Below are 57,671 nucleotides of genomic sequence, written 5' to 3'. Positions count from 1 at the left end.
GCGCTTGTCATCTCCATCTCGGACAATTGAATTTTCGTTCCGCCCTTGCTTACAAGATCGAATTTATAGAATTTATAAGCTGTAGCATTGGAAAAAGTATATGATTTCTTCTGTTTGCGGCTTGCAAACTCTTCATTGGATCTGTTATCTAGCGGGGTCCACTGCTGCCCGTCATTCGAGCCTTTCAGCGTCCAGCTCTTCGGATCCCGATCAGGCACATCATTCCCTGAAGTGAACGAATATCCGGTAATTACCTTAGCCTCTTCATATGCCCACTGCACCCAAAAAGGTGGTGCTCCATCACCTGAATACCATTTCGTATTTACCGAACCATCGGTTAAATTGGAAATAGGCTCGCCGTATTGTGGATTATCCGAGCTCGCTGTTACCGTATACGCTGACTGACGGTTAAAATCTAAGAACACGTCACCAAATGCTTGATACGCTCCGAAAGAACTATCACCAGCACCCATAACACCAGTAATCTTCCCTACAAGAGCCTTAGCTTCATTAATTTTCCCTTCTTTTAGAAGCTGTCTTATGGTCTCAACATGTTGCTGAGCACCGTCTTTAATACCATATTGGTAATTTGAATCTGCTCCAGGCCCACCGCTCCACAGTGTCTTTTCATTAAATTGAATTCGCTCCTGCTCAACACCACCAAATACCATGCCACCCATATAACCATTTCCGATAGGGAGCGCCTGCGTCTCCCAGTTCGTGGCCGGTGCTTGATACCATAATGACAAATCCTGATCTGCCGCAGGCGCAGTTTCAGCTGCCGACTGAACATCTGCATACACTTTTGGACCTAAAACACCATTAGACGGAAGTATGCTGATAAGTAGCTGCGAGCAAGCGATCCATACAGATAGTAGAATTGCAGTCTTTCTGACTAATCTACTTTTACCGATTGGCATGCGTTGATCCCCTCTCATAATAACAACCACTGATTGTAAAAATGAGGCAACCTACTACTCCACAATCTTTTTCGCAAGTGCAGCAAGATCAGTAATATCTATTTTGCCGTCCTTGTTCAGATCTGCGTGCTTAATCTTACTCCAATCTGGACTGGAGGAATCCTTACCGTAATGCGCGGCCATGATTCCTAAATCGCCGATACTCACTTTGCCGTCGCCGTTAAGATCTCCAGGTAATCCTGTATTTACTGTGATCTGAATGGTTAAGGATGCCGGTTGGAGCACGGATTCTTCCCCTTGACTGTCACTTATTATCGCTTGAGTAAGCCGGATAACTCCCTCTGTGTCTTGTATTACATCTGCTGCTTTGAAACCAAGTTCAACAATTTCAGCATCGCTAGTAATCGGATACTGACTACCCAAACTTGCCAAGAGAACCCGTAGCTTACCGGGAGTACTTGTAGATGGTTCATTGATAATAACTACGCCTTCCTGCAGAGAGCGGATTGAATCTGGAAGGTATTCCATGACAGCCGGATCAAATTCAAAGGTAATGTCCTGTGCATACACATCACTGGAGACACTGGTGATCCCATACTTCACGGTAAAAGACTCCCCCGGCGCAACAACCTTCTTACTCCCTACTAAAATAGCAGAAGGCGTAGGATCAGATGCATCTGCGTTCACTACAGGGTTCGTAAAAGATACACAGCTTAAAACCACGGCGATAATGGTCATCATTACCGCCTTTTTGTACCATCGACTACTGTTCAAATTCTTCTCACCTTCATCTTTTAAATTTTGTTCAGGATGTTAGCGTGTGTTATTGAGTTACGATTTGTTTCGCTATTTGAGCAAGATCTGTAATATCGATCTTACCGTCACCATTCATATCCGCACGCTTCGCTTGCTGCCAATCAGGACTTGATGAATCTTTGCCGTAGTGTGCAGCAACGATACCCAGGTCACCAATGCTGACTTTTCCGTCGCCGTTAAGATCGCCTGTGACTCCTGTTTGTTCTGGTTTCACTTTTACAGAGATTGTAGCTGGTGCAGTTGCGGTCTCTGCTCCGTCTTCATCACCTAGCAGTACCTCTGACACGCTGATATTAACTCTAACCGTCTCAGATACTTCTTTTGCCTGGAATGTCAGCTCGGCAATTTGTTGATTTCCGCTTAATCCGTATTCCGCACCTTCACTCGCCATAATCAAACGAAGCTTTCCAGGTGTTTTAATTGTCTCTTCAACAATCGCAACACCTTGGATCAGTGATTTAGCGGACACATAATCCATGCGGTCAGCATCGTACTGAATGGTGATGTCCTGTGCAAATACCTTCCCGGAGATATTGTTCACATCATACCGGACAACAAAAGGCTTGCCGGAAGTAACGGATGCATCAGCACTCAATACGGCTTGCACTTGAGCCGTTTCCTGCTGCACTTGATACACTGTAATCTCGGCTGCGGATGCGAATTCACCCACGCCTTTTACAGCTTCCAGCTTAATGTGAGTCGCTTCCACCGGAGCGAAATTCACTTCCTTGAGCTGTTTGCTTCGCAGCCAGTTCCCGCTTGTCATGAGCGTGTAATTCACACCATCGGTGCTTGTGTACACGTTGTAAGCAGTAATTGTGCCATTGCCTTCATCCGGCCGAGGTAAGTATCCTAGCTTGCTGATGGTATACTTTCCGCCCAGATTCACCATTATTGATTGCGGAAGTGGATCAACGTTGAACCACTTCGTATGCCAATGTGTATCCGGATCGCCGTCCAATGCCAAATTCGGATCGTTTTCGCCTGCTTCATAGCTCGTAGCTTCTGCACTCATTTGACTTTGCGGAATTTCGGTTAGGTTGCTCTGTCCAGTAACCGTCACCACACTTGTTGCTGTAAATCCGCCTTCTTCCGTCGTCGCGGTAATCGATGTCGTACCCTGCCCTTTTGGTGTGACCATTCCCTTACTGTCCACGCTGGCAACACCAGGATCGCTGCTTACCCACTTAACTGTCTTATTACCGGCATTCTCAGGCTCAATGCTCGCTTTCAATTGAACCGGTGCGTCCAACGCCTTAAGTGAGAGTGTCTCACGGTCAAGCTTTATGCCAGTAACCTTCTGTCCGTCTTCCAGCGGGATGCCGAACAGCTTGAATTCACGAATAGCAGCCTTTGATTGAGCATCAGGCAGTCCGGTGATCGTAATTCTAGCGAATCTACCCTGGCTTCCAAATGTATCCTGAATGGTGCCAGTTTCCTGATTATTCGTTCGATTCGTTACTGTAATCCAATTGGAGTTCGCGGTTTCCCGAACTTCAATTTTGTACTGATAAGCCTTGTTACTGTGTTCAAAAGAAACTTCGGAGGATTTAATGGAATGCATCATACCGAGATCAACCGTCCAGCTATGGCTATTGTTCTTATCCGCTACTGACCAGAATGTGTCCACATTCCCATCATTAGCGAGGCCAGCCGGATGCGCTTGATCCTCACTGTCCGCTGTAGCAGGTTTACCTTCTGAAATCAATCGAACTTCAGGAGCTACCTTCGGCGCCTCATAGACATCGACCTCCGAAGCCGAAGCGAACCCTCCAAGTGCAACAGCTGCTTCAAGCTTCACATAGCGGGCGGAAACACTATCGAAAAGGATGTATTTTTTCAAGTTGTTTCTGAGCCAGGTACCACTGGATACCTTCGTATATGCTTCTCCATCTGTGCTGACGTAAAGGTTGTATGAGGTAATGGTTCCGTTCCCAGCATCCAGACGTGGTGCATACCGGAATTGGCTAACATTGCGAACCTTACCTAAATCGAGAATGATGGATTGCGGGAGCTTATCGGATCCATCCCATTTCGTATGCCATGCGGAATTCCGGTCCCCATCAATCGCTTTAGCTGCTTCCGCACCAGGCTGAAAGCTTTTCGCTGAGGCTGTCATCTCATTTTTAGGTATCACTGTCGGTGAAGGCTGTGATAGATCACGATACAGATTGATCTCTGCAGCAGATACGACACCCCCAACAGCTTCTGTCGCTTCAAGTTTCACAAAAACAGCTTCAACTGTATCAAAATTCACCGTCTTCTCTAGTTTGTCATCATTCCATTGTCCACTGCTTACGAGCGTATAGTTGGTTCCATCCATACTCGTATACAGCTTGTAACCTGTAATTGTGCCGTCTTTGCCACCGTACTGTCTTGGCAAGTATTTCATTTTATTCACATACTGTTTAATCCCCAGGTCTAAAGTGATGCTCTGCTTACTTCCAGCATTTGCTGAAGAAAGCCATATCGATTCATAGCTGCCATCCAGCACATTAGCTGCCGGCGTATCCGAAGCCGCATTCGTTGCAGTTGCAATCATATCTTCCTGCGGAATACGACTTGGGTCTGTGTCCACCTGAGGCAGCTCAATTTTGACAGCATCTACAAGTGGAGTCGTATCTGCTGTAAAGCCTGCGACTTTCACAATAAATTCCTTATCAGTGGATATGGATGGTGTTTTAATGTACAGGATGCCGCCTTTATCTTGCTTAGCATAGTACCAGCCACTTGTTGCGCCATCCCATGCTGCTTTGGACTGCAATTCAGGATAGGATGTTCCATCTACAGAAACAGCCTCCGGGTGATCTGGCATGTGGATTGTAAACTGATTCTTACGTGACTCCAATTTGCCTTTATAGTCACCTACGCTTGCTCCAACCTTGATAATCAAGTCTCCACTCCCTTGCTCAGGAGCGGTGGAGGTTATTAATGTTTTGGCAAATTTGCCTGTACGATGCTCCTTCGATATACCATCATCTTCATACATCTTAAAGCTTGACGATTTATAAGGATAAATATCATAAGTAATTGGATCAGGAGGAACCTGACCGTCGTATAACGATTCAGGATACATCGGGATGATAGCCCCGCCCTTTACTAGAAGCGGCAAGCGATCCAGTGGAGCATTGTATTCGTCTAACATTTTTGAACCGTAATGTTCTTCTCCTGTCCAGTAATCGATCCATTTTCCTTTCGGAAGATATATTCCGTTTCGCATAGTCGTGTCGGTATATACTGGCGCAACCAGAAACGATTCCCCAGACATGAATTGATACTGTGTTAAAGTTCCTTTGGAGTTCGGATCATTCGGATAAGAATAGATCATTCCCCGCATGATCGGAGCCCCGGACTCGTAAGACTCATTGAGATAGGTATACAAGTATGGTGTCAATTGTTGTCTTAGCTTCAATGCATCCCTGTTATAGCTCGTATAAGGTTCTCCCCATACCCAAGGCTGCTTATCTTTGGCTGCCCAACCAGACATGTTCATCAGGATTGGAGTGAAGATCTTCCACTGTAAGTCTCGAACGTAGGTTTTAGCGCTTCCTCCGAAGATCCCATCAATATCTCCGGTTGAGTACGGCATCCCAGATAGCCCTGCTCCGATCATCGACGGGATATGGAATCGAATGTATTCCCAATTGCCCGACTGATCTCCGGACCATACGGTAGAATATCGCTGGGTACCTGCCCAGCCACCAACGGACCAGACATAACCTCTGTCGTCAGAGTTATCTTCAATTCCTGTAAACGCCTGTTTGCTGGCACCCAGGGCGAAATCGTATCCAGGTCCCACCCAGGCAACGTCGAGTTTAGCGAGCCTTGTACCCTCTACGCCAACTTCTTGCGCAATTTTATCAACACCATTTTGAGTCCATAGTCCGGTAGTGAAACCTTCCTTATGTAGTTCGTCAACGGTGTTGCCTAGATCCGTATAACCGCAACCATATCCGTCATTCGGTAAAATCCAGGCTCCAGGCATATCATTTTCCCGATATTTTTTAGCAATAAGGTTAACGACATCGGAGGTCTTTTCTGGATCTCTGTTGTAACAATCCGCATCACCAAGTCCCATACCCCAACGAGGAATCAAGGATGGTTTACCTGTAAGATCTGTATAAGCGTTCAAAATATCTTTCATTGTCTCACCGTAGAAATAATAAGCATCAAACCGATTTTCGTTATGCGTCAGCTTGACGGTCGAATCAAAATCATAAGTACCGCTTTGAAAAGTGTTTCGAAGCACTCCGTATCCTGCAGTACTCAAGTAGAATGGCGCAGGATTCGAAACTGTGCCGCTTCCCCAATCCCCATAGTTGTTAGCGATAGTAATTTTGCGATCACGATGATTGAAGAATCCATTCTGCATACCGCCGCCGTAGAAATATTCATCCTCACCCCGGATAAGCTGTTGTGAGGCTGACTGTCCGTTATAGTTCAAGCTAGCAGATTCTTCCCACACCACCGTTTGGTTGTCACTTTTGTACATGGCGAACTTCAACGGATTTTTGTAGGCTCTCAGCACGAATTTTCCTGTTTCCATCTTGTAATACGTACCTTCATCAGACCACTTTACATTAACAGGTCCGAAATCATCCTTGATGACGATTGGCTCGATCGGCTTTTCCGCGCTTTTTCCTGTCAATTCCTTGAATTGCCCGTTCACACCAAGCCAAATCCGGAACATATCCTCCCGCTGAAAAATCACTTTTATCTTGTCAGAGCCTGACGTAATCTCAAACGTGTTATTATCTTTCTTTACGAAGTCAGAAATGTTACCAACAGAAGCACCATGGGCGGTTTCCGGGCGAATCATGAGCCCTGTAACCATAAGGATCATCAATGCCAGCATCCACATACCAAAGCGATTATAAATTGATCTCAATCCATTCCCTCCATTCAAATGAAGCGGCAAGACAGGATACAGCCTCCACTGTAGTTTGAATTCCTTGTCTTGCCGCTTGGATTCAAGTTGCTATTGTTATTCAATCACAATATCTTTAGCTATAAGTACCAGGTCCGTCAGATCGACCTTGCCGTCACTATTGATGTCTGCCCGTTTCGCCTTATCCCAATCTGGGTCTGCAGAACTCTTTCCGTAGTTAGCTGCGACAATAGCCAGATCGCCGATGCTGACTTTGCCATCACCATTCAAATCCTTAGAAGGTTCTGGCACTGTTGTTGTAAACTCCACCTGAGCCGAGGAAGTAGCTGCGCTTGTTTCCTGTCCTTCGCTATCCCCAAGCGTTGCACGCTTTACAGTAATACGTCCGGTTTGGGGTTCTGTCAGATCCTTAGCCTTAAAGGTAATCTTAGCTACATCAACATCCCCTTTAATCGCACTCCCTGAACCTTGGCTAGCCAGAATCAGACGTACAGTGCCTTCTGTATTCTTCGTCTCAAGGATACTCACGCCGTCCACCAACGCATTAGCGGATACATAATCCATTAGTGAAGCGTCGAATGCAATCGTGATATCTTGTGCATACACCGCCTTTGTAACATTGTGTAGGCCTAACGTTATATCGAAATTCTGACCATAAGGAATGGTTTGCAGAGCAGCTAAGCTTGTTGCTGCTTCACCTGGAACCTCCCTTGCCACCGTAATCTTGCTCACCGCTTTATATCCGCCGGATACGGTAGTTGCAGTAATATCAGCGGTACCTGCCTTTAACGCAGTTACGACAGCCTTCCCGCCTTGAACTTGAACAGTCGCAATAGCGGCATCGCTGCTACTCCAGGTCACCTGTTTATTTGTTGCATTCCCCGGTTGAAGGGAGGCACTTAGCGTTTGTGTTTCTCCGGCCTTCATCGAAATCTCAGCTTTATCCAGCTTGATACCGGTTACCGGAACTTCAGGAACGTTATTGCTGTACATAAAATTATCAAACACGGTAACTGAAGGACCGAATACTCTAGCCCCCATTTTCCCAGCGTCTGTTGGGATCTGTGCAATAGCATCATCGAAATAAGTCGTTCCATTGATAATCAGCGTTACATGTTTCCCTTCAAACTTCACTTTTACGGTCGATGTTGTGCCTTTTTTCAATTTGGCGGCCTGAGCATTGCTCAATAAACCGTACGAATCCTGAGCGTTCACCCAGTACCAAGCACCTTGATCAAATCCTATTGAAGCCCAAGCGTCATTATTGACATAGCGAAAAATAACACCCGTTCGGATAACATCACTCTGCGGTGTAATCTTAAACTCGATCTCACCATCTCCAATGCTCGGAGATTGCTGATCGATAAACAGATTATTTACACTGTTCGAGGTGAACTTAACGGCACGCTCACCCGCTTGATCAGGTGCTTCTACAAGCTCCATACGTCCGACACCTTTACCGATGACATGCTCCCAGCCTTCGAGCGAGTTATTCTCAAAGCTCGCTGAATATCTCACAGGCGCTGGAACTTCTACAGGATCCTCTGGGTTAGGAGCGTAGACTTCAAATTCATACATGGAGTAACCATAGGTTCCCACTCGCTTCGTACCTAACATTCGGACATATCTCGCTTGTTCAGTTGGGAATTTGACAATCTCTACTCCGCCAACGCCAGCGTTAGTCGTGTAAACGTCCCGCCAGTTCTCCGCATTATCGGATACTTGAACTTTATAGCCTTTGGCATAAGCACTTTCCCATTTGAAAATAACCTTGCTAATGTCAGTACTTTGGCCTAAATCAACATAGATCCACTCGTTGTCGGTATATTTAGAGGACCAGCGAGAAACACCCGTATCAACCTCATCCACTACAAGACTAGCCGGAAATTGAGGTACTTCGACGGAAGAAGCTACTGCTGTTTTGTGAGCAGCTAAATTGATGGTCCAAGCGGGTGATCCTGCTTCCTCCGCAATTTCTTTTCCTGATAGTACCCGATTAAAAATCTTGAATTCATCCAGTAGTCCAGTGAATGCTTTGGATGAACTGCCGATTATAGCCGCAGGTAGCATTGTCGTTACAGCAACAGAACCTTTTAGATCCCCATCAATATACAAAGAAGTTCCATTTAGATCTCCTCTGAAGGCAACATGTACCCAGCGCCCAACTGGAATCGCTGCATTAAAGCTGTAATCATAGCCCTCTCGGGTAAATCCGGCATTTGGTGTCCCTTTCTGCTTCAGCTTAATTGCACCATATTCGGATTCCATCAGTATTTTTTCATCTGCTTCTTGTTGATCATTAAGCTTAACCCACGTGGAGACCGTCCAAGGGAAGCCCTTTATTTGCAGCGGTGTTTGAATATGATCTGAAGTCCCTGCAAACCGTACGCCTTTTCCTGTTTTTCCATCATCCACGCGAGTAACGCCAGCTCCTAATGTAGCATCATAGGAATTTCCGGACTGATCAGAGACCGTCTGCGCGCCTTCTTCAAATGGATAATGAACAACAAGATCAGTGGCCGTATTCACTTCATGTAATAAATTCGTTCCAGGACCTTCGCCTAGCTTCGCTGACAACTGCTGGAACTCGGTGAATGTGCTGTCCGTGGACTGGCCTCTCCACATCTTTTCTGCAAGGACAGGCATCGCTTTCTTCACACGATCGTGGACGTCCGCCTCACTTACTTTCTTGCCCATCATATCGTTCCAGGCCCCAAACATCGCACCGAGCAGGTTCGGCTCACCTTCCTGCAGCTTCGTATTTCCACCAAAGTTCGTTGGGTCCCAGTTATTAAACAACCACTGAGAATCCAGATAATCATGGTAATATCCAGCCTTCGGTACAATGTAGAGCGTGGAATCCACCGTATTGATAATTTTGAATCCATCTCTCACCGATGCTACCGGATCTTGCCAACCGTTATTCCAGGCGTTTACGGCTATATCCTTATCTACTACCGTGGTACCCGGGAATGCATTCAAGCTGCCCCACATTCTTGATTTCTTTCCCTTGCTCTTTAAGTGTTCGTTCATCGTGTTCAAAAACTCGCGATACTTCTCAAATGTAGTCCGATCATTAGGTGCGAATTCATCGCCTCCAAAATGAACCGTTTCTGAATCAAACCATTCCCCATCTAAATATTCGTCCCACACATCCTTGATGAAATTGACCGTTTCCTGACGTGTAATATCCAGATGATCGACAGGCAAATTATCCTTAACCAGATCTGGTCTAACCTTTGTAAATGAAAGAGCATGGCTGGGGGTATCAATTTCCGGCGTGATGTTAAGCCCCCGTATTTTGGCGATGTCCTGCAATTCACGCATATCCTGTTTCGTGTAGTGTCCATCCTTTGCCGTTAATTCCGGGTACTTGGTACTTTCTAAACGGAAAGCCGTATATTTGTTCCAATGCTCCCTGCTGTTATCCTTAAAAATCTCGTTATCGTTCAGATGGAGCTGGAAATCATTCATTTTGTAATAGGACATAAATTTGGCGTAATCCTTCAGGAAATCAATCGTGAAAAACTTGCGTCCTACATCAAGCATAAAACCGCGTTCTCCATACTTAGGGAAATCCTTCGCTCCCCCTTTTACAATGCTTGCCTTCTCAGGATCTTGCTCCAAAATTTGTAGTGCCGTTCTTGTTCCATAGAACACACCAGTCTCGGTGTTTGCATGTATTTCCACATAATCTCCTACTTCAAAGTAGTAGCCTTCCTTGCCAATCGATTCATCAGCTGTCTTATCGAGCCTAAGCAGGAAGTCCCCTTTAGAAGCAGGCTTATTTTGAACAATCGGTAAATCGTATCCGGTTAATTCCTTAAGATCCTCTTGAAAGACCTCTGCGGTATTTGGTAGTTGGCATAAACATTCGTCGGTGGGAATTACGATTCTGGAATTAGCTGTCATCTTGAAAGAACCACTACCACCAGTCCACTCTTGTAAACTTGGTATCACTTTTGGTTTAGCATTCTCTGCTTCAGCCGCTGCTGCAAATGGTAGTGGAGTAGAGTAAAGCACTAGACAAAAAACTGTAAAGCCGTACAACCATTTTTTCATCTGTCATCCTCCTACTAGTCAAATCATCAATTTTGAAAAAAACCAGGTACATCATGTTTAGTTACTCACACATGTACCTGGCCTATGACTTTGATTACTCTACAATTTTGCGAGCTACAATAACCAAATCTTCCAATCCAACTTTGCCGTCACCGTTCATATCTGCTTTCTTCGCTTTCTCCCAATCAGGGCTTGCTGAAGTCTTGCCATACTGCGCTGCTACCATCGCCAGATCCCCGATCGTTATTTTACCGTCACCGTTGATGTCGCCTTGCGTTCCTTTCTTACCAATCTCGATATTTACGGAAGAGTTCGCTGCCGAAATTTCTTTACCCTGATCATCTGAAATGATTGCACTCTTAACGGCGATTGCCCCATTCACCGTTTGGTTAACTTCCTTCGCTTTAAAGGTTAGTTCTAGGACATCTGCACTGTTACTAATTCCATGGGTCGCACCTTCACTTGCTACAATAAAGCGAAGTTTACCTGGAGTACTGTTGATTGAATCAATAACGCTTACCCCACTAATTAACGAACGCACCTCAACGAAATCCATAACATCCGCGGCATATTCTAGGGCGATGTCCTGCGCAAAAATCTTATCAGACAGATTCCGTAGTCCATATTGAACTTTGAACACTTCTCCTGGCTGAACTTGACTTGGCGCTGTCAAAGTAGAGGAAGCTTTTAACTCACCGTCTGTTTCTGTTACGATGACACGGCTGGTCGCAGAGAAGCCCCCATCCATTGTCGTTGCCGTAATTACGGTTTCGCCTACCTTCAATCCCTTAACTAGAGCATGACCTTCTTGCTGTTCAACGGTTGCTACAGCTTCATCACTGCTGCTCCAAAGTACTTTTTTATTCGAAGCATTCAGAGGCTCTATCACAGCGTTCAATTCGCCCGTGCTGCCTACTTTAATCTCTAGCTGTTCTTTATCCATAGCGATGCCTGTGACTTTTACTGCTTCTGCCTCATCCTCCGTCTTGAACACATTGAGTTCGGCAGCAGATGCGAAGGTACCCACGCCTTCTATAGCCTCAAGTCTCAAATGTGTTGCTTCTACAGCTGTAAAGCGAACAATTTTTGTGGTCTGATCGAGGGACCATGATCCATCTGCAATTTTTGTGAAATTCGTTCCGTCAACACTCGTGTACAGGTTATAGCTTGTAATCGTTCCATTGGTTCCAGATACTCTAGGTGAATAATTGAATTGATTAATGTTATATTTACCTCCGAGGTCCAAAGTAATGGATTCCGGTAAGTGTGCCGGGGTCCATTTCGTATGCCAGATTGTAGACATATCTCCATCGAGTGCAAGACTCGCTTCACCTCCAGGCTGGAAGCTACTCGCCGTTGCAGTCATTTGCGATTGTGGAATTTGCGTGTTAGGCATATACACATTAATCGTCGAGGTTGCACTTTTTTTACTTCCATCCTTTGCGGTAGCAGTAATGATGGCTGTTCCCGCTTGAAGTGCAGTAACTTTTCCGGCCTGATCCACCGATACAATTTCCGGCTGGTCAGAAGTCCAGAGCAGTGTCCGGTCGTGTGCATTTGCTGGTTTAACTAGAGCGCTAATGGAACTAGACTGTCCTTTGTTCAGATCCATCTTATTTGGCGTTAGTGTAATAGTCGAAACAAGTACACCTTCCTCCGGAACGATCGCACCCTCATCATCGACGCGAATGTTATCGACCACCAGCGTACCGGTTAACTCCTTCTGACTGTTCAGCTTGTTTTTGATAATGGCCAGATAGGCATCTTTCACCCCTTCGGTTGTAAAAGACAGATCCAGCGTACTGCGTCCTTCTTTCAAATTCTCACTCACCAGATCACGAACTACCCCATTCTCCTTCACTCGAATAGCCACTGTGTACATATCCGTCTCATCCGAGTTGTAGTCCATCGTCAGATGGTAGCGGTTATCCTCCTTCATTCGGAGCGTGTGAGGCAATGTACGCAGCCATTCACCGGTTGCTTCTTCATTCGTTTTAAGCGACCACTTTCCATCCAGAACATAATTCATGATCTGATTGTCGCCTTTTTCAACTAAATGCGTACGAACTGGACCTATTTTAGAATAAACAAAGGGGCCCCAGCCCTCATCAACGTTCTCGAAATCCTCGAACAATACAGAATTACCAGCGTCTGTCTTGGTTGGATTCTCCCATACTCTTACATCGTCAAAGGTTACCGTCGAACTTCCATCTTCTACATTCAAATAGAGATTTGCGGTTTCACTAACCGCATCAAAGGTAACCTTAATCCGCTGGAAGTTCGTGCTCACATATTTATGCTGCTGGGCTAAAAAGCCATGCTCTGTGTTATCCAGTGTATTGACAACCTTGTCAGCCCCTTGCTTCACACCGATTTCCACGGTGCGTTTCCCATCCACTTTCACCCATACTGATGCAGAATACGTCTTGCCCGGTGTAAGTCCGGTAATCTCCTGCTGAATTACTGCATCACCAGGACCCTTCACTTGAAGCTGGTCATCGGCGTTACTGTTCTTCACAAATTTAATGTGATCATCACTTGTGGCTGTGGAAGATTTCTTCCAGCTGCCGAATGTTTGGCTGTCAAAGCCAGGGTCTTTTACCGAACTCCCTTCGCCCCATGCCATTTCCGGCTCTTCAGCAGCTGTTGTCTTATACAGGGCATAACCAATCCCCGGCTGCGCGGTAAGTGTGACTTTACCTCCAGTTACTTCTACACTGCCAACATGCTCACGTCCTAAATCTGTCAGCTTATACAACTGTGCCGTCGTTACGTTACTCCATGATTCTGGAAGACTCCAAGTCGTTTGGCCACCTGCTGGATTCCAGTGATAGATTTTATCTTCTGTCTCAGGACTCCATGGAATAAAGACCGTACTGTCACTAATGTTGCTGCTATCTGTCATGATAGCGATTTCACGACCATCCTTACTTAAATGGATCTTACCGTCCTGCTTACGTTCAACTACAACCTTCTCTTCAAAATCGATACGGTTATCGGTCATCTTGATGATCGGGAAATGCTGCATATATTTTGTTGGTAGATTGTGATTGAAGAATGCCGCACTTGTTGATTGGTAGCTGTAGAATGGAGCACTGTTCTGCCAATAACCCACGCCTACCTGCTTATTCCCTTTCAGTAAAGGGGTTGTTAAGAAGCCGTCCAGTGATTGATTCCGTAGGAAACGGGTTACCTTGCTGTCGTCACCTTGGTTCGGGTACCCCGGATCTGTTCCCCAGTGAACCCAAGAGGCCTGCTCAAACAGAGGTCCTGCAAATTCTGTACCGAGCATCCAGCCGTTACCGTTGATATAATCTGCGAGTTTCTTCGCATTGTAATCGGCACCATCATATACATCCACATATACAAACGATAGGTTGTCGCCTGTGTCGCTTTTCAGCATATCCAGACGTCTTTTTAATTCACCGGATTCCACATCTTTGGTTTTGTTAACATAGAATGTTTGATCCAGCCAGCCCCAACCTTTACTCAATGGCTGATTCATATTTTCCATTTTGGTGCCGAAAGCATCCAGCGCGTATTCTGTTGCGTTAATGTGTACACCGCCGCGGATATTGTATTTCTTTCCTTCACTCAAAATATAATTAAAATCCTTCACTCCACCCTGACGGATACCGATATGACCGCCGTAATCTGGGTGAGAGTCATCATGACCTTCCGCTTGATATCCTTTGAATAGAATCAGCTGTCCAAAGCCATCCGTGAGATTAGAGATCTTCTTCGCATTATCAAAAGCACGCAAGAACGGAGAAGTTGTAGTAGATCCGATGTTCATGCTGATATAAGAGATATTGTCCCTTATCATTTCACTGCCGGTTGGAGCATCCGTATTCTGACGATATACAATAGCTCCATCTTGCCAGTCAACAACTTTGTCTCCATTCGCATCTGGAGTCAGTACAACCTTAGCCCATGGCAGTGGCTCCGGATCAAGCACAGTACTTCCACGATAAACCCATGAGCCTCCTGATAACGCTGCTTTCTTCGTATGGAGTGCTGTATCATCGCCTACCTTAATACGTACCTTATCAAAACCATTTACTACATTGGTGATTACACTCGCAGCTAAGACGTCGGAGTTAACGAATGCGTATGCACGACCCCCACTCACGTCTGCTACTCCTGTCTTAAGATCGTTAAATTCGTCCTGTACAACGTTCCAGCCCCCAGTTATCCGGACAGCCGTTTCCTGCGCTGTAGGCTGGGTTCCAATTACAGAGACAAGGTCATGATCAGGGAATTCGATCGTTCTCACTTTTTCAGTACCATTCTCTTCAATGCTGGCCACTTTGAACTGAAGAATGTTATCCTGAACCTCCATTTCAACTTTGAGATTCACTTTAATTTCTGGAATCTGAAGCGTGTAGGCTGCAGACTCACCATGAGTGGCATCTGCTGCTTTTATACTAAAATCAGAAGCGACTACGAAATAGGACTTCTCGTTGATTTTTATCTCATTAAATCCATTTAACTGTCCATACATTTCCGCGCCGCTGTCTAACCATGTGTATTGTTTAACCCGTGGGAACTCTTTATCGATTTCAACCTTCATCGTATCCGAGCTTAAAGTTTCTGTAATCGTAATCGGCCTCGGTACTGGATCAGTGGATACAATTGGAGTTACCTTCACATCGTCAATCCATAGGGTCTTGTTATTAAACCAGCTGCGTAGTCCAATCTTCCCTGCACTTGTCGATAATGAGGGAAGACTCGTCGTAAACACGTTATTGCCATCGATCGATAAAGCTACGCTACCTTTCTCATAGCGCAATTTGAGGGTATACTGTTGGTCAGCAGCAAAGGTAAAACTAGGAGCCGTAATATTTCCATACGATTCCGTCCCTCCTTTCATAGCATCCCAGCCCCAAGAACCCGCATCATATTGGATAACATTGTAGTTATTGCTATCGACGAATCGGTAGACCAGTCCAAATCGTGTGGCAGGCTGACTAAATTTTAACTTCACCTCATATTCAGCATTGGCAACCTGAGGTGAATCTTGGTCTGCTAAAATAACAACCCCTTGTGTCACCGCCTTAACAGCACCTTGATCCGCCGAAAAAGTAGTGGTCCCCTTAGCTGCAGCCCATCCGTCGATGTTGCCATCATTGTAATCTCTGAAATACACGTCCGATTCTTGAGCCGCGAATACGGCTGCCGATGGCAAGCCAAGCTGTACCCCTAGCAACAACGTCAATAGCAAGCTAACCGCTTTGTAACGTTTTCTCATCTCTACGACCTCTTTTCACTTAAATATAAGTAGAATGAACATTATCAATTCACATATTTCCTTTAATTGTATGTTTTTGACATCACATGGCCATAATGAGCCCTCCTTCCATAAGAAGGTGCGTCATTATATGTTTTTTTGTATTACTTGGAATTTAACAATCGCTTGATAACAGCGGCTGATTCCGCTCTTGTAGCAGATTCTTTTGGTGCAAATGTAGTCTGAGTTCTACCTTTCATTAATCCCGATTTCAAGGCAAAGCCCACCGACGCTTTAGCCCACGGGCTTATTTTACTATCATCTTTAAACGTAGTAGTAGAATCTGAGGCTATACTATCGATCTTTACACCGGAAGCATAAGCTTTCGCTCGCATCAGCATCGTTGTCATTTCTTCACGAGTAATGCTTTTTTCCGGAGCAAATTTCGTCTTGGACAAACCACTAATAATTCCGGCCGCATAAGCTTTCTTTACCGTATCTTCGTACCAAACTCCTGATTTCACATCCGTAAACGGATTACTTCCAGAACCTTCTGTAAGATCTAATGCTCTGGCTATAAGAGCTGCGAATTGTGCGCGAGTGATGTTATTATTCGGGGCAAAGCTGTCGGCATCCATGCCTTCAACAATTCCTTTAGTGACCATTTCCATGATATCTTGCTTCGCCCAATGTGAGACGATATCGCTGAAAATCTTGGTGAATGTTGAGGATTGATTCGGGGTGAATTCCTGATCTTTCAGATTACGATCAAGAACTTTTAATGCGGTCCATTTTACTGCAGTTGTACCAGCCCTTTTAGCTTTAAAGGTAATCGTGGCAATGTCCAAATTACCCTTTTCGCCATTCACATTTCCGATCTTGGTATGGGCTATCGTAATTTCATTGTTTTTCACGATTGGAGATACAGAAAAGCCTTTGATCTTCGTTTCTGCTTTTACAATCTCAAGCACTTTCGGGTCAAAATTAAATTTAGCTTCATATGCGTATAAGTCTTGAATATCTTTACCCTTTAATGTAACGGTGAACGTAGAATTAGCAGATTCAGTAGCTGATGTCTGCATCTCGAAGTCAGAGACTTTTTCAGCATGGACTGTACTCAACCACATGGAAGAACATAACGTACAGATTAGTGCGAATGTGAATCGTTTGCGTCTCATAAGAACATCCCTTCACCCGTGAATTTTAACTCCCCCCTATCATATGGATTTTGAAATCGGATACACATGATTTATTTTGTTCAACATTGATTATTTTTGTTATTCATTCTCTCTGCGATAAGCTAAGGGACTAATTCCTGTGATTTTTTTAAAAATACGACTGAAATGTTCTGGATTCACGTATCCTACTTGCTCAGAAACCTCGTATATTTTCATTCCGCTCTCCAGCGCCTTTTTAGCCTTCTCGATTCGCAGATTCGTCAGAAACTGAATGAAATTAACACCTATTTCTTTGGAAAACTGTTTGCTTAAATAGCTCTCGCTTACACCGACAATCTGACTAATATTCGACAAATGGACATCTTCGTTAAAGTTTTTCTCTATGAGCTCTTTCGTTTTAGCAACAACAGGGCTAAGAAAGCATTCCTTGGGTTGATCTTTCGGATGCAGCTTTTGATGCAGATGTTCCAAGAACAGTCGGCACCAATGCACCGTATTCTCCCAGGTTTCCTGCTTATAAATATGATCCGTGATAGGATAAGGCAGCTTATCATGAAGCTTTTCCCAAGAAACGCCTTTTTGATAAATTAATGCGCTTGCCTCCCAAGTCATATCGACTACATCTGATTTGATAAGCTCAGGTGAACAAGGGTATCGCTGAATCAACAAGTTACAGCAGTGTTCATAGACCTCCTGCCATTTCATTAAATCCGGATCACTTAATGACTTCAGCATTTCGGTTCTAGCCAAATACCATGCTTCTTTCCAGTCACTTTCCTTAATAGATGGACGCCTTTCAGCTTCCGGATAATACAATCGATTGTACCCCTGGTAGAAACTCAAACCTGCTAATCGTTCAGCTTGGCGGAATAATCGGTTCCACTGCTGATGACCATCCACAATATCACTGATGCCCATAGAAAGCTTCAAATTAATGAATTGCTTTAATCTCATGCTCACCTCAGACAAGATTATGTCTGTCAATCTACGAATGGCGATGATGCTGCATTGCTCTGGAAAAGAGAAGAACAAAACATAATGCCTGTCATCATATCTGCATACTTTGCAGATCCCTTCACTTCTACTTCGATTTGTTACCGTTCGTATCGTCTGCATAATCATACGGTGTGAATCTTCAAATTGAACGGTATCTGATAGCCTAAGAAGCGCAACCTCCAGATTTTTTTCCCCCATATGCTTTCGAACAAGCTCCAACGAAGGCGTTATATCATCATCTGTCACTTCTAAAGAATCCGATAGGCAAAGTCGATGCAGAACAGAACAGATCGAAGCTTCTACGTCCTCTAAGGTTGATACTGTCTTTGAGGAGCTTTGCCGCCGCTTCAATTCTTCCACAGTCTTAGTCAGTACCGGTGCAATATAAGTTTCATCTAACTTGGCTTTAACAATGTAATCAAAGGCGCCGAGCACAAAGGAATCTCTTACAAAAGAATAATCTCCGTATGCGCTAAGCATGATGGTTAACGGTTGATTCGAAAAAGTAGTGTTATTCAGTGCTTCGAGTAGCTCTACTCCATTCATATTTGGCATTTGAATATCCGCCAGAACTAGATCCACATCCTGATGGATTTTCAGCATATTTAATGCCTCCTTACCATCTCCTGCTTCCCCTGCAATCTCAAAATCGGTCGAAGCAATGGATATATACTCCCGGAGGGCTAACCTAGCTAATGGTTCATCATCAACAATGAGAGCTTTAAATTTCATCATAAATCCCTCCATAATTGATCTATAGGATTACCTCAAAGCCTCAACCGCTATCTCCCAATCATCATTCAATTTTTCTTGAATATCGGCCACCTCAGCACCTGAAAAAATTTCTTGTGCAGCCTTCTTTTCATCAAACTGTATGGCATTTTTTACTTTTTCAAACTTCTCATCGATCCCCAGGTACATAAACGGCTCAAAGGGGTGCTTCTCTTGAACATTGTTGAAGAACGGCAGGAATGATTCAATATTGATCACTGTCGATGAATTTTGCGAATAATTAATATACACTTGGTAAACATCCCGGCTAAATACCCACTCCAAAAATGCTTTAACTTCTTCCGTATTTTTGGAATTTTTATTGATCGCCATATATTGATCTGGCATAGTGATTGCCTGCAAACGCTCTGAAGTTGTCTCTCTCCAGGGCAATGTGAACGCATCTAAATCTTTATCATCCTTCATTTTGGATAAATGATCTCTAAGGTACCACTGACCGAGTGCAAGCATAGCCGCTTTATTATTTTGAAACAGCAGCGTTGCCTGATCCACACCAATATTGAGTGCATCGGGCCCTGCTAGTTCATTCTCTGCTATTTTCTTAATCATCACTGCTGCTTTCTCGAAAGGAGAACCTTTTCCGAAAGGGCGTTTTGTCTGTGCGATTGAAGATAAATAATTTTCATTCTTGGATAGTAGAGGCGGTCCGAACTCAGTGAAAGGATAAAACGTCCAATTCTCTTTCCCACCAATCGCAATCGGAATATATTTGCCATGCGCTTTAATCTTCATCATCACATCCATAAATTCATCCATCGTTTGCGGAATCTCTACGCCGGCCTCTTGAAAGATGCTTGGATGGTAATAGACATATTCAGAGAAGGATACAAGTGGTAGACCAAGAATGGAATGATCTAATCTAGCGGGATATTTATTGTTTTTTGCTGCGGTTAATCCATCCAGTGGAAGAAGTACTGCTTTGTAAGTGAGTAGGTCATCTGGCTTCAGGTAAAAAATATCCGGCAAATCATTGGCTGCTAAACGAACCTTTAAATACTGACCGCTATTATCGGGAATTGTCTCTACTTCAACCGTTACATTAGGCTTAATTTTAGAGTAGTCTCTTACCTTTTCCGTCCAAAATTTGATATCTGTCTTCGCTTCCCACATGCCAAATTTTATTTTAATCGGTTGATCCAGATTCACCTTTCCCTGTTGTTGCTCTATTGCCCCTCCTTTGGGACTGAACTTACTTAAAGAGAAGAAGCCACCTACAAAAATAAGAGAAATGATCCCTATTAAGGACACACGGAGTATTATTTTCACTTCTATTAATCACAGCCTTCGAAAAAAGTTTATACCATCATACCTCCTCTGAAGTTACACATGAATGATGTTTTCCCTCTGGACTATGATCTTTTATGATCCTCCGCAGCATTTTGCTTCATCCTCCCTCCCCTAACAACTGATCCTGCATCTCTTCCTCCGGCGTGTCGATCAACGGTAGTCTTATCGATACTATCGTCCCCTGAGGTTTATTCTTCTCGTACTTTAAACCGTAACGCCTCCCGTAATGTAGCTGAATTCGCTTATTAACGTTACTGTTTCCCATACCACTGAAAGAATGCTGATGGCGTATACCATCGCTGTCATATTCCTGAGCATCCATATCCAACATGCCTACACCATTATCAGCTATAGTTATAAGAAGATCTTCCGCTTGTTTGCTCACTATGATTTCGATGATACCAAGATAGTCAACATTCTTTAGTCCATGAATAATACTGTTTTCTAAAATAGGTTGTAGTAGCAATTTCAATATATAATAACCTGCTAAATCCTCATCTACTTCCCATCTCGTTTGAATGGGTCTACCAAAACGAATCTCCATGATATACAAATAATTCTTTAAATGATCTATTTCCTCATCAATCGTAGTCAGAATTCCACCTCGATTAAAAGAAGAAGCCAGTAGACGAGTTAGCGCATGTGTCATATTCCGTATGTTATCTGCTTTACTGATTAAAGCCATAAACTTGATTGAATTGAGCGTATTTATTAAAAAGTGTGGATTGATCTGCGACTGAAGTGCTGCAAACTCCGCCTTTCGCTTCTCCACCTCTTGCCTTTCATGATGGTAGAGCAGATCCTGAATACGCTCCGTCATGTGATTAAAAGAATGCCCAAGCTTAATTAGCTCCAGGCTGCCGGTTCTCATAAATTTAGCGTTTAAATCACCTTCAGTAACCAGATCCATTTGTCGGAGAAGCTCATTTAACGGCTTAGTAACATTAGATACAAAGTAAAATGAAACAAGAATAAATGCTAAGATGATCATCAATGCAAACACCCATACGATATAATTCACACTAAGGTAATTGGCTGTTAGATCAGCATATGGAATAGACTGTACAAGCCACCATCCAGTCTGATCAATCTTGGCGTAGGTTATCAAATTTCTATCTTCACCATTAACATCCACAACGTACCCTTTTTCCTGCGGCCCACGATTTGCGAACCAGTGCATTTGGAATTCCCCCCCTCTAGAGGCAAGGGTATTGGATGAGATAATTTGACCTTCCTCTGTGACGATAAAAAGGCTGGATTCCGTATTATCACGTGACTGCAAAATATGATCAAAGGCACTACTCTCAAACGTAAAAAGAATCATTTCTAGCTGGGATAAAGGATTGATTACACTTGGAGATAGGGCAGCAACCATATTGTAAGGATTGTAGTTACCATATAAAATATTGGGCATCATCCCCAGAAAATGAACGCTATCTGGATTATTCAGCACCTGCCCATACCACGTTTTTTGGCGAAAATAAGAATCATCCAAATTCAAGTTCTTTAAGTACGAATAGGATTGATGGTCTTTAAATAGGAAGTTCACCGACAGTACTCGTCCTGAGATGGATGCCGTGTACTTCTCTATTAAGACCTTTAGCTCATAGTAAGCCTGCTGTTTCTCGACTCCACGCTTACGATTAATTTCATAAAGCTTTGCCATCACATCCCTGTCCATACCGATGGAAGCGAATAGACCCGTCAACCTCCTTATTTCCTGACTAACAGAATAGGAGATCGCTTGAGCCGTTTGCTGAGACCGTGATGTATTTTGCTGAAGAATATCTCGCTTATAAATATTTAGAATAATGATGGAGAATAAGATGATCGGCAGAATGACTACAAGTATAAAAAAAAGCCTCAATGTGCTAGACATCCGCCAATTTTTTCTCATAAGTTCCCTCCCCTTTAAAAGATAACTTATAAACGCTTACTTCTACCTCACCATGAATATTGAACAACATATTCCCTTAAATTTGTGCTACTTCCTGCATGGCGACAAAAGTACTCAGAATATTACACATTCAAATTTACTTCACAAATAAATCCGAGTTTATTTTCATCTTTCGACATCGCTTACGAGCTGATTCAAAATGAAAAAGAGCCGACACTATTGTAGAAAGTTCTACTTTAGGATCAGCTCTTTTAGTTGGTCAATCGTCTTTTCAAACCGCTTGAGAATTAAGGATATGTTAAAAGGGAAGACTCACTTCAAACAATATTCATTTGCATAAAATAATTTAATTTGATAGTATAACTGACGAACGTTCGTTAATATCGAGGTGATTTTTTTTGAAAAGTAAAGAAATTAAAGACATTGCTTTGAAATGTTTCACAACTCATGGATATGAGGGGGCTTCTTTGTCTCAAATTGCTGAGCAAGTCGGGATGAAAAAACAATCTCTTTATGCCCATTTCAAAGGGAAGGATGATCTTTTTCTGCAAGTTCTACAAGATGCCAAAGAGACAGAAATCTCATCCAAACTACAATATTTGAGTAAGGTAGGGACTCAAAATCCTAAAACAGATTTATTAGGATATCTGCAATTGGTCATTGATATGTTTCAAAAGAACGAGCAGTTAAAGTTTTGGCTGCGTATCTCTTTTTTTCCACCGCCCCATCTTGCTAAAGCGATTGATGAAGAAGTAATCGACACAGAGAAAAAGATTCAACCCGTACTTGAAAGTAAATTCCATGCTTGGATCGATGCCAAAGTCATCATGGAAGATGCAGCCTCCATTCCAACGCTTGCCTTTTTAGGTGTAGTTGATTCGATCATGCTAGAGCTTGTGTATGGCAATAATGAAATCCGTTTAAATGAAAAACTAAATGCCTCATGGACCGTATTTTGGAGAGGTATTTCACAGCTGTGATTTTACAAAGAGAGGTATTACTTCATGAAGAAACCATTGAAAGAACAAAAAACAGTCTTACTCATTCTACTAAGTAACATATTCATTGTTTTTCTAGGCGTTGGGCTGATCGTCCCTGTTATGCCATCCTTTATGAACATTATGCATTTGTCAGGTAAAACGATGGGGTATCTTGTAGCAGCATTTGCATTCGCGCAATTACTCATGTCTCCTCTGGCAGGGCGTTGGATTGACACTTACGGCAGAAAAAAAATGATCGTTATCGGCTTAGTGCTCTTCAGTGCATCGGAATTAATCTTTGGTTTAGGCACACATGTATCCGTTCTTTATATCGCCAGAATTCTTGGAGGGATTGCTGGTGCATTCATTATGCCTGCCGTCACTGCCTATGTTGCGGACATCACCTCAGTAGAGGAAAGACCTAAGGCAATGGGTTATGTTTCTGCCGCCATTAGTATTGGTTTTATTATTGGCCCAGGAATCGGAGGATTTATTACTGAACTAGGTATACGTGCTCCATTCTATTTTGCTGCTGGCTTCGCCTTAATCACTTGTATTTCGTCGATATTTATTCTGAAAGAGCCACTATCCAAAGAGCAGCTTTTGGAAATCAGTAAACTTAAAAAAGACACCAACTTTATCAGTGATCTGAAACGCTCGTTTCATCCAGCATATATTATTGCGTTTATTATAGTGTTTGTCCTCGCCTTTGGCTTATCGGCATATGAAACTGTGTTTAGCCTGTTTTCTGATCATAAATTTGGCTTCACTCCACGGGATATTGCAACCATCATTACAATAAGCTCAATCTTCGGGGTGGTTGTGCAGATCTTTTTATTCGGTAAAATGGTAGATAAGCTCGGTGAAAAAAAGCTCATTCAACTCTGCTTAATTACTGGCGTAGCCTTAGCTGTAGCCTCCACCATGATCAATAACTATTTAACTGTTCTGCTAGTAACCTGCTTCATCTTTCTCGCATTTGACCTACTCCGTCCAGCACTAACGACCTATTTATCAAAAACGGCTGAAAAAGAGCAAGGCTTTGTCGCTGGCATGAACTCAACCTATACTAGCCTTGGTAATATCATCGGACCTGCATTAGGCGGAGTATTATTTGATGTAAACATCAACTATCCGTATCTCTTTGCGGCTGTCATTATGTTTATTGGTCTTGTAATTACGATGGTATGGAAAGAAAAACAAGCTACTAATGGCTTGGTTAACTAAGGTAAGGAACAACTGCGAATAGTAAGATTTACAAAATAAAAACAGCTCGCCCTCTATGGGGACACGAGCTGCTCAGGCTGTCGAGAATGACTCGACAGCTTTCTTTATATCTAATCATTTACAGTCTTCATCACGTATTTTATCCTCGTTCCCACTGCTTGTACATTAAATATACAAAAAACGGAGCCCCTAACCATCACTTCATGACCAGTACCATTGATTTCAATTTGCTTGAGAATAATTCTTCAACCTAGAATGGATTGATCACATGGAAAAAGACGTTAGGCGACGCCATACGGTAATAATAGCTGCACCAGCCTGCACCTTTGTCGGTGAAACGGTTCGTCGTGCTATACAGCAATCGTTCCTGCTCCAGCTCCTCGATCCGTTCGAGCTTTCCGTCCGCATATTCTAACAGCCTCATGCTCGCTGTATCCAGCCGGCTTACAACTCCGCCGTAACGAATATCGAGCACCTCCCAGCCGAACGGTTTGAACATCGATAGCCATTGCTTCCGGTGTGCGGCGCGAAGATTTTGCACACCCAGCGAAATTTCAGGCAAAACATCCTCTGCAATCCGCCTAAGCACTGCCTTGTCTCCACTGTCATAAGCCCGCTTCAGCTCAAGACCGATTTCGCTCTTCTGCTTCAACACCGCACATAGCTTTTGTGGCACCTCAAACAAGTAATCTAGCTCTGCCTCAGCTTTTCTGCGGCTTGCAATTTCGCCTTCCGCCCATGCATAATGAGCCGCCATATCTAGCCCATCAATCTGTTTGTCGAACAGTCCCAGCAGTACATCCTGATACAACAGAAACTTAGACGGATTGCTCTGCTTCTGATTATTTGGTGCAGCTCCCGGTGTCTCGTCCAAATACTTCAGCCCCATGTAAGCGTCCGCCTCGATGCCGGTGCAGAACCGAACGCGCTCGGCCAGTGCCTTGTCAGTCGGCGTCGACGAAGAATAAGCATGCTCCGCATAAAACTGCAAGCCGAGCAAAGCGATGTACGGATTGCTCTCCATTCCGTCGTCACCCCACATCGTCGCATAAACTTCCCGGATGCCTTCCTTCTTGCATACCGTCAGCGCTGCATCGGTCGCCGGCAAGGATAGCCCGTAATTGACGCCGAACGTATTGAATACCCACACAGCACCCGCAAAAATAAGATTATTACCGAGCGGCCGGTGTTTGGCGATCAATGTTTCGTAGTCCTTCTCCTCGACGTGGTTATAGTCCCAGTAAACCATATCTATGTCCTTAGGAATGCGGCTCGACATGTCCTCTGATATTTGCGTCTCATGGCCATAATAATCTTCACCGTTAGCTGAAGCCAGCTTCAGGAACATATCGCTCCACATCATCGGTTTCAACCCTAAGCGTCGAGTTACTGCGAGCACCCGCTCCAGATGGCCTGTCATAATATCAAAACGGTTCATATGTCCATTGCGATCCAAAAATTTACCGCGTCCAAGCTCTTCCGCTTCATCCATGCCGATGTGGATTTTCCGGCTGCGGAACGGCGCGCTAATGCTGACAATCATATTTTCGACCAGACGATCGGTCTTCTCCGCTCCAACTAGCAACGCGCCTTTTGTATCTTTATATTCCTTTACCGGCTCCCATTTCAAAAACTCCTCCAAATGAGCCAGTGTTTGAATGCTCGGGAACGCTTCAATGCCGAATTGATCGGCGTAATCGTCGATTTCCTTCAACTCCGCCGCCGTGTAGCGGCCGCGCATGTAGCCGAAATATGGCTCGTCTTCTATCTCGTAAGTGTCTTCCAAATAGAGCATGACGCTATTCAAGCCCATCAGCGCCATTTTACGCAGCATAAACTTGAAGCTTTCAACGGTTAGCACTCCATTGCGCGATAAATCAAACATCGGACCGATCACATCGAATTGTTGTTGCTCTGTAATTTGAAAGCTCTCTCCGCCCCTAATCTTCTGAATCAACAGTCCCAAGCCTCGAAAAAATTGATGTTTAGCGCCGTAACGAATATAAGCGCTTTTACCATCATAACCCACTTCCAGTTCTCCTGAAGACGGTTCTATTAAAACGGGAATTCCATCCTCCGACCATTCTGACTTAAGTTCGGCAAGCAGCAACCGAAGTCCTGATTGAAGCTCGCTAAATTCTCCTATAAAATGTAACTTCACTATCAATCCCTCCACAATAATGAAATATATATAAAATTACACCAAAAACTCGATCAAGGTGTTAACCTTTGACCGAGCCTGCTACCATGCCTTTCATAATTTGCTCTTGGAAGATCAAAAAGATGAGAATGGTTGGTATTGCAGCAATAAACATCGCGCCCATCGTTAAGCTGTAGTCCGTTCCGAATCCATCGGAGAAGAGCGACAAGCTGAGGGGCAGCGTCTTCAACGCTTGAGAATTAATAAAGACGAGCGCGAAGGAGAAATCATTCCAAAACCTCAAAAATGCAAGAATTGTAATCGTAGCGACGATCGGCAGGGACAATGGGAAAATGATGCGTCCGAAGATTCCCCACCAGCCGTTGCCGTCGATCATCGCCGCTTCCTCTACTTCTCTCGGAATGGATACGATGTAGGACATTCCAAGGAAGATCGCAATTGGTAATTCAAATGCCGTATACGGTAGGATGAGTGACCAGTACGTATTCAGCATCCCGAGCTTGTTCATGAAAATAAACAATGGAACGAGTGTGCTATGAATTGGAATGAGCATGCCTAGCAAGAACAATCCTTTTATAACGCCACTCAACTTGAATGGGAACCGAGCAAGTACATAAGCTGCAAGCATACCGAGCACAATGGTCAGCAGCAGTGCTGAGAGGGTAACAATTGTGGAGTTGAGCACCGCCCGGCCCATATTTCCGAGATCCCATGCCCGGGTTATATTGTCGAACTGCCATTGCTGCGGCCAGGAATAGGGACGATTGAAAAATTCCTGATTTGACTTGAATGCACTTATTCCTAACCAGTATAGCGGATACAATGTAATTATGGCATAAAATAACAGGATGATTTTCGCAATTCCGGAAATCGGCTTACGCCACAGCGAGCGTCTCATCTTCTCCGACCGAGCGTCTATCATTGCTTGCATAGCGATTCACTCCTTCATCGGCCGGGCTAACATTAGCCGACCGCCCATTAGCCGCGTCTCTTCGTGATGATATGATTTAGGCCAATGAGCACGGCGCTAATCAGAATAATCATTGTGGATACCGCAGAGCCGTAGCCGTAACGGTATACCGTAAAGGTGTTATTGTACATATATGTGGCGAGCAATTCTGTCGATTGTGCAGGACCGCCGCGCGTCATGACGATAACATGGTCGAATGCCTTCAAACTTCCAGATATGCACAGTACGATGGTTACAACAACTGTTCCCCAAATTATCGGGAGCGTCACGAAAAATAGCTTTCTCCAGGCTACCGCCCCGTCGATCTTCGCAGCATCTTCAATTTCTGAAGAGATATTTTGGAGTGCAGCGATGAAAATGATAAGATACGGGCCGATATTCGCCCAGTTAATCGGGATCGATACGGCAAACATATTGATTTTAGGGTCGTCTAGCCAAGGCCGGCGCCAAGATTCCAGTCCCAGCGTCTCCAATAATTGATTCAGCAAACCGATTTGCGGGTGATAAATATAGCCCCAGATGAGACCGACGACGACTGTAGACAGCACCATCGGGAGAAATACAGCGGAGCGCATCAACCGATTGAACATCGTGTTCTTGAGCAAGAACAATGACAGCAGCAATGCGACCGATACTTGACCTATTACTGCCGAGACAACAAGGATCAGGTTGTTTTTCAGTGCTCTCCAGAATACTGGATCCTCTAGTATCATTCGATAATTATCCAACCCGATAAGCTTAGCAGCACCGAGTCCCTTCCACTCAAAGAAACCGTAGTAAGCTGACCAAAAAATCGGAACGATCGCAAAGATGATAAAGATGAGTAGTGCAGGAAGCAGCGCCATGATGACGAAGCTTCTGCTGCGCAATGATGCAGGCATGGCGACAGCCTCCTTTACGTACTTTTGTCTGATTACTTTTTAGTCGAACGCGCTTGCGCATCCTGTAGTTTTTTAGCTACATCCTCCGGCTTACCGCCCATCATAAGCTCTTGAAGACCGTTGTTGATCACTTCGCCTGCTTCAGCAGATAAATAGGCGTCATATACCGGCGTAATTTCAGAATTCACAGCCAATTCATAAGCTTTGAAGTAAAGCGGGCTTACTTTCGACTTATCCAGTTCTACTTTGTACATAACCATTGAGTTGCTTTCTGCGATCGCCTTTTGGCCATCCGGTCCGCTTACTGCGTAGATCAGATCAAGCGCTGCCTGCTTCTGTGCGCCTTTTGTATTTTTGTTAAGCGCGAAGCCTGCGCCTGCGCCACCGGAAATCGTATTCGGTTTGCCTGCTCCACCTTCTATGCCAGGCATAGTTGTGACTTCGATAGGTGCCAACTGCTCAGGAGTTGCGGATGCTGCAAGATTCGTAAGCGACCATGCGCCGTTAATCATCATAGCTGCCTTGCCTTGAATGAAGTATTGCTCTGCTTGCGTGTTGTCGATGCTGTTTGCGCCATCTTGAAACGCTTTATTGTCAACGAGCTCTTTGTACTTGCCCAAAGCGTCAATGAATACAGGATCTGTAAAAGATGCTCCATCTTGAGCTGCAGCTTTCAAGAACCATTCCGTGCCCGTCACGCGGTCAGCCAACGAACCGATAATCGTCGATTGTGCAACCCATGGCGCTTTATTGCCGAGGGCAATCGGCGTAATGCCGTTGTCGTTGAACGTTTTAATTGCAGTCATCATCTCTTCCCAAGTAGTCGGCACTTTTACACTATGCTTCTCGAAAAGATCTTTGTTATAATACATGAACGAAGTTGCTGACATACCGAGCGGCGCTGTGAAAATTTGTCCTTTTTCAAACTCATAGCGGTCGAATGCACCTGCCAAGAAACTGTTCTTCCATTCTGGGTATTTATCCATCAACTCTGTAATCGGTTGAAGCTTACCGGCATCATAGAACTCTTGGGATTGGCTGCCCGCATATACGAAAAATACGTCTGGCATTTCATTTGCCGCAGCCACCGTGCTTAGGCGTTGACGATAACCGTCAACCGGGATCGCTTGCGCGTCTACCTCAACGTCTGGATGCTCCTCTTTATACTTGTCGATCAGGTCTCTAACCGCTTTGGCACGAAGGTCGTCACCCGCGAAGTTATGCCATATTGAAATTTTCGTTTTTTCTTCAGAGCTTTTGTTGTCTCCATTGCTCTGCTCTTTTTTTCCGCTATTGTTGCAAGCGGTTGCCAAAAGGGCAATCATCAAGATAATTGTCGTTACAAACGCAAGTCTCTTCTTCATTCAAATATTCCCCCTTTAGTGATAACCCTAGTATAGATAAGACAGACGAGAAGTCGTAGGGGGGAAAGTTAAGCCCATACGGGGGATATTTTCACCTTCGTCTATTCATTTAGAACGATATTGCGAAGGGGTTTCGCCACTGTAACGCTTAAACAGCTGGTTAAAATGCTTCATATCCTCGTAACCTACCCGCTTAGCGATCTCACTTACCTTCGCTGGTGTTTCCCTCAACAAACGGCTAGCCCATTCCATTCTCGCTTCCGTTACATACTCAATATAGTTTTTACCTGTTTCCTGTTTAAACAGCTTGCTAAAATAGTTCGGGTTCATATGTACGCTTGCCGCTACTTGCGCCAAAGACAAGCTGTCTGCAAGATGCTCGCGTATATAGGCTACAGTTCGGTCAATGGCTTCATTCCTGCTGCCGTTTAATCGTTCATACTGCGCATGGATCGCAAGCAGCATCTGCTGCAAAGTTTCTTCTGGGTTCGCAGTAAGCAGCTTTATGTCCAACTGTTCAAGCTGTGGAAGCTTCGGCATCGATTGACCAACGGACGCTGCTGCACGCTCTAGCCAGCGGTACCCCCCAACAATCAAGGAATGCAAATACGCTTGAACGGAACAAGGCGTCGCTTCCGCATCCTGTCTAATGCTCGCCAGTTCACCTTTAATCCACTGTTTTACGACCTCTCGGCTCCCGCTTCTCAGAACGGCGGTTAGCTTACTCTCCACTTCTTCCGTACAAACGGTCTGCATTCCTTTCCGATCTTTAATATCCTCATAGGCCAGCATTCTTGCTTCCTCTGCCAACCAGCGGTACGAGGCGGTTTGTTCGGCGGTGCGAAGTGACTCCCTCAGTTCTACCACGTTGCTGGCCCATACACCGCATGCGGCAAAAAAAGGCTGGCAATAAACGCGCTCCGCCCGCTCCATCGACGCCTTAACCAATCGCTTCGCGCCCGGCTGCCCCCTGCGGAAAATAAGCAGCCATCCATATTCCCAATCCAGAATGACGCAGCCAAGTGAATTCCTAATCATCGCAGCCGCCTCATTCATTTCACTTTCCGTCTCCTCCTTCATTGTCAGTGGAGACGCAGATGTAACTAGCCATAACTCTAGCTTCTCCATATCCGATCCGAGCCTCAGCTCAGGATAATAGATCAACAGTTCCTCACTTTCACGCTCCGTCAGGAGATTGTCCCCGCGAAGAAACCGATCTAGTTGCTTCCAACGGAACGCCGTTTGATGGATGGCTTCTTGAAGCACAGCCTCCCGTCTGCTGACGATACGCTGCTTCACGCGCATAACCGCAGTCATGATATCGCCAGGACGGCTATTTTTAAGCAAATAATCACTTATTCCTTCCCGCATCGCTTGCTGTGCATATGCAAAATCATCGAATCCAGACAATATAACAATTTCAATGTAAGGAAAATTCCGCTTAACCTCGCGAGACAATTCCAATCCCGTCATTCCCGTCATCCGAATATCGGTTAGAATGATGTCAGGACACTCTATCGGAATGCGCATCAGCGCTTCCTCCGCGGAAGCAGCCGGCGCGAGCAGCTCAATGCCATTCTCTTCCCATTTAATAACCGTGCTAAGGCCGGTCCTAATAATGACTTCGTCATCTACAATTAACAGCTTCATGTACAGATTCTCCTTCCTTCCCACAAAGGTTGTAGCCTATTTGATTTCTGATTGGAGCGGTATAATCGTAAAACTAACTTTAGTGCCGCTTCCTTCTACGCTTTCGATCCGTAAACCGGCTTCATGCCCATAATGAAGCTGCAGCCGATTATGAACGTTGCGCAATCCGTAGCTGCTGCCTGCCGAGTCATTATTCTTCAGCGGATCAATGCCTAAGTTTGCGCTTACCTTCTCCCTCAACAGCTCCAATCTTTCCCTGCTCATGCCTACACCGTCATCTTGAACAATAAAGGTTATACGCTCTCCCGCTGACGCCGCTTTAACGATAATGCTTCCTTTACCCTCTCTTTTCAAAATGCCATGAATCATCGCATTTTCAATTAGCGGCTGAAGCAGCAGCTTCAGCATTCTCATATCGAGCAGCTCCGCCGGAATATTCGCCTCGTAATCAAATTTATCTGGATATCGAATGGACTGGATCTTCACATAATGATCTACATGCAAAATTTCTTGGCTGATTGCACAATATTCCTGTCCTTTATTTAAGCTGAAACGAAGAAAATCACTCAATGAGCCGACCATATCTGCAATTTTTTCGTCTCCCTTCATTAGTGCCATCCAGTGGACTGACGATAACGTATTGTATAGAAAATGCGGATTGATCTGCGCTTGAAGCGCCGACATATCCGCTTCCTTCTTCAACGCTTCGCTCAGCTTCACCTCATCGGTTAAATTAATAATTCGCGAGCTCATCCGATTATAGCTAATAATCAGTTGTCCAACCTCATCGATCGATGTGACGGGCAGCGTCGGCAGCGGTTCGTCCGGGCTGGAATTTCTAAGAAAATTCGTTAATGCTGACAACGGTTTCGTCACCTTTTGAATAAGTACAAGTACAAAAGCGATGACAAAAAGCATGGAAATGCTGACTGCAATTGCAGTTAACGTTAAAAAATACTGGTTCTGCGCTCTGTAAGCTTTTGCCGGAATGATGCCTACGAGCCTCCAGTTAACATTCGGCATCTGATAGTATAATACTGTACTCCGCTCCTCCGCTTCTCGGTAATCGAACGAGCCCGACTTACCCTTGAATTCAACTATTCCGGGAAAATAATCGTTCAAGTTCTTGTTAGTCGAATACCCTTCCGGCCCAGCCAATATCCGATTTTGTTCGTCCAACAGCAGGGCGACGCCTTCACCCTCTAGTCCAGCTTGCTTTAAATGGCTAGAGATAACCGATTGCGTCAAGCTAATTTTAAGCATGCCGATATCGTAATATTTTGATGTGCTGCGAATCGGCCGCGACATCGTAATGACATCCTCTTTGCCGTCCGATGTAACGAAGTGATGTACCGGAGACCACCATTTAGGATATTTCTCATAATAACTGGGATATTCGCTCTGAATATCGGCCCATTCTGATTCGAGGACGGATCTGAAGGAAACCGACGGCTTATTATCTTCATTCGATTCGATCATGACATTGGCGATATATGGTTTGGAAATCGATAATGTTGTAAGTAAATTAACGATCGAGGTTTGCTTTAGCAAATCGTGTTCCGGTGTTTTCAAATAGCTTTGGACATCAGGGTGGCCGATGAGGAATAGTGATAGATTCTCAACATCGCTCACCATATTTTCCAAATAGGCCCCAATTTGCCGAAGCGTGTTCATGCCTGAACTTTTCGCTTTCTCTTCCGTTAAGCTTTCAGCAATATAATAGGAGAACAGTCCCAGAGACAACACCGGTACCAATACCGAAATAATAATCAACAAACTCAACTTCTGCTTTAACGATTTACCCAACCAGTTTTCCATCTTATCCTCCGTTCAGATTACCTTTATGCTCTGTTGCTAAATTGTAGCTTTCAAGACTTCCAGAAAACATGTTTGCGCTTTCATATTAACCTAAGTCGCTCGTCCCGACTAGAGTCTATTGTTGACTTGATGAAGCATTGCCTGGTCTTGAGGTCGTCGATGTACCGGGAGAGAGCACCGGATCTTACCTCAGCACAAAAAAAAAAGACCGCCCTCTCGCAAAGGAATACAGTCTATTTCCTGTTTGATCCTTCGAAAAGCGGCTATTGCACCGGCAGTCGTGTTTCCACACGGCTCGCTTGCATTGCACATTTTTTCTCTCCAAACTATTCCATGAAAGAAACCTAATAAAAAGCCACTCCACTCTCCACAAAACAAAAAAAACGGCATTTCTGCCGTTTCTTTAGGATGGACTCTCAGGGGCTCGAACCCTGGACAAATAGATTAAGAATCTACTGCTCTACCAACTGAGCTAAGAGTCCATATGATGTTTGGTGGAGCCAAGGGGGATCGAATCCCTGACCTCATCGCTGCCAGCGATGCGCTCTCCCGCCGTTGTTGGTTTCACTACCAAAGACACCCCGAGGCAATTAAAAATTTTCCAAAAAAAGACAACTCGAAATCCATTCTATGGATTTCGTCGGGACGACGTTATCCGGCTATACGCCGCATGGCCCTCGGTCCGAAGGCCCCGACCTGGAGCTCGTCCGGTGGATGAGCGAAGCGCTGTGCGTTACCGTTCGTCGCGGAAGGCGCATCAGGACACCCGAGGAAGCGGCGTCGGCCACGCCGGGGCGGCTTACGTGGGGGGTCGGAGGCGCCATCACGCGCCCGCAGTTCATCGCGGAAGCGCGGGACGGCTTACCGGCTTCATCCGTCCATTCAGGAAGTTTTATTCTGTATCGTCGAAAAAGCACATTCCGGTCGCGTTGCCGCACTAATCGGAATGTGCTTTAATCAATTGTTTCCGCGTCTACTCCTGCTGCTGCCCCTCGATTAATTGAAGAACGCGATACAAGAACGTCGCCGCTTCCGCTCTGCTGGTCGTACTCTTCGGCTTCATATAGCCGCCCGAGCCCGTAACCAGCCCATGCTCGAACAGAGTTGCCACGCTGTCCGCAGCATATGGCGCAATCTGGCTCGCATCACGGAAGCCCTCAAGTGTTAAACCGGATGCGGACGGCTTGATTGCCCCCGTCGTTTGAAGCGCTCGGGTTAGCATAACCATAGCGTCCTGGCGGCTGATTGAGTCACGAGGAGCAAAGTTAACTTCGTTCACTCCCGAAACGATTCCCAATTGCTTGACGATGGATACCGCATCGTAGTAATAATCATTCGGTTTCACATCGGTGAACGTCGAGGTAATCTCGGCGCGCAGGTCAAACATGTTCACCAGCATAAGGATAAATTCAGCTCGCGTTACTTGATTTGCGGGGCTGAAAGTGCCATTTTCGATCGAAGTGCCTTTGACGATGCCTCTTTCGGCCAGCTTCTCTATTGCCTCGCGCGCCCATTCATACTTGCCAAGGTCAGTGAACGCAACTGGTTTCTTGCCGCCGACAGCATAGACGCCGACTTGGTCGATGGAGAATCGCAGTACGCCCTTGTCTTTGTCATAAGACGTGCCATCAATTGCCGCCGCGCTGTCGCCCGTCAGCTCGAAAGCTTGCAGATCAGCAGCTTGCTCGCCCGCTTGAAGCGAATACGGAATCGCAATGGAAATCGGTGCCTTCGCATTATTCCAAGACAGAGCTTCACCGTCCAGTTGCAATGCAACTTCAACGATTGGCCTGTTGCCGATCCGGCCAGCCGCTTCGTTGCCGCGATACTCGCCTGCATGGTCGCTTACGATAACGAGCAGCTTTCCGGCATTCTCCTTGACTCCAGCCAGCATGTCGCCAGTCAATGCAAGCTGGGCATACGGCGTGGAGATATGCAGAATCAGATTAGACTGGTTCGTCAGATTAGCTGCGGGAAGCTCCAAAGCATAGCTGCCAGCTGCGTTCGACAGCTTCAATTCAAGACGAATATGCTTGTTGCCGTTGCTGTCGGCTGTTGCCTTGAGAATCGCGGCATTCAGATCCGCTGCTCCGACCGAAGCCACAGCCTGATTGCCTTTCAATGTCGGGACAAGCACGGCTTTGACTGAACCGTACGTTTGCAACGTATACGGATCTTGCGCCGAACCGCCTCCAATGCTGCCCCCATTGCCTCCGCCAGTGGAAGGCGGCTTGCGATATTCGAAGGCGGCCTTCGCTGGAGTCGTCATGTCATCCGTTTCTAGCTCGACCGTATACAGTCCTTGCTCTTCTCCGGTCAACGTAAAGGCGATGCGGAAGCTTCCGTCATCCTCAGTGCCCGTCTGGCCGGTATATTGAATGTTGCCTTTTGGGTCAAGCACTTTGACATACAAATGTTCTTTCTTGCCGTTCATGACTAACCCATTGATCGTAACTTTCTTCGTGGAGGCGTCCATGGCGGTTTGTATGCCGTCCAGTGTCTTCAGCTCTTGCCGCTGGGAAAGATTGTACACGCCGAATTCATAGAAGGAATAACCGTAGAACGTTGCCCGATTCAGTCCCTCAAACTTGATGTATCTCGCCGTCGTTGCCGGGAATACCAGCGTATTCTTGCCGTCGGACGCTTTAACCACGCCATTGTTGCCGACTTTCAAGGGCTCCCACGTCTGCTTATCATCCGAGACGCTCAGACGGTATTGGTCCGCGCGCGCATATTCCCAATCGATGCGGACCGTATCGAAGGTTTGCTTGCTGTCCAGATCGATCTGGAACCAAGCCGTATCGCGCACTTGGCTCGCCCAGCGCGTACCCGGTGCGCCATCCAGCGCCTTAGAAGCCTCTAGACCTGCGGCTTCCGTCGAGGATGCCTCTGCTTCTTTGTCTTGTGCGATGCTGCCAATCTCGTAATACACGCCTTCCTTCAGGGCCGTATAAGCGCCTTCCGTTACAAATTCAAGGCCTTTAGCCCCTTCCAGCTTCGCATTGAATGCCAGCAAATAGCCTATGGCTTCCTCAGGATCGCTCTCTTGCGTACGCTCCATCATAATCAGAGCGTTGCGCATAGTGCGTACCGTATCGGCATTGCTAAGCTGCTTGTTGTCCGCGTATTTATCAACAAGAGCCAATAGACCTTCAGCGCCCAAACGAGCTTCTATTACGAACTTAACCGTCTTGGATTTGGCAGCCGCCACCGTCAGCTCCAGCACATGCTTGCCCGGCTTGCCCGTCAGATCTACTATAGTTCCTTGCGTATAAGGTTTGCCGTCATACTTGGCCGTTACTTTGACGATACCGCTGTCATCATCTCCCGGAATGGCCCAGGTGAAGGCGGCCTGTGTCGTTTCAGGCACAATCGTATGCTCCGAGATCGGCTCCCCGTTCATGAGCGCTACAACATCAGGCGCAGCGTCGTCTTGCTTCTGATAAGTGCCCTTCACGAATTGGTACAGCCAATCGTAGAGGACGCGGGTAGCAGGATCCTCGCTTTTCGCCGCGCTGAAAATGGCGTTGTTGCCTTGATAGTACGCTCTATACCCTTGCTGCATTAGCCCTGTATCCACGCCGCTGTTCAAGTAATCGATGAACCGCTCGCGGAAGACGGCGTCATTGATCATCCGGTCATCGAACTCCAGCTCCAGCGACATGCCGTACCGTTTCGCCATATCCGCTGTATCTTCCAGACGCGAGAACTCCATTTTCTCGAAGAAATAGTTCGGCTGCAGAGATACGGCATCGATGCCGACATCCTTCCACATGAATTTCTTATAAGCCAAAGAATGAGGGATCCAGAACAGCTTCAGGTCAGCGTTATGAACGATGTCGCTCGCTTTCTTGACCATCTCCGGGCCAGTCGAATGTGTGCTTATTTGTTCCTCCAGCCAATACATGCCGACGAGCTCCAGATTCGAGTAGCCCGCAGCCGCCCATCTTGCTTGCACTTCATCGGTCCACCACTGAATCGCTTTGGCCCGGTTGTTCAGCGATGCGGCATTACCGACCACACTTAGGTTGAAGTCCAGATTTTCATCGTTAATGCTGCCAAAATCGGACTGATATTCGCCCGGATCGGGTATCATCATAACAACCTTCGTCTTACGGTCAGGCTCGCCAAGCTTCGCGCCTACCTCGGCCGTCGCCTCGTTCAGCGCGCTCATATCGCCGCCGGCGTTAAACGTTTTATTCAAATACCATTCCCATTCCACTCTTCTGGCTTTGCCGGCCGCTTCAACCGCGCCGAAGCCTCTACCGTTTTCCGACGTCAAACCCAGATACAGCACGCCGTCGAACAGCCAATCGACAGGCTCTCCCTGCTTGTTCACATAGCTGATATTAGGGATAACCCGTTCCTTCGTCCAGGTTCCTGTACCATCCGGGTAATGCCCGTTATACAGCAAGCCCAAATTTTCAATCCCGCCAGTAGCCTCCCCAGGTTGCTGGAGACCATAAGGTTCGGGCTGCACTGGCTGGGCTCCGTCGATCAAGCCTTCCGCGCCGGTTATCGTCACCTCGTCGATCATAGTCCACGCCCTCGGATGCACGGAGAACACCACTTTCACATACTGAGCGTAAACCAATCCTTCGGTATAATCGCCACGCTTGACGACTCCGTTCTCTGGGCTGCCGTCCCATTTATACGTCTCGGTGTTGGTCTGATCGCCCCATAACAATTTAGTCGCATTATGAGACAATACGCCCCAGTTCACCCCATCGTCAGACGCGTAGAATGAAACGGTGAGCGGTACAAGCGTTTCGTTGTTCGGCCAATCTTGCAAGAAACGCGCGCTCACGTCCTTGATCGTTTTTTGCTCGCCTAGATCAAACACAACCGAACGGGATTTCTTGTAGCGGTGGCCCACCCAGTTGCCGCTGTCACGGGATGTGTCTACGGCATTGCCGTCCGTCAGCTTCGTCCCGTCATCCGGGAAAGTGTCCTCCGGCTGATCCAACCATGTGTACGTTTTCCCTTGAACCAAATTATAAAAGCTGGCACTCTCTCCGCCCGGCTCCTCCGCATACACGGAGGATATCAACGAGAACAGCATGACCGGGACAAGCAGCAAAGCAGTCAAACTTCGTCTAGTTTTCACTTAAGCTCACGCTCTCTTTCTATACATAATTAGTTCTGCTCCTGCGCTTGCAATTCTGCAAGCGCATCAAGCATGTTCAGAATGACGACCACAGCTTCAGCACGCGTCGCCGAGGCGGCCGGGGCAAACCGGTTGTCCCCCCGACCGTTCATTACTCCCGCCTCCTGGGCTGCTGCCACATACGGCTTCGCCCAATCCGGGATTTGATCCGCGTCCGCATAAGAGAGCCCATGCCCTTCCGAAGTCTTCAGGCCCAAGCTGCGAACAATCATTGCTGCCAGTTCTGCTCGGCTAATCGAAGCCTTCGGACGGAAGGTCCCATCCGCATAGCCGTTGATCAGGCCGGATTCCAAGGCTTGCGCAATATAAGGATTCGCCCAAGCTTGAATTGAGCTTGCGTCCGCGAAGTCCAGCGAACTGTTCGTACCTTGCAGCTTCAACGCTTTGACCAACATGACGACGAATTCGTCCCTGCTGACCGTCTTATTCGGCTTGAACGTCTCGTCGGTATAGCCCGCTACGAATCCAAGCTCGACGGCCCGTTTGATGGACGCTTTTGCCCAATGACTCGCAATATCGTTCAGTCGAACCGTTGTCGATCCGCCAGACTCCCCGCCATTGCCTTTGCCGTTCTCATTGCCATTGCCTGGATCTCCGCCTCCCGGATTCGAACCGCCGTTTTGGCCTTCTTCCGGATCTGGAGTTATTGGAGTCGGAACCCATCCTCCGCCACCAGAGCTAGGCAACGCTTTGATTTTGATCTTGAACGTTTTTTTCGCGGATGCATCTCCCTTGCTGATCGTCGCGGTCAGCACGACCTCCATGTCGCTGCCTGACGGACGTTGCAACAATTGTCCGTTGGCATTCAGATAGTCGGGCTTCGAGCTGCTCCAGACGATACGCGTGCCGAGCTGTCCTTTCTGCGGTAGATAGAGATTCGCGGCAATGCTTTCATTCACATTAAGCTCGATCAGACCCATTACGTCTTCGATCGTTAGACGATCGCGCGCAACGCTCAGCCCGGCATACGCCTGCTCGGCCTCAGGACGAGTCAGCTGGGCGGTTTGAATCGCCGCAGTCGCTTGTACCATCGCCTGTTGAAGCTGTGCCCAGCCCTCAGGAGAATAATTGTCCTCCACGAGCTTGTAGGCCTCGATAGCCGTCAACAGGTCGATAATCGGCCGTATATTGCCGAGCTTATATTCCTCGCCGTACACTTCAAATTCCTCAAAGGAATAGCCGAACATGGTAGCTCTGGATACGCCTTCAAACTTCACGTATCTGGCCGGCGTGCTTTGGAAGGTAGTCAGGACGCGTCCCGGCTTGCCGTTAATCTCGCCGTTGTTGTCTTTCACGACATTCGTCCAGTTCTCCTTGTCCTCGGACACGAGAATGCGGTACTTCGAACCGTAAGCCGTTTGCCACAAAATAGATACAGCATCAATGTTCTTCACTTCACCCAGATCCACCATGAACCAGGTATCGTCCACCCAATTGCTGGACCATCTGGTGTCCCCTCTGCCGTCCACCGCTTTGTCCGCCGTGTAGGACGAGGATTCCGGCAGCGAGGATTCGGCTTGCTTATGCAAAGCCAGATTTCCATGCAGGTCCACGTAGATGTTCCTTACGATGAGTTCGTCAATCAAGCCTTTAAAAGCATTCGTTTCACTGCCTATTTTGGCTACTGGCAATACGAACGTTTCCAACTTGGAGCCGTCTTTTAGAGTAGCCGTATACTCACTGCCGTTAATGAAGATGGAGGTCCCCGTGTCGTCGCCGATCATAATGACATGGGTCCAGCGGTCGGTCGGCAACTTATAATTGAATTCGCTGACGTAGTTTTCTTTCGTGATGGCCAGTTTGCCGCTGCCCCCGATGTTATATTTCAGCTGTCCATCCGGAGATTCCAGCAGCACAGCTCCTTGCGGGTTGTCAGCGTCCGGTTTGATCCACATGGACATCGTCCATCCGAAACCGAGCGTGCGAAGCGGCGTTTCCACGTAGCTGGCTCCGCCTTTGAGCCTTACTGCTTGCCCGAAGATTCCCTTCTCCGTGCCTGCATTCACCGCGTTGCCGTCAAAGCCGTTGCCCGAACGATCCGCGAAGCCCTCGTCGAAAGTATAATCGAGAACGATATTGCGCTCATTGTCGACTTGAAGCTTGTGCGACTGATGAACACCCGGCGGGTCCACGTACTTTGCGGCATCCGCCTGGAAGCTTGCAAAGTTCCGGTCGACGCGGTTGCCTCTCCACAGCTTCTCCGCCAACACTTGCATGGAAGGCAAGATACGCTGATGCGAGTCCGCCATGGAGACGCCCTTCTCTACAGACACGTCGTTCCAGAGCGCGAACATGCCGCCTTTTACCTGCGGGTGCCCATAAGGAAGCTTCGTCTCCAGCCAATCGTTAGGCTCCCACTCATTGTAAATAAAATCGTAATTCAAATAGCTGCGGTACAGTTGCGGAACGATATAGAGCAAGTTCGTGTTGGTATTGACAACGTCGTAGCCAAGCTTAATGGCCTGCAAGACACTTCCGTACGGCTCATACCAGATGTCCATCGTCGCATTGTTGCTGACTGGCGTCGTGCCGTCATATGCGGACAGACTGCCCCACAGACGAGCGCGCTTGCCTTTGCTGTTAATGTGGTTAAGGAGCATATCCGCGTACCTGCGGAACGCCTCCTTGTCGTCGCCGAAATATTCATCCGTGCCGACGTGCACGTCCGGGCCGACGAAGGTCGGATTGCTGCCGTCGAGATACTCGTCAAAGAGTTCTTTAATGAAGTCGAGCGTCTCCGGACGATTGATATCCAGCTGATTGTTGCTGCCCAACCTAGGGTCGTAAGCGATGAACGCGCCGGAATGGCCCGGTGTATCGATTTCCGGCACGACGTTTACGCCGTATTCCATCCCAAGCAGCTGCAGGTCTCTGAATTGCTGCTTCGTATAGAAGCCGTCCTTGCTCGTCACTCCCGGGAATTTCTCGCTCTCCAGACGGAAGTAACCGACATCGCCGACATCATCGTTCAGATGAATCTGGAACCGGTTCATCTTATAGTAGGACATCAACTTCACATAATCCCGCAAAAATTCGATCGTATAAAACTTGCGGCCCACATCGAGCATGAAGCCTCGATCCGCGTATTTCGGATAATCGCGCGATTGCCCCTTGGGCATCGTCTTATGATCGGCATCGTGGCCGAGCAGTTGAAGGATCGTTTTTGTGCCGAACATGACCCCCGTCTGATCGGAGCCAGCGACGGAAGTATATTCGCCAATATTCAGCTCATAGCCCTCTATCCCCAATCCCGTTTGCGCGGCATCCAGCACCAAATAGATGTCTCCCTCTTGAGGTGAACCAACCGTAACCGTCAGCGGAAGCTTCGTTAAATCAAGCAAGTCCTTCCGCAAAATATTGGCCGTCCCCTGCAGAGCCGCTTCATCCTCCGCGCGAATGACGATATTGGATTTATCCGTCAAGCGGAACTCGCCGGTTGTGCCCAGCCACTCACGCAAAGAAGGAATGACTCGCGGCTCCGGGTTCCGATCGCTCGTCTGCTCGTAGAGACCGGGTACGGTGACTAACGCATTATCCGCTAACAGATATGTCGGATCGCTGTCGCTCTCGATTTGCAGCAGCAGCTGAACCTGAGTATCCACAAGCGGCGCATGAATATTGCCCTGCTCGTCGATCACCGGCAAGCTGTCCGTGTTCACCAGCGTCAGCGTATAACCATCCGGTACAGCGGGCAGGTTCAGCTGAGTGTCTCCCTCGGAGACGACGATGCTGTTTTTGACCGCATCCATCATAGGCGGCAACAGCGGTTTGCCCTTGTATACCTCGAATTCCCAGAAGGAGTATCCGTAATAGATATCCTCAATTGGACGTCGCGTTACTCCTTGGAACTTAACGTATTGCGCCAGTGTCGGCTCAAAATCGATCGTATCCTCGACTGGTCCGCGGGCGACGAGCACGCGGTTGTCCGCGAATACGTTCCTCCAGGTTACCGCATCGTCAGACACAAGAACTTGATATTGTTCCGCCGGAGTCTGCCAGTTGATGATTACTCTTCCAATTTCTACAGGCTCGCCCAGATCAACGTAGAACCACTGGTCATCCGTTCTTTCCGAAGACCAGCGGCTTGCATCCCGATTGCCACCGTCGACCGCTTTCTCAGGCCCGAAAAAGTCTACTTCGTTCGACGACGAATAAGCCGTCTTTCCTAAAGCCAGATTACCTGTTGCGGCGTCGGACTTCTCCGATGAAACGGCAACTAAAATGAAAGCGGTAACAAAAAACACTAAAAAAATATTCCTATACCGTAAACGCACTAAGATCCCCCCCGTTGTTTATTAGCTCGAATTTTACTCCAGCTTACCGCATGACCCTCCATGCTCAACTGCTGCAGCAATTTTATTATAAGTAGGGGCATTCGTTTCATCGATATACTTGTCTTTACAATACATATACAAATGTGGACATTCGGCCTTCTATGGTGAATCAAGCATGCCAACATTTCTGTCATATCTCATGCTAATTAATAGTACAAAATCGTGATCCTTTCGAAGAGTAGTGAAAAAGAAAAAAGCCATTTCAATAGAATTGGCTTTTCTTCATGTTATGGAAATAGAGCCTAGGGGGATACGCTACGCCCTGCACATTCTCCATCTACCCGTCATGGGAGTCTAAAACGACTAGACCCATGAACAAATCTTGGCATTTGATGTGGAATTAAGGGGAATCGTCCTAGGCTTTAAGCCCTATTCTCGAGGGGGAGTATATCCGTTGCCCTATTCAGGACCCGCCGATCTTATAGGATAATATAGAAAATGTATCCACTTGAATAGGAATGGGAGTGATTCCTCTTGTTACAATTAAACAGCGAACTGTGGGGCAAGCTAGTCGGTCCTTACGAGTCGGGCGAAATGGTACCTGAACTGTTGGAGCGTCTGATGCTTGATTTCGATAAAGAAGTTTTCGACGAGCTATTCCAGGAGCACTTATATCACCAAAATACGATCTATACTGTCACTTACGCGGCAGTACCTTATCTGGCCAAACTTGCTCTCGCATCAAAAAATATGGAAGTGCGCCATGAAATCTACATCACTTGCGGGATTATCGAGTCGTGTCATGACAAAACAAGATCTGAGCCGTATCCCTCGGATTGGAACGAACTCGCTCCTGAAGCGGGAAACGAGGTTTGCGCGGAGATGTACCAATCTTACTTAAAAGCGATAGCGGAGCTTGCTTCGCTGGTTCCAGAGATGTTGGCCTACGCCAAACAAGAAATAAGCAGCGATACCGAAAAAAGATATGTTCTCATTGCAGACGCGGCTTATCGGGAATCCCAGAGCGTGGCAAACATGTTTCTGAATTTTACGGCTGGCGACGAATATGTGGCCGTTTGCGGAGCATGTAATCAAGAGGCTTACTTGTGGCCGAGCGGAGAAGGCGGTCGTATACAAGCATTCGCGGAAGATCCGGTATTCGAACCCCTTCAGGCAGCACATGAGGTTACTCCCGTTGAGGCATTCGTTGAAGCGGAACATCAAATACTGGCGGAGCGAGCCGATCAGCTGGGCGATTCCTCTTTTTTGAACCAATTGCCGTATTTGGCCGGGGAAATGAATTGTCCTTCATGCGGCGCCAGAATGCAGGTTTGGCCTAGTTTGCTTTCGACTTTTGGAGGGTAATAATCAGGAACTGGATATCGCATCCATTTCTATGTTTGGGGGGAATGACTTATCAGTGTTTCTATTTATTACACATGCACGAGGGAATACGTCCTAACAGAAAGCGAACAACAAGCAATCACAGCCATTGTCCAACGTTATGATCAGGATTTTGAAGGGAAAGACCGGGCGGAGTCTTTCACAGTGTACAAATTCGATTCGTCCAGATCAACGGAGATCTTCGCTGGCGCTACCAAGCTGTCCATGACGGATCAGATTGAAGATTTGCTGAACGATTTATTTCATTGGTTGAAATGTTTGACCGAGATACGTAGAAAAGTAGACGGTGGTGAATGGCATGTTCACCTGGATGATATCGATGCAGTGTGGGATGATGAATTAGGCTGGAAAATGCCTGAAAACTGATTTCCATAATGAATGCCATGCACTTGCTTGCCAGCCTTCAAATCATAATCATTACCTTTTAGACTACTTACACTTGAAGTCGCTAAAAACGAGCTAATGTTCAATTTTAACGTCAGTTCTACTGAATCTCGGTAAACCCTAACACACTCAATGATCGTACTAAGCATCATTTTCTTTTTAGCAGTAGAAGCTTTCTTAAATACCTCGCGCCAAACAGGAATATAGGTCTGGAGAGCCTGCATTTCAACTTGTTCTACCTTTTTAGCATTGAGCTTCTGAATTACCTCGAAAAGAAATAGACCGCCCTAGTCCAAAGGATGCGGTCTATTTCTGCCCGTAATACCTGAAAGCAGCCGCCCTTAAAAGCGGCTATTGCACTGGGAGCCGTGTTTCCGCACGGCTCTCTTTGCATTGTACGATTTATCTACCCAAACTATACTACGATCAAAACCAAATAAAAAGTCACTCCGCTTCCTGAACAACAAAAGAAACGGCATTTCTGCCGTTTCTTTAGGATGGACTCTCAGGGGCTCGAACCCTGGACAAATAGATTAAGAGTCTACTGCTCTACCAACTGAGCTAAGAGTCCATATGAAGTTTGGTGGAGCCAAGGGGGATCGAACCCCTGACCTCATCGCTGCCAGCGATGCGCTCTCCCAGCTGAGCTATGGCCCCAAACGTAATTTTCAGATGTATGAAATCACACATTCTAAAATTTAGTTCGGTGTATTTAAGTCATTCTGACAAATCCAAGCGCCGTAGGCGACTCCTATATAATATAAAAAATCGCCTTCGCTGTCAACACTTTTTTTAGTCATTAGACTAGCCACAACCCTACAATCTGTCCAGATCCCCAGTGCTCTTAGATAGCAGACCCTTCAGTTCCTTCATAAACATGTTAATATCCTTGAACTGGCGGTATACGGATGCAAAGCGAACATAGGCGACTTCATCTACTGGATAGAGCTGCTCCATAACCAATTCACCGATCTGTTGGCTCTCTACCTCAGCTACGGCGATGCCGCGTAGGGATTTCTCCACCTCAGAGACGATCTTCTCTAGACGTTCTACAGAAACGGGGCGTTTCTCGCAAGCCCGGATTAAACCACGTAGAATTTTATCACGGCTGAATTCCTCACGGCTGCCGTCTTTTTTGATCACGATTAACGGTGTTTCCTCGATCATTTCAAAGGTTGTAAACCGTTTGCTGCAACGCTCACATTCACGCCTGCGGCGGATGGACTTATTCTCATTCGCTGGTCGCGAGTCGAGCACTTTAGTATTTGTGTGATCACAGTAAGGGCATTTCATAAGCTTCATCACTTCCTATTACATAATGTTTTTAGTCCCGGTATGTTAAACATCCGGCTTTTAAAGGGCTATTTCATTTTTTCCAGAAATCACCGTTTTTTTATTGTAATGATTATGGCAAGTCCGGCACATAATACAGTTACCAACAGAGGAGGTGAACAGCAATGAGCCAAAACAACAGCTCCAATAACCTTGTAGCTCCAAATTCCCGTGGTGCTTTGGAACAACTTAAATATGAAGTTGCCCAAGAACTCGGAATCACGCTTTCCCCAGATGGTTACCAAGGCAATAAAACTTCTTATGAAAATGGTTCGATCGGTGGTTACATCACTAAACGTCTTGTAACCCTGGCAGAACAACAATTGGCAGGTCAATACAAATAACCTGTCCACATAAGCTTACTGAAGAAGTATTAAACGATCGCAAGATCGTTTAATGCTTCTTTTTATACATAACACGGTTTTAGAATTCGTTGTAAATATCCGTGTACTGATCATAGTAATAGTTGACGCGCTGTACATAATGGCGGGTTTCACCAAACGGAATATCCTTAATCGTAGCATCCGTTCCATCCCAGATCCCCTCATCCAGCCATTTTTGAACTTTACCCGGTCCAGCATTATATGCAGCGATAACCGCTGTACGTTTACCTTCGAATTGACGGGATAATGTTGAAAGATACCAGGTACCTAGTTCAATATTTGCTGATGGTTCATGCTTTAGCTCCTCCATAGAAACATCAGGAAGCTTGGCCTTTTCAAGGGCCCATTTGGCGGTATCCGGCATAAGCTGCATTAAACCTATAGCACCTTTTCTGGATTCTCGTCCAGTTTTGAAGTTCGTTTCCACTCGGATAATCGAAGCCACTAGAAATGGGTCAATATCGTACGTAACGCTGTGCTTACGGATCTCATCTTTATAATGGATCGGATAAAACCAGGACATCCAGTTCGTACTCAGAAACAATATCGCAGTAAAACCAATGAATAACAGAAGAAGGACTCTTTTTTTACGTAACCATTTCATGATAAGCCCAGCCTGTCCCAAAGAACAGCAACCTGTTGCTCAGTGTGCGCAAGTTCGCCACTGTTGTCAATGATATAGTCCGCTTTGTTACGCTTCGCTTCAATATCCATCTGTGCATTTAAGCGTGCTTCTGCTTGTTCTATAGAAAGTCCGTTACGTTCCATTAATCGAGCGATTTGCACTTCACGAGGCACGTAGACCACCAGTATTTCATGGAACATGTTCTCGAGTCCTGATTCGAAAAGAAGAGGGATATCCACAATTGTTAACTTCTTTGGATCTTCTTCCTCCATGCTGTTCATACGTTCTTTAATCTCCCGCCGGATTGCGGGATGCGTCAGATTGTTCAGGGCTTGCAGGGCCGCCGGGTCTTGAAATACAATGTCCCCCAGCTTTCCCCTATTCAGTGTGCCATCCGAAGAGAGGATCTCGCTTCCGAATTGTTTCACAGCCGCAGCCAGCACCTCATGACCGGGGAGCATAACTTCTCTGGCGATCACATCCGCGTCAACCAGCCTCGCTCCCTTGCTCACAAGCAGTGCGGACACCGTGCTTTTTCCGGATGCAATGCCTCCGGTTAAGCCAATAATCATGTACTCACCTCATAATAGCTTCAGTATTCCCATTGTAATTAATAATAACGCGGGTAGTGCAGCAGCATGCTTCATCCAGTAGTTCCCGGCGAATCTTAATCCAGTCTTCATGCCCAGCAATAGAAATGTACCACTAAACAGAGCAATTGTAAGTGATGTCCATATCGGATTGAACCCCAGCAATGCTGCGCCAAGTCCAGCTCCAAAAGCATCTAGAGAGAGGGCAATCCCGAGCAGCATAGCCTCCATCGAAGAAATACTCCCGGAATCATCCATATCTGCAGAAGACGGAGTACGCAAGATCTGTACAACAATCCCCAATCGTCGTAACTCAAGGGAAAAGACAGCCGACTTTGCCTGCTCAAGAGCCATGGTAACCTGTTCTACAACATCTTCAGTATCAACAGCTACCTCTGCCCGAGCTTCTGTGGATAGCACATTTTCTTCACTACCTACTTTACGCTCACCTGTCTGTTCCTTCTCTTTCTGCATTAACATCTGGACGAGCGACCAGCACCCCATTAGCACGAGTATAACAGCGCCAACCTCAGAAGCTGCATGTGGAGACACTACCTTGGCAAGCAGAACGCCCACTTGCATAGATACACAGATAACTACCCCCGAACAAAGCGAGATAATCAGAATGGAGAGCAATGGTATTTTCATTTTACGCAGTCCATATGTAATACCAACGCCAAAACCATCCAAACTCAAAGCAAAAGCTAGTAATATTAGTGAAAAAAATGGGCTGAGCACCCGCAATCCCTCCTGTGAAGAACCGGAACACTGAAGAATACACTTCATTCAGCTTCCGTTCTCTATTAAGCATTCTTCACACAGTATATGGGCGGGACAAGTAGTGGGTGCCAACCTAATTACTTCTTCAGTTTTCAACCTTACGCTGACAGCTTGGACAATAATGCGTGCCGCGGCCACCTACAACCGTTTTCTCAATCATCGTTCCACAGTGGTTACACGGCTGATCTTTACGACCGTAAATCAACAGTTGCTGCTGATAAGTGCCGCTCTCACCTTGACCATTCACATATGATTTTACAGACGAACCACCAGCGTTTACCGCTTCCGTCAGCGTACTGACAATAGCGTGATGCAGCTGATCAAGTTGCTCATCCGAAAGATCTTTGGCGCTGACTTCAGGATGTATCCCTGCACGATGTAACGACTCATCTACATAAATATTACCTATGCCGACGATATATTCCTGATTCAGCAGCAGCGATTTAATTTTTGTGCTTTTGCCTGATACAATCTGCTTAAACTTCTCCGGCGTAAAGGATGGCTCCAGCGGCTCCTGTCCTAGCTTATTAAGAGGAGGCAGTTGGAGGTCTTCACCAATCTGAAAAAGATGCATTGTACCAAACTGACGAACATCCGTGTAACGCAGCTCAGTGCCATCGGTAAAATGGAATATCACATGCGTATGCTTGTCCAGTGGATCTTCGTTCGAAAAAAGTCCGTAACGGCCCTCCATCCGTAAATGAGATACCAGCACCAGACCGTCTAACACGATACGCAAAAATTTCCCTCTTCGTTCAACATTAACAATGCTATGACCTGCGAGCAGGTTGGCAAAAGCCTGAATATCATCCGGCCGCTGAATAATCCGGGCCAACCGGACGGTTACACTCTCTATCTGCTTTCCATTAACTAAATCATTCAGTGTTCTCTTGACTGTCTCTACTTCCGGTAATTCCGGCATGATGTCTTCACCTCAACTACATTATAGCTGATATGCACACCTTAAAGGGAGCCTATTTCGCTTCGTACCAGTTGCTGCCAAAACTTACCTCTGCTTTAAGCGGCACCGATAACTGCAATGCTCCACCCATTACTTCCGGCAAAAGCGTCTTCATGAGCTCCATTTCATCCTCTGGCACCTCGAATACAAGCTCATCGTGTACCTGAAGCAACATACGGCTCTTTAGCCCACGCTCAAATAGCGCCTTGTCCATATGCACCATCGCCAGCTTAATAATATCAGCGGCAGTTCCTTGTATAGGTGTGTTCATTGCTGTACGTTCCGCAAAAGAACGTAGATTAAAGTTCTTCGCATTAATCTCAGGCAAGTAACGACGGCGTTCCAGCAGCGTGGTTACATAACCATGTTTCCTTGCATCAACTACGATATCATCCATATATCGGCGTACACCTTGGTATACCTCGAAATACTGCTCAATAAATTGAGCGGCTTCTTTGCGAGGAATATTCAAGTTCTGCGACAGACCATAATCACTGATTCCGTACACGATACCAAAGTTAACGGCTTTAGCAGCACGACGCATATTGCTATCAACCTGATCGGCGGTAACTCCAAATACATCCATCGCTGTCTTCGTGTGAATATCCATATCATGGAGAAAAGCTTCCTTCATCCGCTCATCACCGGAGATGTGCGCAAGTACCCGTAGTTCAATCTGCGAATAGTCCGCCGCCAGAATGGACCAGCCCGGTTCGGATGGAACAAACACTTTACGGATTTTACGTCCTTCTTCTAAGCGGATTGGAATGTTCTGCAGGTTCGGAAATTGGCTGCTAAGCCGTCCTGTCGCAGCAATCGTCTGCCGATAGAATGTATGCACCTTCCCTGTTTTCGGGGAAATTTCCTTGAGCAGCCCCTCTACATAGGTGGATTGCAATTTAGCAATCGTGCGATATTGTAGAATCAAACGTACCACATCGTGATACGGTGCTAACTTTTCCAGCACCTCTGCGTCTGTTGAATATCCGGTCTTCGTCTTCTTGACGACAGGAAGACCCAGTTTTACAAATAAGATCTCGCCCAACTGCTTAGGTGAATTCAAATTAAACTCTGTGCCACAAATTTCATAAATTTCGGTGACCAGCTTGGAAATCTGAGCTTCGAATTCTTTTCCTAATTCTTTAAGATCCCCTTCGTTGACTGCAATCCCCTGTTTCTCCATATCCGCAAGAATACGTGATAATGGCATTTCGAGATCCTCGAACAGTCCGGTCATCGCCGTTTCGATCAATTCCTGCTGTTGTTTCTGGGCGATGCCAAGTACCGCAGCACTCTTACGTGCGACATGATTTCCTAAGATTTCAAGCTCAGGAATCTTATATTTGGCGCCTTTACCAAATACATCTTCATCAGGTGACAATCTTGGCAAGCCGTATTTCGTAGCGAGATCGTTTAGGTTCTGATTAGCTTCCGTCGGATCCAGCAAATAAGCCGCCAGCTGCACATCATGGGCTGCACCTGCAAAAGCAATCCCCTGCCAATGCAGTGCCAAATCAGCACGGTGAAGATCATATCCGCTCTTCGGAGCCTTCTCATCTCCTAACCAGTCGCGTAGCTTCGCAGCTGCTGGTTTCAGCAGTAATTCAAACGGCACATAATAATGTCGCTCCAGAGTAGATAGCCCTACCCCGATCACCTCGGCACGATGCGGATTATCCCCATTGGATTCCACATGCAGCGCTGAAATACTAGGCAACGCTTCACTTAGCGCCTCAAGTTCATCTTCACTCACGATCGAAATATCGAGTGTAGCAGCTTCTACTTCCGCTGCACCCTCTTCTCCATCAGCTACTGGAGCATAGGCACTAAGTGACAACCTTTCCAGAAGTGATTTGAATTCTAATTTTGCGAGAGCGGGTCCTGCTGTATCCGCTGAAATTCCGTTAAAGATCATATCTTCCCACGAATGCTCAAGAGGCACTTCACGATAGATGGTTGCCAGTTTCTTACTCATGACAGCGTCTTCCGCGTGAGCTTCCAGCTTTTCTTTCATTTTACCTTTAAGCTCACCGGTTCCTGCTAATACACCTTCAACCGATCCAAATTGATGCAACAGCTTGAGCGCTGTTTTCTCACCAACACCCGGAACGCCCGGAATGTTATCACTCGCATCACCCATCAGTCCCTTAAGGTCGATGATCTGCTCGGGTGTTAAATCATATTTCTCTCGAATTTGTTCTGGTCCATAAAGCTCAACCTCAGTAACTCCTTTGCGGATCAACGCAACGGTCGTATGTTCGGAAGCCAATTGAAGCATATCCTTGTCTCCCGACACGATCATAACCTTCCGGCCTGCTTCATCTGCTTGGCGAGAAATGGTTCCAATAATATCATCGGCCTCATAATTGCCAATTTCAAACTGCGGTACACCCAGATTTCTGAGCAAATCTTTCAGCAGTGGAAACTGCTCGGAGAGCTCGGGAGGTGTCTTTTGCCGACCGCCTTTATAATCCTCATAACCTTCATGCCGAAATGTGACTTTCCCTGCATCGAAAGCAACAATCATATGTGTCGGCTTGTGTTCTTCAATTAAACGGAGCAGCATCGTTGTGAAACCGTAAACCGCGTTCGTCTGTTGCCCTGCTGTATTCGTTAGCGGAGGCATCGCGAAAAATGCGCGGTAAATAATATTATTTCCATCTATAAGTATCAACTTGTCCATAGTGCACCTCGCCTTTTTCATGCTTACTTCTTACATCTTAACATATGGCCTGTCCAAGTAGAAACGGCTATACCAACTTAAACAATGGGATTAGCTGAAATGTTAGTAACATTAAGAGCTAATATGGGGTAATACAACAAGTAGCCGCCCTTATAAAAGGACGGCTACTTTCATTTACCTAAAAACACAAAAGATGTGAAGGTACGATAGTAATGGAGGAGAAGTTTGGAACTGTAGGAGCGAAGCGCCCGCCTTTGTCTCCGGATTTCAACCATAAAAAGCGGTATAAAATCAAGAAATCTGGAGACAACAGCGGCCGGAAGTCCAAACATTCTCCGCAGTTACGACAAGTACCAAACATCTTTTGAATCAAAACTATTCATTCAAATCTGGACGACTACCGGTAACTAGGTAAACTACGCTTTCACCAATGTTAGTAGCGTGATCGCCAATCCGTTCGATATAACGGCCTACCAGTGTCAATAACATAGCTTGGGATACTGTCTCCGGCTTTGTTACCATATAAGAATATAACTCATTGATCATCGCACCATACAATTGATCGACCTGATCATCATCCTGTGCCATTTTATAAGCCAGATCAGTGTTCTCATCCAGGTAAGACTGGATCGCCTCATCGATCATAATTGTCACGATTTCAGCCATACGAGGAATGTCTACAAGGGGCTTAATCAACTGTTGGCCTTGAAGACGCATGGTCGCCTTAGCTACATCAATCGCCAGATCCCCCATGCGTTCCAAATCGCTTGATATTTTGAAGGCAACGATAATGCGGCGCAAATCCTTAGCTACGGGCTGCTGCGTAATAATTAAGCGTGAGCCAATTTCCATGATTTTATCTTCCATGGCATTCAGCTGTAAATCCGCTTCAACGACTTCCTGTGCGAGCGTTGTATCTAGATTTTGTAATGCATTAATTGCACCTTCAAGAGCATCCTTAACATGCTCACCCATCTGCTGCAGCAGACTGCGCAGCTCTTCCAAGTCTTTATCAAATTCTTTTCTGCGAATCATAATAAGAGCGATCCTCCTCATTAACGTATGGTCAGCTTGCCATTTCCAGGGACGAACACCCTTTTAAATCTGATTAGCCGAAACGTCCGGAAATATAATCTTCAGTGCGGGAATCTTTAGGGTTCGAGAAAAGCACCTCTGTGTCCGCCGCCTCTACAATTACACCATTTAAGAAAAACACGGTTCGACCGGATACACGTGCGGCCTGATGCATGTTATGAGTTACCATAACAATGGTATACTCACTTCTTAGTTCCTGAACAAGCTCTTCTATCTTGAGAGTGGATACAGGATCGAGCGCAGAGGTTGCCTCATCCATTAGCAGAATATCAGGCTGTACCGCTAACGCTCTAGCAATACAAAGCCGCTGCTGCTGTCCACCAGACAAGCTAAGGGCAGATTTCTTCAGAAAATCTTTCACTTCCTCCCATAGGGCGGAGTGACGCAAGCTTTTTTCTACGATCTCATCCAGTTCACTTTTGGAACGGATGCCGTGTAAACGGGGACCGTAAGCTACATTGTCGTAAATCGACTTAGGAAAAGGATTCGGCTGTTGAAACACCATACCGACCTGCTTACGCAGGCTTTCCACCTCTACCTCATCACTATAAATATTTTTGCCACCGATGTTTACAGTTCCTTCTATACGTGTGCCAGGAATCATATCATTCATACGATTCAATGTGCGAAGCAACGTGGATTTCCCGCAACCGGAAGGTCCAATAAAAGCGGTAACCTGTTTCTCCGGGATTTGCAGATTCACATTCTTCAGTGCGTGGAACGACTCATAGTAGAGATCAAGATTCTCTATGTCAATGATGGATTTCATTAGTGTTTACGTCTCCTTCTCATCATCTTCGATCTCCATGATAAGCTTTTAGTGTAAATACAGTTGGAGAGAAATGTTAACGCAATGTAAAATCAGTGAGATGAATGGGTCCACATCACAGTATTTCCCCAGAAGCCAACTAGTACTCCGAGCATTTCTTATTTATGAAAAGTATAGAAAAAATAGAACTCCAGTCACTCTAAATGACCGGAGCTCTTTTTTTATTAACCACTAATTTATAGCCTACGCCTCGAATCGAATCGATATGAACGGATTCTGGATCGAGCTCAAGCTTTTTACGAAGTGAACTCACATGCACGTCCACCGTACGCTGCCCACCAATATAATCAAAGCCCCATACAGCATTCATGAGATCATCTCTCGTCAACACAACCCCTGGCTTACGAGCCAAATATAATAGCACTTCGAACTCTTTAGGCCGTAAATTAATACTATGACCACCGAGGGAGACTTCATATCTCTCAGGGTAAATCTCTAATTGACCTAAGATAATGGTAGAAGCAGAGATAGGTGTTTCTGTCGGTGCTTCCTCAGCAAGTCCAGAAATCCTCCGAAGTACAGCACTTACTCTAGCGAGCAGTTCAGAGACGCCGAATGGTTTGGTTATATAATCATCAGCACCTGATTTCAGCCCTCTAACTACATCTTCTTCCGCATTTTTAGCGGTCAACACAATAATAGGTGTTCGGATACCTTGTCCACGCAATTTATCAAGGATGTCAATGCCATTCATACCTGGCAACATCAGATCTAATACGATCAAGTCAAAAGGTTCCCTCGTCGCACGATCATATCCTGCCGTACCATGATCCTCTACTGTTACCTCGTAACCTTCCTGCGTTAAGTTATAGGACAGCAGCCGGGCCAGTGTCGGTTCGTCTTCAATGACAAGCAATCGTTGAGCCATAGGTTCCCCCGTCTTCCATATAGTTTGATTTTTACAAAGCAACAACAAAACAATCATATCACCACAATGTTAACTTGGTGTAAAATCAATAAGATGAATTTACAAAAATCTAATCCACCTTTTCTTCCTGCAAGAGCGGCAACTCAATAATAAATGAACTTCCGATCCCCAGATCACTTTTAACCGAAATCACACCATGGTGCAGATCTATCAAGTGCTTCACAATAGACAGTCCCAACCCCGTTCCACCGGAACTTCTTGATCTTGCTTTATCCACTCGATAAAAACGTTCGAAAATGCGCGGCAGATCCTTTTTGGGAATCCCCATCCCTGTATCGGTAACGGTAAATTGGACATTCTCAGAACCATCTGGCTTCAGTATATTCTTAACATAGACTTTTACGCTACCCCCTTCATGCGTGTAATTAATCGCATTGGAGAGCAAATTCATAAAAATTTGACGTAGTTTATCTTCATCGGCCTCAATGAACAGCTCCTCAGGAACCTCTACGTTAAGACTAATACTTTTCTTCTCAGCCACTTTGCTAATGGTTCCCAGCACGGAATCAAAGAATTCAATGATATGAACAGGTGAGCAATCGAGCTGCACACGTTTAGATTCGATTTTAGATAATTCCAGAATATCTCCAATCAATCGATTTAAGCGTTCGTTCTCATCATAAATAATTTGCAAGAAGGAACGGGCTGTCTTCTCATCCTTAACCCCACCACCCAGCAAGGTCTCGGCAAATCCTTTAACAGCGGCAACCGGCGTCTTCAATTCATGGGATACGTTAGCGACAAATTCACTTCGCATCCGCTCCAGGCGACGAATCTCTGTTACTTCCTGCAGCAGGAAGAGCATGCCTCTATACGTCCCGTCCTGGATCATAGGTACTGCGTCCATACGTACAATCCGCTCTCTCGGATTGTAAATACTTCGTTCTTCATGGAGCGGTTCTTTATTCGATACCCCTTCTTCAAGCAGACGTGTTAACTCATAATGACGCTTTAGCTCCTTGTACGAATGACCCGCCATTTCACTGTTGCTAACATCCAGCATCCGCTCTGAGGCTCGGTTCAGCAGGGCAATTTCTTCGTCCGCATTGATCATTATGATGCCGCCAGTCATATTGTCCAGTACGCTTTGCAGCAGATCCTCATTATCACGAATAGTCTTAAGCTGAGCTTGAAGACTGTCAGCCATGGCATTTATTGCTGTCGCCAGCTGCCCGACCTCATCTTTACGCTTCAAATGGACTCTTGCATCATAATCAAGATCTGTAATACGCCGCGCGACTCTCGTGATTTGTTCAAGCGGTGAAGTCATGCTCGATGCCACTTTGTAGCTGACAATAGTTGCTGCCAGGAACAAAACAACTAACCCCCCAGCCATAATCATCCAAGCACGGTTAAGCCCTTCCGTTACTGCATCCAGTCCCATCGAGACCCGAATGTAACCGTCAAAACCATGATCTGAGGTCACCCGCTCAGCTACATATAACATCTCGCGATCTAAAGTTTCGCTGTAACGAATGGCTCGTCCAGTCCCCTCTTTAGCCGCAACAATCTCCTCTTCACGATTGGCGTGATTGTCCATCTCCAGAGGATTTTTCTCTGAATCCCCTAAAACTTCACCTGACTTACTGATAAAAGTAATCCGGGAATCTAGAAGCTCGGCGACATGCTCTGCCTGCTCCGTGTAATACGGAATGGCATTGGTGGCGTTCATATCTACAAATTCCAATGTGCCTGCGAGTAAATTTATTTCCCGGGACATGTTCTCTTCGAGAGCAGCTATATGGGAGCTCTTAAACAGATGAGCCATCGTAAATCCAGTGCCAATCATGGAAATACCGATTAAGGCCATAAGTATAAACGTAAGACGAGCGCGAAACGGTTTCATCTGAAGTGTGCCTCTCCCTTTTTCATTGTATCTTTTATCCTAACTTCATTTTCATCAAAAAACCAGTGCTACTATTTTCGTGACATAAATCCCTACTATAATAGATTATATAAAAATAACAGCCCAAGTTGATTATCTCTGGACTGTTACTTTGTATTACTTTTGTAAAATATCATGATTTCATTCTATACAGGTTGCAAGAAACCACTGATTGCCCTGAGCATCTCTAATACCCGCTCCTCTTTCTCCATAAGGCTTATCTAATGGTTCTTCAATGATGGATGCCCCGGCATCCAAGCACTTACGAAAGGTCTCATCCACATTTCTTACATATAGATGAATAGCGAGCTGTACTGGTGAATATTTCTCATTAGCCTCGGAAACCTCGATGATCGAATCTCCTATTCTAAGTTCTGCATGTCTAATCTTGCCTTCATCATTCCGCAGCATATCATTAATTCTTGCATCAAAGCAGTTCACAACAAAATCAATCAATTGATCTGCACCAGCCACGATAAAATACGGAGTAACGTTAAGAAGACCATTTCTAATATAATGTGGTACCATTCGTAAACCTCCTTTAGACAAGCATAAACACCTTCGACATCCCTATCTATATGGACGCTAAGTGATTATACGAGGAATATAAGGATAAATTATAGCGTGGAACATATAAATTCTTATATTTTCGATAAAACCGGAGAAAAAGCCATAGCAGCGGATGTCCCCACTTTATGACTAATTCACCGTACTGTACCCGACTTATTTAAATACAGGCTCTTTAAACTGAGTTAATTTTGCTGCGGAATCTTTCTCTACATCTGCGTGCAGACTGTTACCATGGGCATCCATCGTTACAATAGCAGCGAAACCATCCACATCCAAATGCCACATTGCTTCAGGAATGCCAAATTCCATAAAATCAACAGCATTTACCTTCTTGATGCATTCCGCATAATACTGTGCAGCGCCACCAATCGCATTGAGATATACGCCCCCGTGCTCCTGAAGAGCTTTTAACGTTTTAGGACCCATTCCACCTTTTCCGATGACGGCACGAATTCCAAATTTTTTGATAATATCGCCTTGATAGGGCTCTTCACGGATACTAGTAGTCGGACCGGCTGCTTTAACATGCCAGCCTTCCTCGTCCTTCATCATTACAGGACCACAGTGATAGATAACTGCACCGTTCAAATCCACCGGAGCCTCATGATCCATTAGATATTTATGAAGTGCGTCACGGCCCGTATGCATTTCACCGGATAAAATT

The 57,671-nt window shown here is 46.0% G+C and carries 35 protein-coding genes and 3 tRNA genes (2 of these 38 running past the window's edge); 6 read left to right on the top strand and 32 right to left on the bottom strand.

Translation table 11 applies throughout. The features are described from left to right. The 9 genes from MHI27_RS09200 to MHI27_RS09160 all read right to left on the bottom strand — a co-directional run. Positions 1–920: the 5' portion of a glycosyl hydrolase family 95 catalytic domain-containing protein gene (locus MHI27_RS09200; RefSeq protein WP_405176082.1), read on the bottom strand. It extends 2,992 nt beyond the left edge of the window; the window shows 920 of its 3,912 coding nt (coding positions 1–920); its start codon is at positions 918–920; its stop codon lies off the left edge, out of view. A 54-nt stretch (positions 921–974) separates the two neighbouring features. Beyond that, positions 975–1,694 (bottom strand): cohesin domain-containing protein, encoded by a 720-nt coding sequence (locus MHI27_RS09195; RefSeq protein WP_405176081.1) that lies wholly within the window; start codon positions 1,692–1,694, stop codon positions 975–977. Between the two features lie 49 nt (positions 1,695–1,743). Beyond that, positions 1,744–6,624 carry a discoidin domain-containing protein gene (locus MHI27_RS09190; protein WP_405176080.1) on the bottom strand — a complete coding sequence of 1,627 codons (4,881 nt, stop codon included), beginning with the start codon at positions 6,622–6,624 and terminating at the stop codon, positions 1,744–1,746. Positions 6,625–6,720: 96 nt separating this feature from the next. Beyond that, entirely contained in the window at positions 6,721–10,686 is a 3,966-nt protein-coding gene (locus MHI27_RS09185) for a family 20 glycosylhydrolase (protein WP_405176079.1), read from the bottom strand. 94 nt (positions 10,687–10,780) lie between these two features. Beyond that, complete coding sequence (locus MHI27_RS09180; RefSeq protein WP_405176078.1) at positions 10,781–15,937, bottom strand: endo-alpha-N-acetylgalactosaminidase family protein; 5,157 nt, start codon at positions 15,935–15,937, stop codon at positions 10,781–10,783. Between the two features lie 143 nt (positions 15,938–16,080). Then, a complete protein-coding gene (locus MHI27_RS09175; RefSeq protein ID WP_405176077.1) occupies positions 16,081–17,094 on the bottom strand; it encodes an S-layer homology domain-containing protein in 1,014 nt (337 codons plus the stop codon). A gap of 99 nt (positions 17,095–17,193) precedes the next feature. Continuing rightward, positions 17,194–18,825, bottom strand: coding sequence for a helix-turn-helix domain-containing protein (locus MHI27_RS09170; protein WP_405176076.1), 1,632 nt, complete (start codon positions 18,823–18,825; stop codon positions 17,194–17,196). 27 nt (positions 18,826–18,852) lie between these two features. Then, complete coding sequence (locus MHI27_RS09165) at positions 18,853–20,148, bottom strand: ABC transporter substrate-binding protein (protein WP_405176075.1); 1,296 nt, start codon at positions 20,146–20,148, stop codon at positions 18,853–18,855. 118 nt (positions 20,149–20,266) lie between these two features. After that, positions 20,267–22,066, bottom strand: a complete 1,800-nt coding sequence (locus tag MHI27_RS09160) for a sensor histidine kinase (RefSeq protein ID WP_405176074.1) — start codon at positions 22,064–22,066, stop codon at positions 20,267–20,269. A 398-nt stretch (positions 22,067–22,464) separates the two neighbouring features. Here MHI27_RS09160 and MHI27_RS09155 point away from each other — a divergent pair, with 398 nt between their 5' ends. Both MHI27_RS09155 and MHI27_RS09150 read left to right on the top strand, forming a co-directional pair. Next, the gene (locus MHI27_RS09155; protein ID WP_405176073.1) at positions 22,465–23,046 is read left to right on the top strand and encodes a TetR/AcrR family transcriptional regulator; all 582 of its coding nucleotides are present in this window, start codon (positions 22,465–22,467) and stop codon (positions 23,044–23,046) included. Between the two features lie 24 nt (positions 23,047–23,070). Next, entirely contained in the window at positions 23,071–24,273 is a 1,203-nt protein-coding gene (locus MHI27_RS09150; protein WP_405176072.1) for an MFS transporter, read from the top strand. A gap of 250 nt (positions 24,274–24,523) precedes the next feature. On the opposite strand, the gene MHI27_RS09145 is transcribed toward MHI27_RS09150, so the two are convergent. The 7 genes from MHI27_RS09145 to MHI27_RS09115 form a co-directional block, all read right to left on the bottom strand. Continuing rightward, the gene (locus MHI27_RS09145; protein WP_405176071.1) at positions 24,524–26,434 is read right to left on the bottom strand and encodes a beta-N-acetylhexosaminidase; all 1,911 of its coding nucleotides are present in this window, start codon (positions 26,432–26,434) and stop codon (positions 24,524–24,526) included. Positions 26,435–26,495: 61 nt separating this feature from the next. Then, a complete protein-coding gene (locus tag MHI27_RS09140) occupies positions 26,496–27,356 on the bottom strand; it encodes a carbohydrate ABC transporter permease (protein ID WP_405176710.1) in 861 nt (286 codons plus the stop codon). A gap of 56 nt (positions 27,357–27,412) precedes the next feature. Beyond that, positions 27,413–28,285, bottom strand: a complete 873-nt coding sequence (locus MHI27_RS09135) for a carbohydrate ABC transporter permease (RefSeq protein WP_042186574.1) — start codon at positions 28,283–28,285, stop codon at positions 27,413–27,415. A gap of 32 nt (positions 28,286–28,317) precedes the next feature. Further along, complete coding sequence (locus tag MHI27_RS09130; protein ID WP_076283303.1) at positions 28,318–29,649, bottom strand: extracellular solute-binding protein; 1,332 nt, start codon at positions 29,647–29,649, stop codon at positions 28,318–28,320. Positions 29,650–29,754: 105 nt separating this feature from the next. After that, a complete protein-coding gene (locus MHI27_RS09125; protein ID WP_076283304.1) occupies positions 29,755–31,299 on the bottom strand; it encodes a helix-turn-helix domain-containing protein in 1,545 nt (514 codons plus the stop codon). Positions 31,300–31,335: 36 nt separating this feature from the next. Further along, complete coding sequence (locus MHI27_RS09120; RefSeq protein WP_076283305.1) at positions 31,336–33,117, bottom strand: sensor histidine kinase; 1,782 nt, start codon at positions 33,115–33,117, stop codon at positions 31,336–31,338. A gap of 409 nt (positions 33,118–33,526) precedes the next feature. Further along, positions 33,527–33,599 (bottom strand) — tRNA-Lys (locus tag MHI27_RS09115). Positions 33,600–33,747: 148 nt separating this feature from the next. Here MHI27_RS09115 and MHI27_RS09110 point away from each other — a divergent pair. After that, positions 33,748–34,074 (top strand): hypothetical protein, encoded by a 327-nt coding sequence (locus tag MHI27_RS09110; RefSeq protein ID WP_405176070.1) that lies wholly within the window; start codon positions 33,748–33,750, stop codon positions 34,072–34,074. Between the two features lie 16 nt (positions 34,075–34,090). Here MHI27_RS09110 and MHI27_RS09105 read toward each other — a convergent pair whose 3' ends face one another. Next, positions 34,091–38,224, bottom strand: a complete 4,134-nt coding sequence (locus MHI27_RS09105) for a DUF4855 domain-containing protein (protein ID WP_405176069.1) — start codon at positions 38,222–38,224, stop codon at positions 34,091–34,093. 29 nt (positions 38,225–38,253) lie between these two features. Then, positions 38,254–42,558 (bottom strand): S-layer homology domain-containing protein, encoded by a 4,305-nt coding sequence (locus MHI27_RS09100; protein ID WP_405176068.1) that lies wholly within the window; start codon positions 42,556–42,558, stop codon positions 38,254–38,256. A gap of 534 nt (positions 42,559–43,092) precedes the next feature. Here MHI27_RS09100 and MHI27_RS09095 point away from each other — a divergent pair. Continuing rightward, the gene (locus MHI27_RS09095) at positions 43,093–43,923 is read left to right on the top strand and encodes a hypothetical protein (RefSeq protein ID WP_405176067.1); all 831 of its coding nucleotides are present in this window, start codon (positions 43,093–43,095) and stop codon (positions 43,921–43,923) included. A 183-nt stretch (positions 43,924–44,106) separates the two neighbouring features. Next, positions 44,107–44,328, top strand: a complete 222-nt coding sequence (locus tag MHI27_RS09090; protein WP_231573411.1) for a hypothetical protein — start codon at positions 44,107–44,109, stop codon at positions 44,326–44,328. Positions 44,329–44,844: 516 nt separating this feature from the next. Here MHI27_RS09090 and MHI27_RS09085 read toward each other — a convergent pair. The 3 genes from MHI27_RS09085 to nrdR all read right to left on the bottom strand — a co-directional run bounded on the left by MHI27_RS09085 (position 44,845) and on the right by nrdR (position 45,639). Further along, positions 44,845–44,917, bottom strand: a tRNA-Lys gene (locus MHI27_RS09085). A gap of 10 nt (positions 44,918–44,927) precedes the next feature. Then, positions 44,928–45,003, bottom strand: a tRNA-Ala gene (locus MHI27_RS09080). Between the two features lie 159 nt (positions 45,004–45,162). Beyond that, on the bottom strand, positions 45,163–45,639 hold the full coding sequence (gene nrdR, locus MHI27_RS09075; RefSeq protein WP_042126015.1) for a transcriptional regulator NrdR: 477 nt from the start codon (positions 45,637–45,639) through the stop codon (positions 45,163–45,165). Between the two features lie 164 nt (positions 45,640–45,803). Here nrdR and MHI27_RS09070 point away from each other — a divergent pair, with 164 nt between their 5' ends. Continuing rightward, positions 45,804–46,022 carry an alpha/beta-type small acid-soluble spore protein gene (locus MHI27_RS09070; RefSeq protein ID WP_042126012.1) on the top strand — a complete coding sequence of 73 codons (219 nt, stop codon included), beginning with the start codon at positions 45,804–45,806 and terminating at the stop codon, positions 46,020–46,022. Positions 46,023–46,101: 79 nt separating this feature from the next. Here the strand turns inward: MHI27_RS09070 and MHI27_RS09065 are convergent, their stop codons facing one another. From MHI27_RS09065 to MHI27_RS09015, 11 genes are all read right to left on the bottom strand, one after another. After that, entirely contained in the window at positions 46,102–46,665 is a 564-nt protein-coding gene (locus tag MHI27_RS09065; protein ID WP_076283312.1) for a lytic transglycosylase domain-containing protein, read from the bottom strand. Continuing rightward, complete coding sequence (gene coaE, locus MHI27_RS09060; protein ID WP_076300911.1) at positions 46,662–47,258, bottom strand: dephospho-CoA kinase; 597 nt, start codon at positions 47,256–47,258, stop codon at positions 46,662–46,664. The genes MHI27_RS09065 and coaE overlap by 4 nt, the downstream gene beginning before the upstream one ends. Before the next feature lie 9 nt (positions 47,259–47,267). After that, entirely contained in the window at positions 47,268–48,014 is a 747-nt protein-coding gene (locus MHI27_RS09055) for an MntP/YtaF family protein (protein WP_405176066.1), read from the bottom strand. Between the two features lie 127 nt (positions 48,015–48,141). Then, positions 48,142–48,978, bottom strand: coding sequence for a DNA-formamidopyrimidine glycosylase (gene mutM / locus MHI27_RS09050; protein ID WP_405176065.1), 837 nt, complete (start codon positions 48,976–48,978; stop codon positions 48,142–48,144). A gap of 52 nt (positions 48,979–49,030) precedes the next feature. Beyond that, a complete protein-coding gene (polA, locus tag MHI27_RS09045) occupies positions 49,031–51,700 on the bottom strand; it encodes a DNA polymerase I (RefSeq protein WP_405176064.1) in 2,670 nt (889 codons plus the stop codon). Positions 51,701–52,075: 375 nt separating this feature from the next. Next, on the bottom strand, positions 52,076–52,735 hold the full coding sequence (phoU, locus tag MHI27_RS09040; RefSeq protein WP_042186547.1) for a phosphate signaling complex protein PhoU: 660 nt from the start codon (positions 52,733–52,735) through the stop codon (positions 52,076–52,078). A gap of 73 nt (positions 52,736–52,808) precedes the next feature. Beyond that, on the bottom strand, positions 52,809–53,564 hold the full coding sequence (gene pstB / locus MHI27_RS09035) for a phosphate ABC transporter ATP-binding protein PstB (protein WP_042186541.1): 756 nt from the start codon (positions 53,562–53,564) through the stop codon (positions 52,809–52,811). A gap of 199 nt (positions 53,565–53,763) precedes the next feature. Further along, positions 53,764–54,492 carry a response regulator transcription factor gene (locus MHI27_RS09030; RefSeq protein WP_042125998.1) on the bottom strand — a complete coding sequence of 243 codons (729 nt, stop codon included), beginning with the start codon at positions 54,490–54,492 and terminating at the stop codon, positions 53,764–53,766. A 109-nt stretch (positions 54,493–54,601) separates the two neighbouring features. Then, complete coding sequence (gene pnpS / locus MHI27_RS09025; RefSeq protein WP_076300910.1) at positions 54,602–56,398, bottom strand: two-component system histidine kinase PnpS; 1,797 nt, start codon at positions 56,396–56,398, stop codon at positions 54,602–54,604. A 180-nt stretch (positions 56,399–56,578) separates the two neighbouring features. Beyond that, positions 56,579–56,965: a VOC family protein gene (locus tag MHI27_RS09020; RefSeq protein WP_339269977.1), complete on the bottom strand. Its 387-nt coding sequence runs from the start codon at positions 56,963–56,965 to the stop codon at positions 56,579–56,581. Between the two features lie 195 nt (positions 56,966–57,160). Further along, a protein-coding gene (locus MHI27_RS09015) for a fumarate hydratase (protein ID WP_405176709.1) crosses the window boundary here: on the bottom strand, positions 57,161–57,671 show its end. 1,052 nt of this gene lie beyond the right edge of the window; the window shows 511 of its 1,563 coding nt (coding positions 1,053–1,563); its start codon lies beyond the right edge, outside the window; the stop codon is at positions 57,161–57,163.

Origin of the sequence: Paenibacillus sp. FSL H8-0261 (assembly GCF_045040645.1) — a bacterium.
Classification (GTDB): domain Bacteria; phylum Bacillota; class Bacilli; order Paenibacillales; family Paenibacillaceae; genus Paenibacillus_AQ.
The sequence above is the reverse complement of the archived record's forward strand: the minus strand, read 5'-3'. Positions and strand labels throughout refer to the sequence as shown.

Coding starts and splice junctions, on each gene's coding strand:
- MHI27_RS09185 (WP_405176079.1), bottom strand. CDS start 10,686: ATGAAAAAATGGTTGTACGGCTTTACAGTTTTTTGTCTAGTGCTTTAC.
- MHI27_RS09180 (WP_405176078.1), bottom strand. CDS start 15,937: ATGAGAAAACGTTACAAAGCGGTTAGCTTGCTATTGACGTTGTTGCTA.
- MHI27_RS09175 (WP_405176077.1), bottom strand. CDS start 17,094: ATGAGACGCAAACGATTCACATTCGCACTAATCTGTACGTTATGTTCT.
- MHI27_RS09170 (WP_405176076.1), bottom strand. CDS start 18,825: ATGATGAAATTTAAAGCTCTCATTGTTGATGATGAACCATTAGCTAGG.
- MHI27_RS09160 (WP_405176074.1), bottom strand. CDS start 22,066: ATGAGAAAAAATTGGCGGATGTCTAGCACATTGAGGCTTTTTTTTATA.
- MHI27_RS09150 (WP_405176072.1), top strand. CDS start 23,071: ATGAAGAAACCATTGAAAGAACAAAAAACAGTCTTACTCATTCTACTA.
- MHI27_RS09140 (WP_405176710.1), bottom strand. CDS start 27,356: ATGATAGACGCTCGGTCGGAGAAGATGAGACGCTCGCTGTGGCGTAAG.
- MHI27_RS09135 (WP_042186574.1), bottom strand. CDS start 28,285: ATGCCTGCATCATTGCGCAGCAGAAGCTTCGTCATCATGGCGCTGCTT.
- MHI27_RS09130 (WP_076283303.1), bottom strand. CDS start 29,649: ATGAAGAAGAGACTTGCGTTTGTAACGACAATTATCTTGATGATTGCC.
- MHI27_RS09125 (WP_076283304.1), bottom strand. CDS start 31,299: ATGAAGCTGTTAATTGTAGATGACGAAGTCATTATTAGGACCGGCCTT.
- MHI27_RS09120 (WP_076283305.1), bottom strand. CDS start 33,117: ATGGAAAACTGGTTGGGTAAATCGTTAAAGCAGAAGTTGAGTTTGTTG.
- MHI27_RS09110 (WP_405176070.1), top strand. CDS start 33,748: ATGGATTTCGTCGGGACGACGTTATCCGGCTATACGCCGCATGGCCCT.
- nrdR (WP_042126015.1), bottom strand. CDS start 45,639: ATGAAATGCCCTTACTGTGATCACACAAATACTAAAGTGCTCGACTCG.
- MHI27_RS09070 (WP_042126012.1), top strand. CDS start 45,804: ATGAGCCAAAACAACAGCTCCAATAACCTTGTAGCTCCAAATTCCCGT.
- MHI27_RS09065 (WP_076283312.1), bottom strand. CDS start 46,665: ATGAAATGGTTACGTAAAAAAAGAGTCCTTCTTCTGTTATTCATTGGT.
- coaE (WP_076300911.1), bottom strand. CDS start 47,258: ATGATTATTGGCTTAACCGGAGGCATTGCATCCGGAAAAAGCACGGTG.
- mutM (WP_405176065.1), bottom strand. CDS start 48,978: ATGCCGGAATTACCGGAAGTAGAGACAGTCAAGAGAACACTGAATGAT.
- polA (WP_405176064.1), bottom strand. CDS start 51,700: ATGGACAAGTTGATACTTATAGATGGAAATAATATTATTTACCGCGCA.
- phoU (WP_042186547.1), bottom strand. CDS start 52,735: ATGATTCGCAGAAAAGAATTTGATAAAGACTTGGAAGAGCTGCGCAGT.
- pstB (WP_042186541.1), bottom strand. CDS start 53,564: ATGAAATCCATCATTGACATAGAGAATCTTGATCTCTACTATGAGTCG.
- MHI27_RS09030 (WP_042125998.1), bottom strand. CDS start 54,492: ATGGCTCAACGATTGCTTGTCATTGAAGACGAACCGACACTGGCCCGG.
- pnpS (WP_076300910.1), bottom strand. CDS start 56,398: ATGAAACCGTTTCGCGCTCGTCTTACGTTTATACTTATGGCCTTAATC.
- MHI27_RS09020 (WP_339269977.1), bottom strand. CDS start 56,965: ATGGTACCACATTATATTAGAAATGGTCTTCTTAACGTTACTCCGTAT.